The sequence below is a fragment of the Psychrobacter immobilis genome, from assembly GCF_904846065.1.
Taxonomy (GTDB): domain Bacteria; phylum Pseudomonadota; class Gammaproteobacteria; order Pseudomonadales; family Moraxellaceae; genus Psychrobacter; species Psychrobacter immobilis_H.
Genome location: NZ_CAJGZV010000001.1, coordinates 2768230 through 2825900, shown reverse-complemented (window position 1 = coordinate 2825900; position 57671 = coordinate 2768230). Strand labels below are relative to the sequence as shown.

Annotated in this window: 49 protein-coding genes (2 of these 49 only partly in view); 28 read left to right on the top strand and 21 right to left on the bottom strand. The window is 42.8% G+C overall.

Features of this window, described 5'->3' with window-relative positions:
• A protein-coding gene (locus JMW64_RS11765) for a Cof-type HAD-IIB family hydrolase (protein ID WP_227694205.1) crosses the window boundary here: on the bottom strand, positions 1-469 show its 5' portion. 362 nt of this gene lie to the left of the window's left edge; only the first 469 of its 831 coding nucleotides appear in the window; its start codon is at positions 467-469; its stop codon lies off the left edge, out of view.
• A gap of 300 nt (positions 470-769) precedes the next feature.
• Here JMW64_RS11765 and JMW64_RS11760 point away from each other — a divergent pair, with 300 nt between their 5' ends.
• From JMW64_RS11760 to JMW64_RS11750, 3 genes are all read left to right on the top strand, one after another.
• Positions 770-1240 (top strand): RNA-binding protein, encoded by a 471-nt coding sequence (locus tag JMW64_RS11760; RefSeq protein WP_201554824.1) that lies wholly within the window; start codon positions 770-772, stop codon positions 1238-1240.
• Positions 1241-1656: 416 nt separating this feature from the next.
• Positions 1657-2142, top strand: a complete 486-nt coding sequence (locus JMW64_RS11755) for a hypothetical protein (RefSeq protein WP_201554823.1) — start codon at positions 1657-1659, stop codon at positions 2140-2142.
• 211 nt (positions 2143-2353) lie between these two features.
• On the top strand, positions 2354-3145 hold the full coding sequence (locus tag JMW64_RS11750) for a hypothetical protein (RefSeq protein WP_201554822.1): 792 nt from the start codon (positions 2354-2356) through the stop codon (positions 3143-3145).
• Positions 3146-3297: 152 nt separating this feature from the next.
• Here JMW64_RS11750 and JMW64_RS11745 read toward each other — a convergent pair whose 3' ends face one another.
• The 3 genes from JMW64_RS11745 to parC form a co-directional block, all read right to left on the bottom strand.
• Complete coding sequence (locus tag JMW64_RS11745) at positions 3298-3618, bottom strand: hypothetical protein (protein ID WP_055124816.1); 321 nt, start codon at positions 3616-3618, stop codon at positions 3298-3300.
• A 236-nt stretch (positions 3619-3854) separates the two neighbouring features.
• Positions 3855-4391 carry a DUF805 domain-containing protein gene (locus JMW64_RS11740; RefSeq protein WP_083475709.1) on the bottom strand — a complete coding sequence of 179 codons (537 nt, stop codon included), beginning with the start codon at positions 4389-4391 and terminating at the stop codon, positions 3855-3857.
• Between the two features lie 72 nt (positions 4392-4463).
• Positions 4464-6773, bottom strand: coding sequence for a DNA topoisomerase IV subunit A (parC, locus tag JMW64_RS11735; RefSeq protein WP_201554820.1), 2310 nt, complete (start codon positions 6771-6773; stop codon positions 4464-4466).
• A gap of 571 nt (positions 6774-7344) precedes the next feature.
• On the opposite strand from parC, the gene JMW64_RS11730 reads away from it, so the two are divergent.
• The 4 genes from JMW64_RS11730 (at position 7345) to JMW64_RS11715 (ending at position 12986) form a co-directional block, all read left to right on the top strand.
• The gene (locus tag JMW64_RS11730) at positions 7345-9072 is read left to right on the top strand and encodes an AMP-binding protein (protein ID WP_201554818.1); all 1728 of its coding nucleotides are present in this window, start codon (positions 7345-7347) and stop codon (positions 9070-9072) included.
• 608 nt (positions 9073-9680) lie between these two features.
• Entirely contained in the window at positions 9681-11453 is a 1773-nt protein-coding gene (locus JMW64_RS11725) for an AMP-binding protein (protein WP_201554816.1), read from the top strand.
• A 241-nt stretch (positions 11454-11694) separates the two neighbouring features.
• Positions 11695-12411: a ribonuclease PH gene (gene rph / locus JMW64_RS11720; protein WP_045443953.1), complete on the top strand. Its 717-nt coding sequence runs from the start codon at positions 11695-11697 to the stop codon at positions 12409-12411.
• Between the two features lie 77 nt (positions 12412-12488).
• Positions 12489-12986 carry a hypothetical protein gene (locus JMW64_RS11715; RefSeq protein WP_201554814.1) on the top strand — a complete coding sequence of 166 codons (498 nt, stop codon included), beginning with the start codon at positions 12489-12491 and terminating at the stop codon, positions 12984-12986.
• A gap of 120 nt (positions 12987-13106) precedes the next feature.
• On the opposite strand, the gene JMW64_RS11710 is transcribed toward JMW64_RS11715, so the two are convergent.
• A complete protein-coding gene (locus tag JMW64_RS11710) occupies positions 13107-15242 on the bottom strand; it encodes a WG repeat-containing protein (protein WP_201554812.1) in 2136 nt (711 codons plus the stop codon).
• A 212-nt stretch (positions 15243-15454) separates the two neighbouring features.
• On the opposite strand from JMW64_RS11710, the gene JMW64_RS11705 reads away from it, so the two are divergent.
• A complete protein-coding gene (locus JMW64_RS11705; RefSeq protein WP_201554810.1) occupies positions 15455-16201 on the top strand; it encodes a hypothetical protein in 747 nt (248 codons plus the stop codon).
• A gap of 115 nt (positions 16202-16316) precedes the next feature.
• On the opposite strand, the gene hemJ is transcribed toward JMW64_RS11705, so the two are convergent.
• The 6 genes from hemJ to serB form a co-directional block, all read right to left on the bottom strand.
• The gene (gene hemJ, locus JMW64_RS11700; protein ID WP_045453451.1) at positions 16317-16751 is read right to left on the bottom strand and encodes a protoporphyrinogen oxidase HemJ; all 435 of its coding nucleotides are present in this window, start codon (positions 16749-16751) and stop codon (positions 16317-16319) included.
• Between the two features lie 89 nt (positions 16752-16840).
• Positions 16841-17902, bottom strand: a complete 1062-nt coding sequence (bioB, locus tag JMW64_RS11695) for a biotin synthase BioB (RefSeq protein ID WP_406947506.1) — start codon at positions 17900-17902, stop codon at positions 16841-16843.
• A 332-nt stretch (positions 17903-18234) separates the two neighbouring features.
• Positions 18235-18744, bottom strand: coding sequence for an SCP2 sterol-binding domain-containing protein (locus JMW64_RS11690; RefSeq protein ID WP_055124808.1), 510 nt, complete (start codon positions 18742-18744; stop codon positions 18235-18237).
• Between the two features lie 402 nt (positions 18745-19146).
• Entirely contained in the window at positions 19147-19548 is a 402-nt protein-coding gene (gene aciT / locus JMW64_RS11685; protein ID WP_227694203.1) for an AciT family ciprofloxacin tolerance protein, read from the bottom strand.
• 239 nt (positions 19549-19787) lie between these two features.
• Entirely contained in the window at positions 19788-20783 is a 996-nt protein-coding gene (locus JMW64_RS11680) for a DUF368 domain-containing protein (protein ID WP_201554808.1), read from the bottom strand.
• Between the two features lie 176 nt (positions 20784-20959).
• Positions 20960-22150 carry a phosphoserine phosphatase SerB gene (gene serB / locus JMW64_RS11675; RefSeq protein WP_060491848.1) on the bottom strand — a complete coding sequence of 397 codons (1191 nt, stop codon included), beginning with the start codon at positions 22148-22150 and terminating at the stop codon, positions 20960-20962.
• A gap of 494 nt (positions 22151-22644) precedes the next feature.
• On the opposite strand from serB, the gene JMW64_RS11670 reads away from it, so the two are divergent.
• The 7 genes from JMW64_RS11670 (at position 22645) to JMW64_RS11640 (ending at position 27966) form a co-directional block, all read left to right on the top strand.
• Positions 22645-24111 carry a hypothetical protein gene (locus JMW64_RS11670; protein ID WP_201554806.1) on the top strand — a complete coding sequence of 489 codons (1467 nt, stop codon included), beginning with the start codon at positions 22645-22647 and terminating at the stop codon, positions 24109-24111.
• A gap of 184 nt (positions 24112-24295) precedes the next feature.
• Positions 24296-24532 carry a PA3496 family putative envelope integrity protein gene (locus JMW64_RS11665; protein ID WP_087814751.1) on the top strand — a complete coding sequence of 79 codons (237 nt, stop codon included), beginning with the start codon at positions 24296-24298 and terminating at the stop codon, positions 24530-24532.
• A gap of 283 nt (positions 24533-24815) precedes the next feature.
• On the top strand, positions 24816-25373 hold the full coding sequence (locus tag JMW64_RS11660) for a YecA/YgfB family protein (RefSeq protein ID WP_055124803.1): 558 nt from the start codon (positions 24816-24818) through the stop codon (positions 25371-25373).
• 85 nt (positions 25374-25458) lie between these two features.
• The gene (locus tag JMW64_RS11655; protein WP_060491846.1) at positions 25459-25905 is read left to right on the top strand and encodes a YbjQ family protein; all 447 of its coding nucleotides are present in this window, start codon (positions 25459-25461) and stop codon (positions 25903-25905) included.
• Between the two features lie 71 nt (positions 25906-25976).
• Positions 25977-26441 (top strand): YbjQ family protein, encoded by a 465-nt coding sequence (locus JMW64_RS11650; RefSeq protein ID WP_201554804.1) that lies wholly within the window; start codon positions 25977-25979, stop codon positions 26439-26441.
• 132 nt (positions 26442-26573) lie between these two features.
• Complete coding sequence (locus tag JMW64_RS11645; protein ID WP_201554802.1) at positions 26574-26753, top strand: hypothetical protein; 180 nt, start codon at positions 26574-26576, stop codon at positions 26751-26753.
• A gap of 289 nt (positions 26754-27042) precedes the next feature.
• Complete coding sequence (locus tag JMW64_RS11640) at positions 27043-27966, top strand: bile acid:sodium symporter family protein (protein WP_201554800.1); 924 nt, start codon at positions 27043-27045, stop codon at positions 27964-27966.
• Positions 27967-28060: 94 nt separating this feature from the next.
• Here the strand turns inward: JMW64_RS11640 and JMW64_RS11635 are convergent, their stop codons facing one another.
• Positions 28061-29191, bottom strand: coding sequence for a formate/nitrite transporter family protein (locus tag JMW64_RS11635; RefSeq protein WP_227694201.1), 1131 nt, complete (start codon positions 29189-29191; stop codon positions 28061-28063).
• Between the two features lie 264 nt (positions 29192-29455).
• Here JMW64_RS11635 and JMW64_RS11630 point away from each other — a divergent pair, with 264 nt between their 5' ends.
• The 9 genes from JMW64_RS11630 to JMW64_RS11600 all read left to right on the top strand — a co-directional run bounded on the left by JMW64_RS11630 (position 29456) and on the right by JMW64_RS11600 (position 38208).
• A complete protein-coding gene (locus JMW64_RS11630) occupies positions 29456-32389 on the top strand; it encodes a valine--tRNA ligase (protein WP_201554798.1) in 2934 nt (977 codons plus the stop codon).
• Positions 32390-32710: 321 nt separating this feature from the next.
• A complete protein-coding gene (locus JMW64_RS11625; protein WP_201554792.1) occupies positions 32711-32887 on the top strand; it encodes a hypothetical protein in 177 nt (58 codons plus the stop codon).
• A 281-nt stretch (positions 32888-33168) separates the two neighbouring features.
• Complete coding sequence (locus JMW64_RS14115) at positions 33169-33507, top strand: IS630 transposase-related protein (protein WP_227692433.1); 339 nt, start codon at positions 33169-33171, stop codon at positions 33505-33507.
• Positions 33491-34006 carry an IS630 family transposase gene (locus JMW64_RS14110; protein WP_227692434.1) on the top strand — a complete coding sequence of 172 codons (516 nt, stop codon included), beginning with the start codon at positions 33491-33493 and terminating at the stop codon, positions 34004-34006. The genes JMW64_RS14115 and JMW64_RS14110 overlap by 17 nt, the downstream gene beginning before the upstream one ends.
• Before the next feature lie 101 nt (positions 34007-34107).
• Positions 34108-34530, top strand: coding sequence for an SIR2 family protein (locus JMW64_RS14180; RefSeq protein WP_265089812.1), 423 nt, complete (start codon positions 34108-34110; stop codon positions 34528-34530).
• A gap of 41 nt (positions 34531-34571) precedes the next feature.
• The gene (locus JMW64_RS11615) at positions 34572-35630 is read left to right on the top strand and encodes an SIR2 family protein (RefSeq protein ID WP_265089811.1); all 1059 of its coding nucleotides are present in this window, start codon (positions 34572-34574) and stop codon (positions 35628-35630) included.
• 110 nt (positions 35631-35740) lie between these two features.
• Positions 35741-37036, top strand: a complete 1296-nt coding sequence (locus JMW64_RS11610) for a VWA domain-containing protein (protein WP_201554791.1) — start codon at positions 35741-35743, stop codon at positions 37034-37036.
• 295 nt (positions 37037-37331) lie between these two features.
• Positions 37332-37754, top strand: a complete 423-nt coding sequence (locus tag JMW64_RS11605; protein ID WP_087813547.1) for a YbaN family protein — start codon at positions 37332-37334, stop codon at positions 37752-37754.
• A gap of 244 nt (positions 37755-37998) precedes the next feature.
• The gene (locus tag JMW64_RS11600; RefSeq protein WP_045453470.1) at positions 37999-38208 is read left to right on the top strand and encodes a cold-shock protein; all 210 of its coding nucleotides are present in this window, start codon (positions 37999-38001) and stop codon (positions 38206-38208) included.
• A 258-nt stretch (positions 38209-38466) separates the two neighbouring features.
• Here JMW64_RS11600 and JMW64_RS11595 read toward each other — a convergent pair whose 3' ends face one another.
• Positions 38467-39552 carry a YeiH family protein gene (locus tag JMW64_RS11595; RefSeq protein ID WP_201554790.1) on the bottom strand — a complete coding sequence of 362 codons (1086 nt, stop codon included), beginning with the start codon at positions 39550-39552 and terminating at the stop codon, positions 38467-38469.
• 233 nt (positions 39553-39785) lie between these two features.
• Here JMW64_RS11595 and JMW64_RS11590 point away from each other — a divergent pair, with 233 nt between their 5' ends.
• Positions 39786-40721: a LysR substrate-binding domain-containing protein gene (locus tag JMW64_RS11590; protein WP_201554789.1), complete on the top strand. Its 936-nt coding sequence runs from the start codon at positions 39786-39788 to the stop codon at positions 40719-40721.
• Positions 40722-40886: 165 nt separating this feature from the next.
• Here the strand turns inward: JMW64_RS11590 and JMW64_RS11585 are convergent, their stop codons facing one another.
• Positions 40887-41348, bottom strand: coding sequence for a universal stress protein (locus JMW64_RS11585; RefSeq protein WP_045453475.1), 462 nt, complete (start codon positions 41346-41348; stop codon positions 40887-40889).
• Between the two features lie 437 nt (positions 41349-41785).
• Here JMW64_RS11585 and JMW64_RS11580 point away from each other — a divergent pair, with 437 nt between their 5' ends.
• A complete protein-coding gene (locus JMW64_RS11580; protein WP_201554788.1) occupies positions 41786-44863 on the top strand; it encodes an insulinase family protein in 3078 nt (1025 codons plus the stop codon).
• A 130-nt stretch (positions 44864-44993) separates the two neighbouring features.
• Here JMW64_RS11580 and JMW64_RS11575 read toward each other — a convergent pair whose 3' ends face one another.
• Both JMW64_RS11575 and JMW64_RS11570 read right to left on the bottom strand, forming a co-directional pair.
• Positions 44994-46328, bottom strand: a complete 1335-nt coding sequence (locus tag JMW64_RS11575) for a serine hydrolase domain-containing protein (protein ID WP_201554786.1) — start codon at positions 46326-46328, stop codon at positions 44994-44996.
• Positions 46329-46489: 161 nt separating this feature from the next.
• Positions 46490-47053: an NUDIX hydrolase gene (locus JMW64_RS11570; protein WP_045453478.1), complete on the bottom strand. Its 564-nt coding sequence runs from the start codon at positions 47051-47053 to the stop codon at positions 46490-46492.
• 605 nt (positions 47054-47658) lie between these two features.
• Here JMW64_RS11570 and JMW64_RS11565 point away from each other — a divergent pair.
• Positions 47659-48393: an NUDIX hydrolase gene (locus JMW64_RS11565; protein ID WP_201554785.1), complete on the top strand. Its 735-nt coding sequence runs from the start codon at positions 47659-47661 to the stop codon at positions 48391-48393.
• A 62-nt stretch (positions 48394-48455) separates the two neighbouring features.
• Here the strand turns inward: JMW64_RS11565 and JMW64_RS11560 are convergent, their stop codons facing one another.
• The 3 genes from JMW64_RS11560 to nhaA all read right to left on the bottom strand — a co-directional run bounded on the left by JMW64_RS11560 (position 48456) and on the right by nhaA (position 51861).
• Positions 48456-49817, bottom strand: a complete 1362-nt coding sequence (locus JMW64_RS11560) for an oxygenase MpaB family protein (RefSeq protein ID WP_201554784.1) — start codon at positions 49815-49817, stop codon at positions 48456-48458.
• A gap of 107 nt (positions 49818-49924) precedes the next feature.
• A complete protein-coding gene (locus JMW64_RS11555) occupies positions 49925-50509 on the bottom strand; it encodes a DUF2799 domain-containing protein (RefSeq protein ID WP_201554783.1) in 585 nt (194 codons plus the stop codon).
• 149 nt (positions 50510-50658) lie between these two features.
• On the bottom strand, positions 50659-51861 hold the full coding sequence (gene nhaA, locus JMW64_RS11550) for a Na+/H+ antiporter NhaA (protein WP_109591860.1): 1203 nt from the start codon (positions 51859-51861) through the stop codon (positions 50659-50661).
• Positions 51862-52371: 510 nt separating this feature from the next.
• Between nhaA and JMW64_RS11545 the strand changes: the two genes are divergently transcribed.
• Positions 52372-53127, top strand: coding sequence for a TSUP family transporter (locus JMW64_RS11545; RefSeq protein ID WP_045453480.1), 756 nt, complete (start codon positions 52372-52374; stop codon positions 53125-53127).
• A 105-nt stretch (positions 53128-53232) separates the two neighbouring features.
• On the opposite strand, the gene JMW64_RS11540 is transcribed toward JMW64_RS11545, so the two are convergent.
• Both JMW64_RS11540 and JMW64_RS11535 read right to left on the bottom strand, forming a co-directional pair.
• On the bottom strand, positions 53233-54609 hold the full coding sequence (locus tag JMW64_RS11540) for a dicarboxylate/amino acid:cation symporter (protein WP_045444003.1): 1377 nt from the start codon (positions 54607-54609) through the stop codon (positions 53233-53235).
• 796 nt (positions 54610-55405) lie between these two features.
• A protein-coding gene (locus JMW64_RS11535) for an acyl-CoA dehydrogenase (protein WP_201554782.1) crosses the window boundary here: on the bottom strand, positions 55406-57671 show its 3' portion. It continues 680 nt past the right edge of the window; only the last 2266 of its 2946 coding nucleotides appear in the window; its start codon lies beyond the right edge, outside the window; the stop codon is at positions 55406-55408.

Here is a 57671-nt window from a genome sequence, read left to right as displayed (position 1 = left end):
TCCCTTTATGGTATTCAGGGTCAACGATAGAGTTTGGCGTGATGGCATTAAACTCGCGCAAGCGCTCATTTTCACCTGACCAAGCGAGATGGGTGGCAGAGTCAAACTTATGAATCAACTCGCTCTGTTGGCACAGACGCACGATTGTATCCGTTTGCTCAGCGGATAACGGATAGTGGCTAATCCGACCCTTTTTATCAAAACTATACTGTCCATTCATACAAATAATCGCATCTAAGACATCAGCTTCGAGTAAAGCTAAAATATCTACTGGCAATATGGCTTTGGAGCGTCCCGTTGAAATCACCAGCTTAATATCAGTACCTGCAAGCTGCTCAAGGGTCGCTTTGTTGTGTTCGGCAATGATGCCATTGCGGCTCAAGGTATCATCGATGTCAAAAAAGATGATCTTGGGTGTCGGAGTCTTGATAGTCATACTTTCTTTGGCGATTTTGTCTTCGATAAACATGATGATCCTATTGTTTTTTAGTCGTTTGAATACCAATGATTTAGATACTACTACAACACACCCAAAGAGATAAATACCTATAGAGTAACCTGCGATGATGCAAATTTGGCTACTGCTGCGGTATTCGCTTTGCTGGCATTGCGATTAATTTGCGCTTATTCGAAGGGTTAACAAAAACCCTAAACGATATAATTAACTTAATAGTGGCTATTTATTATAAGGTTAAGATTAACGATCAATATCAGTTAACAAAATGATGAACGGTTTTTATCAGTGTATCCGCTATCTAAAAGAGCTAGTATGAAAATTTTTACCTTAAAATCAGTCACCATTTTGACGGCTTTAGCAACATTGGCACTATCTGCCAATGCCTTTGCAATGGATGTTAAGTTTAACGATGCTGCTTGGAATGGCAAAAAAATACCTGAAGGGCAGCAGTGTCTAAATTATGATGGCAAAAACCCAGCCACGCCGAGCATGACGGTCTCAAACATACCGATGGGTGCGGAGAGCTTGGTTTTCGTTTACAACGATGTGAGCAATAAACGTATGCAACATGGTGAACATGGCATTGTAGAGTTTAACCTACCAGAAGGTGCTACGAATGCTGAGATTCTACGTGTGTTTGGGCATACTTATGAAGTGCCAGTTGGGATTGAGATGGTCGCGGAATATCGTAGCCGTACAGGGGAAGCGGGAGGGGCGTATAAACCACCTTGTACAGGTGGCAAAAACCATCTGTATACGGTAGATGTGCAGGCAAGGCGATAGTTTGCTTGCTGAGACAACGGTTGAGATGGGTCGGTATTGATGCTTTGATCGTTTTAATGAGCGTAAAAAAGCCGTCTATGCCGTGTGTATAGACGGCTTTTTGGTAAGAGTAAGTGAAGTTTGCAACGTCTGAGCCATGAGTAAGCGTGGGTCAGTCGTATGTTAGGGTTGAGACCGTGCTATAGGAAAATATAGATTAGACTTGTTAATTATTAGAATAATGATATCGCAGTCATTGTGCCAATTTTTATAGTACAATTGTACTCTGAGAAGTAACAGCGTTCTAACTCATTAAAATTCCAATGCTTATTTCTAGAAATACAATGATGTTAGATGACAAAAAACCACTAAGAAAAAATTTTTATTGATTATACTTTATCTTAAATTAGATCAGGTTTTTATAAATAAGGTTTCTCATGACTATAGCGACAAGCCATACGCCAGAAAGCAAAAAAATAAATGGCGAGCATATTCTTATCAACATGATATATATCGCCAAAAATGTCGACCTAGATTCGGGAATCGAGCTGACTCGTGCACTTGAGTATTGGCGAAGGTATTTTGAAGAAAACAATATAGCTTCAGCTTCAGCTTTAGTCATTAGTGAAGGTTATTTCGTTCAAAGTTTTCAAGGGACAAGACCCGCTATCAATACTGCCTTAGAAAAGATACTTGACGAGCATTCAACCATTTTTCCCAATATTGTTAATATAGAGGAAATAGAGTCGCGTCAATGGAATGGGTTTTTAGTGAAACATCTAACATCAAGCGCTGAAGATGAAGAGTATGCTCTCAAAAGCTTCTCAGCAGGTTCTGACTATAATCCCTATCTAATGACAAGTGCTCAGATTAAAAGTTTTTTGACAGCAGTTTTTAAAGATGCTGAATCCAATAAGCCTTAGATAAGTTCTCTATTATAACTAGCGTAAAAAAGCCGTCTATACCTTGTGTATAGGCGGCTTTTTAGTTGTTTTCAATATCTTATATTTATAGATCGTAAAGGTTGAGCGTTGTACTTCTACATATGTTGTGTACTATTACTTAAATCATTTTACTATTCAAAATGTGTCGACTAGAAATGAATGATGATACTCCATATAAATAAGGGACTATATGTATAAAAAATTACCTCTATTATTAGTAACGCTTTTAGGTTCATCAATCGTATTAAATAGTTGTGCGACTGCAAGTCTTGTAAGTTACACTAAAACTAATCATGTGGAAGAGCATGTAAAAAATGTCTTATCTGAGAACGTTATTGCCGTTGGATATCCTAATAAGCCAATAAAAGGATACGAGGATGCTATGATTCTAGCAGGTAAAAACTATAGTTTTTTAGTGCAACCTGCGGTCGACTCTCACACATCTTCTGATATATTTAGAAGAATTTTCGCTCAAGTAGATTTAGGCTCACTATATATCGATACTCTACCCTCATACTCAACTTACAATGTTCAGCAAAAAACTCAAGCCAATTCAAACCAGTTAGTTATTAATATAGATGGTAATAAAACAAGTAAGATTAAAGATATACCAACATTTATTGGCTTGTTGTATGCAAAGCCAATAAATGAAATAAAGCGCAATGAGCAGTTACAGTTGGAAAATTTCGGTTTTGAGTGTCAGACAGCAATTATTGCCGAGCAACAAAATATGATTTGTCAGCGTATAGTGCGCATTGAGCTGACAGTAGCTTCTGCAGTACAGAATATTGATCAGATAAACCATAAGCTAAAACAACCTTTAACGATTCAATTGAATCAAAAATGGGAAGTTAGTGATCATGCTAATAAGCTTGGCGTTGTTCTATTGCCAGTGACCATGGCAGTAGACATAGTCACTTTTCCTATCCAAGCTGTAGGCGCTGGACTTTTATATGCAGCTTTTGCGAATGCAAAATTTTAAAGTTTAAGAGATTTAGTAGCAAAATGAGATAGGCGTAATGCTATTAATGAATAGAATAGTTACCTTTGTAGATTAGTATTCGTAGGCTAAGTTTTTAGCCTATGCTACCAACCCTATGCACTAAAAGCACAGCCTACGTTTGTTGCTATCATTTAACCAGCTACGCTACCCAATTCATATATAGGCAAATAAAGAGCAATAATGGTCAAAGGAATAAGAAGAATAGCCAAAGCTAAGAGAAAATATTGAGTGGTAGCTTGCCATTTTTTTGACGGTTCCAATAAATAAACCAAGGGTATTGGGATCAAAGCTAACCCTAGCCAGTATTTATGAGTATTTAACACTAGCTTAGCAAATACTGGTATATCAACACCAAAACTTTTATATAGTTCTTCAAAAGTGGGAATCACCAAAATTCCTGCAAGTGCGCAGAATAAAAATAAAAAAGATACAATTATTGCTAAAGCTTTCATATAGTCACTAATAATTAAAGTCGTAAACTGCGTCCAGTTTTCTATTTTTTAACGTTATTAATCTCATCGGTGTGTGGAATGCACCCTACGCACTAAGACCACACTTGAAGTAGATTGCTATTAACGTTTGTATCGTTTTAGCTAGTGTGAAAAAGCCGTCGATACAAATTATATAGTCGGCTTTTTGGTGAGAATAAGGTATGTTTGGGCAGCGATAAAGTATGCTGACTTAGTCGTTAGAAAAAATCCAACTGATAGGCATGCATAGCAATTGATGCAGATAAAAAAATAAATATAATCATAAAGATGGCTATAATAGGCATTAACACCGCTATAATTTTAGTTAATAACGAAGGTGGTTCAGAAGGTGTACCATAATCGTTAACATTAATATCTCCTTTAACAAATGCAAGGCATAGTAACAGTATTAGATTAACTACCGGAATGAACCACAAAAGAGATACCCAACCTGATATATTTAAATCATTAAGCCTGCGCTTGCTAGGTATGAGTAAGATGTAGAGATACACTAAAAAAGCCAAAATAACAATCAAAAAACTTAAAGCATCAGTAATTTTGCTGTCATCACTAAATAAGTAAGAGCTAATCTCAAGCAGCCCGCCAGTAATTAAAACTAAAGGTATGAGCATGATATTAAGTAATAGGTTATACGCTAAGAAGCGAATGCGGCCTATTCTGCCATGCACTGAATAAAATCGCTCTTGATTATAATTATTAGGTATTTGCTCGTGCATCTCTACCTTCTTTTTCATACATTTTATTTATTTAAAGCTTTAGGTGAAGTAGTAGCTATAGCTAAGCTTTTGCTTCAGTATTCAAAAAACTTAACCCGCAACCTCAACACTCGTCACATTCTGAAAGCCTCTTGGCAACTGTCCACCACGATTGCCTCGGACTCCCGTATAGTTAGCCAAATCATTTGGCTTAAGTGTCACATGGCGTTTGCCAGCGGTAATAATTAGGCTGTCTTGCTGACTGAGAGGCGTAATGGCGAGCACCTCCTCATTCTCTTTCAATTTAATTAGCTTATTACCTTTACCGCGTGCCTGTTCAGGTAAATCATCGAGGGCAAATATCAGCAAATATCCAGCATTGGTCACGACAGCAATATGGTCAGGCGCTACCTTTGCATTGGTATTGTCACTGTCAGCATTATTAGCTGTTTCTACTGGCGCATCGATACGCGCAACAGGGAGCAAACGACTATCAGCCGCTAGGTTAATGATGTTTTTACCCGCTTTTTGATTACTATCAAGATTACCGATGGTGTTGATAAAACCATACCCTGCGGAGCTAGCGAGGATGATGCGCTGATCGTCAGCACCGGTTAATAGCTGCTCAAAGCTAGCACCTGCTGGTGGTTTTAACACACTGGTCAGAGGATCGCCTTGACCACGAGCCGAAGCAAGGCTATGTGCGTCAATACTATAGCTGCGTCCAGTGCTATCGAGCACGTAGATTTTCTCATTGGATTTGCCACGGACGTGCGCTTGATAGCTGTCACCTGAACGATAACTCATGCCAGCAGCGTCAACATCATGACCTTTGGCAGCACGAATCCAACCTGCCTTTGATAGGATGGCAGTGATTGGTTCGCTCGGTACAAGGTCAGATTCTTTTAATGCTTGCGCTTCTTCGCGCTCTGCCAGTGGTGATACGCGCTCATTGCCATGTTCTTTCATATCAGCTGTCAGCTCATCAATCATCAGATTGGTCAGGCTGTCTGGATTGTCCAAATACTCTTGAATGATGGCACGTTCGGCAGCCAGTTCATCTTGCTCGCGGCGTAGCTCAATTTCCTCTAACTTTGCTAGCTGACGCAAACGAATATCCAAAATAGCATTGGCTTGAATTTCAGTGAGGTCATAATCTTGCATTAACGATAATTTTGGATCGTCCTCTTCGCGAATAATGCGAATGACTTCATCAATATTAAGATAAGCAATCAGCAAACCTGCGAGGATATGTAAGCGCTTGTCGATTTTATCGAGGCGATATTGCAGACGGCGCGTGACCACAGAACGGCGACATATTAGCCATTCATCAAGGATTTCTTTTAGGTTTTTGACCTGCGGCTTACCGTTTAAGCCAATCATGTTCATATTGACGCGGTAATTGCTTTCTAAATCCGTACTGGCAAACAGGTGGCTCATGACGCGAGCGACATCGACTCGGGTTGATTTTAGCTCAAGTACGATACGACAAGCGTTTTCGTGATCTGATTCATCATGAATATCAGTAATCCAAGGCAGTTTTTTATCCGTCATGAGCTTGGCGATTTGCTCTTGGATTTTGTTGCCTGAGACTTGGTAAGGCAGCGCGTCAATGATGACGAGATTCTTTTCTTTAGGGTCAACATGGAACGTCGCGCGCATTTTATAGCTGCCGCGTCCAGTCTCGTACATCGCTTGCAAATCTTTTTTGCTAGTGATGATTTCCGCTGGCGTTGGTAGGTCAGGCGCGGGTATCGATTGGGTAAGCTGCTTAACCGACAACTCTGGGTTTTTGAGCAGACGAATGGCTGCGCGTACCACTTCATTAAGGTTATGCGGTGGAATATCGGTTGCCATGCCGACTGCAATACCTGTTGTGCCATTTAATAGGATATTTGGCAGGCGGGCAGGTAGGGTGGTTGGCTCTTGCATGGTGCCATCAAAGTTATCTTGCCAATCGACCGTGCCTTGTCCGAGTTCTGCAAGCAAGGTATTGGCATAAGCCGACATTTTGGCTTCGGTATAACGCATGGCGGCAAAAGATTTAGGATCATCTGGGCTACCCCAATTACCTTGACCTGTAATGAGCGGATAGCGATAGCTGAACGGCTGCGCCATGAGCACCATAGCTTCATAACAAGCGCTGTCACCATGCGGATGGTATTTACCCAAGACGTCACCGACGGTACGCGCAGATTTTTTCGCTTTTGCCGTTGATTTTAGCCCCAGCTCACTCATGGCGTAAACAATGCGGCGCTGGACAGGCTTTAGACCGTCAGCGATATTTGGCAGCGCCCGATCCATGATGACATACATCGCATAGTTGAGATAGGCCTGCTCAGTGAACTCTGCGACTGAGCGAGTATCCATCGGTTCATTGGGAATAATAGGGTCAATCGTATGATCAATAACATCGGACATAAAATAGGGTTCACTTATCAGTTTTAATAGGTATAAATAATTGGTGCAAGCGTACAAATAGGATAGCGCTATCGTAAAGGATATTGGCAAAATTAAAAAGGCATAAGTCACAATAGGCGACAGGTCGTGACGTGCTAGATAATGATAAAGAGAGTACACAGCGTAACTTTGTGACCTTAACAGAGCTTGCTACTGCCCTTGATAGTAAAGGTAAAAAATAGTTAACAATAAAACACTATGAAGAGTATTAATGAATAAATGTTCGCTAATAAATTGCTGAAAGATTATCGATTATTGCTATTAAGGTTTTGATAACTATGACATTATTGACCGTCAAGACAGTTTGCGAACTCAAGTAGCAATCTTTTATATTGAGTAGTCTGTATAAAGTGTGTATGTTAATGAACAGAGGGCTATTTACCGCTATATTGTTTGCTCATCACCATATGATTGCCTCACAGCCAAGCCTGCCATTACGATGACAAGCCTGCGCTCTGAGCTGTTATATTTTTATCACACTGTGATTCGCATGGGTTGACGGTAGCGTACTATTACTAGGAGAGAAAAGATTATGGAAAATCACAGTAACCTAATTCGTCGTAACGATAAAGTATGGGTCAAAACTTATGAAAAGCTTGGTATTCAATACGACATTGAGATGCCAGCCGCTAATACTTCTTTAATCGATATATTTGAGCAGAATTTTACGAAGCACGCTGGTAAGACAGCGTTTGTCTGTATGGATGCAAAACTCTCCTACGAAGATTTAGATCGTTATAGCAAACAAATTGCTGCCTACTTGCAATCACTTGGGTTAAAAAAAGGCGATAAAGTCGGCGTCATGATGCCAAATATTTTGCAGCTACCGGTTGCCGTATTGGGTGTGCTGCGTGCTGGCATGACCTTGGTTAACGTTAACCCGCTTTACACCTCAAAAGAGCTTGAGCATCAACTAACAGACTCTGATACCAAAGCATTATTTATTTTAGAAAACTTCGCCAAAACCTATGAAGACATTGGTAAGGATTTGGTTGACCATGTCATCGTGACGTCGATGGGTGATTTGATGAGTCCATTGAAAGGCTTTATCGTCAATATGGTCGTGCGTCACGTGAAGAAGCTTGTACCTGACTATAATCTTAAAACCAGCACCAGCTTCAAAACAGCACTGAATCGCTTCTCAGCCAAAAATTATAAACGTCCAGATAACATCTGCCTTGATGACATTGCCGTTTTGCAATATACCGGCGGCACCACAGGTGTTGCTAAAGGGGCGATGCTCACGCATGGTAATTTAGTCGCCAACCTGATTCAATGTGATACCTATCTTGGCGATGCTTTTGATAAGTTTGAAGGTATGGATGAGCAGCCAGTTATCATGACTGCCTTGCCGCTATATCATATCTTCTCATTCACCGTTTGCGGCATGTTTGGCTTATATCGCGGCTGTATCGGGTTACTGGTACCAAACCCACGTGACGGCGCAAGCTTAATCAAAGCTTATAAAGATTATCCACCAGCGTTTTTCCCAGCAGTTAATACGCTGTTTAATGCTTTAGCAAATAGCGATCCATTTAAAGCCTTAGATCATAGCAAACTTGAGATGTCTATGGGCGGCGGCATGGCAGTATTAAAAGACACCGCTGACAAATGGCAAAAAATTACTGGTAATGTGATCGTGCAAGGCTATGGTCTGTCAGAGACGTCTCCTGTGGCGTCAGCAAACCCAGAAGGTACGGGCGAATTCTCAGGCAATATTGGTCTGCCGATGCCAGCGACAGACATGGCTATCTTGGATGAAGAAGGCAATGAGGTCGCACTGGGTGAGCGTGGCGAGATTTGTGTTCGTGGTCCGCAGGTTATGAAAGGCTATTGGAAACGTGATGATGCCACCGCTGAAGTCATGACCTCTGACGGTTATTTCCGTACGGGTGATATCGGCGTGATGGATGAAGAAGGCTACTTTAAAATCGTTGATCGTAAAAAGAATATGATTTTGGTATCTGGCTTTAACGTCTATCCAAACGAAGTCGAAGATGTGATGTCAGGTCATCCAAAGATTTTGGAGTGCGGTGTCATCGGTATCGAAGATGAAAAGAGCGGTGAAGTACCAAAGATTTATGTCGTGCGTAGTGATGACAGTTTGACTAAAGAAGAAGTGCTTGCTTATAGCAAAGAGAATTTAACTGGTTATAAGCGTCCTCGTTATGTTGAGTTCATCGATGAATTACCAAAATCAAATGTCGGTAAGATTTTACATAAAGATTTGCGCGTGTTGGAAGAAAAGAACCACGGTTAATCAGCTAGCTTTCAGCGCCAGAGTATTTTTATGAGTGTCTGCTACTGTTTGTTAGGCACTCGTAACGTCATCATGATAAGTCACCACGATACTAATGATAAAAACTAAAGCTACCAACTAACGCTACGAATTAAATCTGCAAGAAACTATCAGGATGCTAAGTTGTCGTGATAGTGGTGGTTGTGATACTGGGTGTCGTGATCCAAAAATGGTAAGGTTGCTGGTATGCTGCCTTATCATTTTTTGTATTTATTGCTTTTTTTGTCCCTATGACCCAGTCAGGTAGAGATAGAGAATTTTTAGCAAAACTGCTATAGTGCTTACCGACATATTTGTCTATTTATCGACGAGATGACGTTAGTTTTGCGCTATATCTCTGATAAAACTATCAGGAATAATGTGGTTTTTAATTCGGCAATGCCGAGTTATTGTGCTATTTATCAAGGACTTAACGTTGCGCTTTGATTGACAAAGCTTGTGAATGACAAACCTTTTTTGTTACCACATTTTTTATTCACAAGCTTCTGCTGTCACTGAACAATCACAAAAAATAATGGTGTTTTCATTAGATTATTCTACGTTTTTAACGGTAACATTTAGGGAAAATTATGACCGACAGTATCAATAAAGAGACCACAAACGATAATGCTGCAATGAATAATAAAGACAGCGTATTTCCTACTATGCCGACGATAGATAGTGACAGCCCCTGGTTGAAAACTTATGAGCGTTATGGCATTGATGCGACTATCGATATGCCTGATGACAATACCTCTTTACTTGATGTGTTTGAGCGTAACTTTAGCCGTTATGGGAAAAAAACGGCCTATATTTGTATGGGTGCATCGATCAGCTTTAAGGAATTGGATTTATACAGTCGCCAAATTGCCAGTTACTTACAATCATTAGGCTTGGTAACAGGTGATAAAATTGGGGTGATGATGCCCAACCTCCTGCAATATCCAGTGGTTGCTTTGGGAATCATCCGTGCAGGTATGGTGTTGGTCAACGTTAACCCTTTATATACCAGCCGAGAGTTATCGCATCAGCTGCATGATAGTGGCACCAAAGCCCTGTTTATCGTAGAGAACTTTGCGAACACTTATCAAGAGGCGGAAGACAAAGGTCAGGTTGAGCACGTCATCGTTTGTAAGATTGGCGATATGCTAGGAACAGTGAAAGGAGCCGTCGTTAACCTCGTTGCGCGCCATGTCAAAAAAATGATTCCGGCTTATAGCCTGCCAAACAGCGTGAGTTTTAAGCACGCTTTAAATGCAGTATCAGCCAGCAAATATAAACGCCCTGATTTGAATTTAAGCGACGTGGCATTATTGCAATATACGGGCGGTACGACAGGGGTTGCCAAAGGTGCAATGCTGTCGCACGGTAACTTAGTTGCCAATATGCTACAGATTAGTGCATTGATGGACAGTGCATTTGATGATGATGTTGATGCCAATGATGTCATCCTGACGGCACTACCGCTATATCATGTATTCTCATTTATGGTCTGCGGCATGTATGGCATGTACCGAGGTTATGCAGGCTTGCTTATCCCAAACCCTCGTGATCTTGATGGTCTAATTAAAGACATGGCCAAATACAAGCCCGCCTTTATCCCTGCGGTGAATACTTTGTTTAACGGTCTAGTACACAAAGACGGCTTTGCAGACTTAGATTTCTCTAACCTAAAAGCGTCTATCGGTGGCGGTATGTCTGTCTTGCCAAGCGTGGCAAAAGAGTGGCATAAAATCACTGGTCTGCCTATCGTGGAAGGTTATGGTTTGTCAGAAACCTCACCAGTGGCTGCTTTTAACCCGATGACCATTGCTGAGTTCACGGGTAAAATTGGTATTCCTGCCTCTAGCACCGATATAATACTGATCGATGATGATGAAAATGAAGTCGCATTGGGTGATCGCGGCGAGATTTGTGTCAAAGGTCCGCAGGTAATGATAGGTTATCAAAATCGTCCAGAGGAAACAGCTGAAACGTTTACTGCCAATGGCTTTCTAAAAACTGGCGATATCGGCATCATGGACGAAAAAGGCTTTATCAAAATCGTCGATCGCAAAAAAGACATGATTTTGGTCTCTGGTTTTAACGTTTATCCTAACGAAATTGAAGAAGCCATGAGCGAGCATCCAGCTGTGGTAGAATGCGGCGCTATCGGTATTCCAAACGATGACCGCGGTGAAGAACCAAAGTTGTTTGTGGTCAAAAAAGGTGATGTGACTGAGCAAGAGTTGCTTGATTTTGGCAAAAAGCAACTGACTGGCTACAAGCGTCCGCGTCACATACAGTTCGTCGATGAATTACCAAAATCAAACGTGGGTAAAATCCTGCGTAAAGAATTGCGTAAGATGGAAGGGTTAGAATAAAGTTGGTGCTATTTCTTTGTTAAGCCAATTACTGGCTCAAGTAGCGGCGCAATAGCTAGAACGAATCTTGCTATTGCGCCGCTGCCACGTTAGGATATCTCAATATTTACGTCTGCTATGGCATCCAATCATTATTTATTTTAGCTTATTAACAGTTTGCTAGATAAATGACGGTTAGCCACATAATGACAGACACCTCATTTTATGACACAGCCTTTAAAACATTGTACTAGGGATTTTTATGCGTATTGACAATCGTGAGCTTGACCAACTTCGCTCGATCAGCTTTGAGCGCCATTATACTAAGCATGCCGAAGGGTCAGTGTTAGTCAGCTTTGGTGATACCAAAGTATTGTGTACCGCTAGTGTTGAATCTGGCGTTCCGCGTTGGCTCAAAGGTAAAGGCAAAGGCTGGATCACTGCTGAGTATGGCATGCTGCCACGCGCGACGAATACTCGTAACCAACGTGAAGCGGCACGTGGTAAACAATCAGGTCGTACCCAAGAAATCCAGCGTTTGATTGGTCGTAGCTTACGAGCGATGATTGACTTGAGTAAGCTGGGTGAAAATACCATTTATCTTGATTGTGATGTTTTGCAAGCCGATGGCGGTACTCGTACTGCTAGTGTGACAGGGGCTGCTATTGCGCTTATCGATGCATTAGAGAGTATCCAAAAAAGCAAAAAACTCAAGGCAGATCCACTGATTGGTTTGGTCGCTGCGGTCTCTGTTGGTATGAAAGACGGCAAAGCGTATCTAGATCTAAACTACGAAGAAGATGCCAGCTGTGATACCGATTTGAATGTGGTTATGACCCAAAAAGGCGAATTTATTGAGCTACAAGGAACAGCGGAAGAAAAGCCATTTACCCGCGCTCAAGCCGACGATATGCTGATTCTTGCCGAAAAAGGCATCGCTGAGTTGATTGCCATGCAAAAAACAGCCTTGGGTTGGTAGTCCTATTGATGACTACTTGCTCATCGTATTTTCATTAAATTCTTACTTTCTTATTACTCTGTAACAGGTAGTCATGCATGCTCAAGCTGACAGACGATGGTGCCAAAATCACGCTACAAGATCAGCCCAAAACGACTGAAGATGGCATGTTTTGGTTTGGCTCAGCATTATTAATAGGAGCAGTGGCGGTTGCTTTGGCAATGAGTCTGCTGCCTGAGCGCCTGGCTATAGGGGCATTGGCGCTACTGATTATTGGTAGCTTTATCTTTAATCGAAAACGCCAACAACAGAAAAAAGCCATGGCTGGTGTCATCAGCAGCGGCATCTTGTGGCTGCATGCGGGTGAGCTGGTGCATGACAATCAAGGTAAGCGTCAGCATATTCAGTTGACCGACGGTGATAAAGTCATGCTTATTGGTGAGCAATTACAGATTGTTGATTGTGATGATATACGCAAATACCATATTAGCGGCTTTGATAGTATCCAAGAGGCAACCGCTGCCAAAGCTATTTTGCAAGGTCAAGCATTGGGCAAGCGCCATGTGAATATCAAGATGGGTGATAATACGCCCTAGCATTAAAAATCTAGCATGGTATTTAGACATCATAATATGTAATGACGTAACGCAATCACTTGAACCTCACCGAATATCTGAAATACTCAGCGAGTTACTTTATTTTGTGGCTTTAATTTATTAAGGTAGCTTCTCTATAAGAATAGATTCTTTCGTTTTTTTGTTGAAAATGAATGTTTGCTTATCGCTTACAAAGTGTAATTCATCCTTATAGCCGTAATCGAGCGGCTCGTCTTCAAAGTCTATAGGAATGATGATTTCTCCTTTAGCGTCAATTAATCCCCATTTTTCTTCTGACTGAACGACAATGCTGTCATTATTTAATGCTGTGATTTTAGAGAACCGCTTATCAGGATGAAGGCGCTTGCCTTGAGCATCATATAGGCGCCAGTCTCCTGGGTCAGAAAACCCTACCATTGTGGTCGTCATACTATCTGTCGTTGCACTATCAAATATACTAAACTCTTTTATATCATGGTATTTGATAGGCACTATGGTCTTATTGGTGGAACTTATCATACCCCATGCGTTTGGTTTTGCCGCAAAGTAGGTCTGCGCCCCAATTTGCATCAGTCTATTGTACATGGGCGGTATAAGCACGTTGCCTTTCACATCTATCATACCAGTCTTACTGTTTTTACTGACCCTGTAGCGGTTGGGATTATTATAAGTAATCCTGTCAAAGGGTAGCGGTAAAACCTTACGACCTTGTTTATCAATAAACCAGTTTTTATTGTCTATTTTGACAACCGCAATACCGTCATGAAATGCTTGTGCACGCTTATAAATGTTTTTAATGACCAGCGTTCCAGCAGTATTTATATATCCCCATTTGCCGTCTTTTTGAACTGCTGATAGGCCATCACTAAATGGAGATATATCTTCATATGCGATAGGAGTCATGCGCTGTTCTTCTTTATTAGCCAAACCTTGTAGACCATCACGTGCCACTAAAAATAGCCCATTGAGTGAGACGCCTTCATAATCATAGTCATCAGACAAATATATCTTCCCAGACGAATCAATGACTCCTTGATTATGGCCTTTTGCGATAGAGCCATAGCCATTTGCATAACAGCAAATTAGCATATCATATTCAGGGGGTATCAGGATGCTGCCGTGACGATCGATAAGCCCGTACTTGTCCTCTTTCCTGATCGTTCGAACACCTGATTCATCATCTGGATATCCCAATTTATCGTATTCTACTGCTAAAATGATTTCGCCAGCACCATTAATGAGACCGTATTTTTTGTTTTTTTCAACCACTCTCAAATCTTGTTCATCGACGGTACTAATATCAGCGTATTCAACTGGAGCGATAAGTTGACCCGCGGAGTTGGCAAGGCCGTAAAGATTGTCGTTTTTTAATTCGTATTTTTTATCGTCAAAAACGGAGATGTTATCGTAGTTGGCTGACGATACAATCTTACCTTCGTTATTAATAAAGCCAACCTTGCCATCTTTTTTGAATGTTTCTATTCCAACCTCATCGGGATAGAAGCTAGGTAGTTGGTCAAACTCAAAGGGATGTAGAATATTGCCTTTTAAATCTAGGAGCCCCCATTTGTCCTCCTTCTTTGCTTTTAGCATCATAGGACGATGCGAAAAAGTTTTAATCTCTTGATACTCAATTGGGCTCAGTAGATTTCCTAGTTCGTTGGTTAGACCATATCGGTTACCTATAGCAACTTTGCCGTAATAAGGCTCTCTACAACAAAATAAGCGGTCGTATTTTGCAGGTAAGACAATATGACCTTTTTCGTCAATTAACCCTTTTTTCTCCTGTTTTGAAATCAAGGCTCGATTGTGATTGTGGTCATTATCTAGACTGTCAACCCAATCATACTCCAAGGGCAATACGATGTTTCCAAGAGGATCAGCCACTCCATACTTTCCGTCTTGATTTAGACGAAAGTAGTGATTGTCATAGAGCGTAATGCCATCATAAACGGTCGGTAAAATCTGTTTTCCTTGTTTGTTGATGATACCTTTTTTACTGCCACTAGCCACCCCTAATAGCGTGTCATTAATATCAATAAAGTTGTCGAACGTATAATCTGTTAACAGCACCCCATTTTCATTGACTAAAGCCCATAAGGTGTTATCAAGCGTTGCCACCGTTAATTTATCTTCGCGTAAACAGCCTACGTAGGTAGCACCATTCACTGACGGTTTGACGCACTCTTCATTGGCATAAACCATAGAAGTGGGTATAAAAATACAAACAATAATCAGTTTTTTAATCGATAACACGCTATTTCCTAAGTTTTTTATCGTTTGGATGAATAATAACTCAACTAAATTTAAATGGTAAGGCGGTCTTAAGGTTTTCTTATAATGCATTTGGGTTTGAGAATGTATTCACAAAGCTTGCAGACGCCTAGCGAAATAGTTTATAAGTAAGCCTGCAATGTTCGATTGTCATTTATGCGATGATTTATATTTTATTGGCAAGGAGTTAGCCCATGTCGTGTTTGCCCATATCGTTGGTTTCAGCGTCGTGTAGCTTATTTTTATTAACTTTTGGCGTCGTCAGTCAAGCTCAGGCAGATAGTATGAGCGCACTCATTGCCCAAAAGTCCGTCCAGTCTGATTATGCTTCACCTTCATACTCTTCCGTGCCCTCTGCCAAAGTCAGTACTCGTTCTACCATTCAACGTGCAGGAACTTATCTCTCAAATTCTGCCAGTACTCCACCAGTGGTTCAGACATCCTATCGTTATCCTGAAGTAGCGCGTCAAGCACCAGCAGTGATGCCCGCTTTTTTATCGGGTAATTATGATAATGTCGATAGCGAGTATTTACCGTTACTGAGCAATGCGGAGAGGCAGAGTAGTTTGGCCGCACGTGAAGTGGTTAGCACCGCCCGCAAGATGGCGCTGAACGAGCGTGCGATCATTCAAGGTGGCTGCTGGGACTATCTCAATGCCGTGTTTAAACGCGCCGGGGTGACACGCGATACCATTCATAAAGGTACTTATGGTCAAGGTCCGTATGCCAATAGTGGCGAAATTGAAGTTGGGGATTGGCTCTATTATATCAATCATGGCTATAATGGCGTCGAGCATAGTGGACTGTTTGTCGGCTGGGTTGATGAGCGCGCAAAGCAAGCACTGATCCTCAGCTATGCGGGCGAAAACCGCCGCGAACCTGCGCGTTACCGTGTTTATGATTTGAGTAATGTCTATCAAATCATGCGCCCTAGTGTTTAAGGTGTCATATTTATGATGTCCTAAAAAAAGCGTCCGTTACTTTAATAAGTAACGGACGCTTTTAGTTTAGAGGTGTTCAGATCTAAAAATCAGTTACTAGCCTGTTTACTGAATTTTAGAAGGGCTTTACTACTACCAAGATGACGATAATGACTAATGCAAACACTGGTACTTCGTTAAACCAGCGCCAAAATTTATGCGTCTTATAATGCGGATTATCCATTAGCTTTTTACGATAAAATCCACAAGCACCGTGATAGCCAGAGAGTAGCACCACTAATAAGAGCTTGACGTGTAACCAGCCTTGGGTTTTATATACCTCCCAGCCTAGCCCCAACATCCATAGACCGAAGACCCATGTGGCTATCATCGATGGCGTCATAATACCGCGATATAGCTTGCGCTCCATAATAGCAAAGCGTTCGTGGCTGATGCTGTCGTCACTCATCGCATGATAGACAAATAAGCGTGGCAAATAAAATATCGCCGCAAACCAGCAGACCATCGATATAATATGTGCCGCTTTAATCCAATTGAAATAATCTGCCATCACATTCTCTCTTACGATTTAATATTTTATTATCAATAATGTCGGCAAGCTTAGCGCAGATTATCCAATAATGGTAGCGATAAAAAACGCTACTCTGCCATCACCACTTGCGATTGATGACCACTCATCGCATCCATCACAGGCAATACTTTGGGTGCTCTTGGCGCGGCAAATTGCTTTGTTAGACCAAGCTCACGCATGAGTCTGTCATCGCCTGATTGGCTTGCATTGCCAGTAGTCAGCAGTTTATCGCCATAAAAGAATGAGTTGGCACCTGCCATAAAGGCCAAGGCTTGTTCAGAGTCGGACAAGCTTTCGCGGCCAGCAGACAAACGCACATAGCTGGTCGGGCAGCAAATACGTGCTACGGCAATAGTACGAATCCACTCAATCACTGACAGTTGACCTTCTTCCAATACTTTGTCGCCAATTGGTGTGCCTTTAATGGGCACAAGCAAGTTGACCGGAATTGACTCTGGCGCTTTGGGCATTTTTAGCAGCTCATGTACCCAATCGATACGGTCGTCACGGCTTTCACCCATACCGACGATATTGCCACTACAAACATTGATGCCGGAGTTACGCACGTTGTCTATGGTATCTAAGCGCTCGTCATAGCTTCGCGTGCTGACGACTTGCTCATAATAACGACGCGAGGTATCTAGGTTATGATTGTAATAATCGAGTCCAGCATCCGCCAGTTGCGTCGCTTGATTGGTATCTAGCATACCAAGGGTCATACAGGTTTCAAGTCCCAAGGCCTTGACTCCTTTGATCAGCTCAACCACATAAGGCATGTCTTTGGCGCTTGGATGTTTCCATGCTGCACCCATACAAAAGCGTGACGAGCCACTGGCTTTGGCACGTTTGGCCGCAGCAATGACTTTATCGACTTCTATGCGCTTCTCTGCTTGTAGTTTGGTGGTATCGCGGTGGTGACCTGACTGTGAGCAATAGCCACAATCTTCGGGGCAGTTACCTGTTTTGATCGACAACAAAGTACTGATTTGTACTTCATTGGCAGTGAAGTGCGCCCGATGTATCGTTTGCGCTTGCAACAACAAATCCATCAAAGGCAAATCAAACAGTTCGGCGACTTCTTCGCGGCTATGCTTACGGGTCATTTGTTGGCTGGCTTTGCTGGCATCCATTGCTAAGTTGTTTAAAAAGTCATTGTTCAAGCCGCTGTGGCTGTTATTTTTATTATTGAACGTGTCAGTGGGGCTACTGGCATTAGGCTCTGAGATGTTAAGTAATCCTGCCATCATATAATTCCTTTTATAATAGTTTTTGAAACAATCATTTTTAAGAGAATAGGGGTTAAAAGAGTTGTGTGTAAAGCCATAAAATTTTAGATAATAAAAAAGGCTGCGATATAGTATACCGCAACCTTTTTAGAAAGTCAGAACACTGCGAAAGAGTAAAGTAACTGAGCGCTAAATAATCGTGATCTGTTCTCTTTATTTACGTCGATCTATTTACGTTATGATTTACCAAGTTTGTGCTTAGCAACCCCAATCCAATGATTGGCAAGTTTTTGTGCTTTATAAGCATAAGGCTTGGCTTTTTGGATATAAGGTTTACATTCTTCTGGAACAGCTGGCACGATATGCTTAGCAAGCTTATTGAACCACATCATTAGGCTGTAATCGCCTTCGATGCTGAGGTTGCCTTCTTGTACAGCAGTCATAAAGGCAGGAAGATTGCCTTTGGTCAAAAGCTTAACACCTGTCATCGAATCTTTGAAATTGATGGTGAGGTCTGCTTTTTTAGCATGACCACTGTATTGGCTGAAGCTACCATTATCAAAGACAAAATAACGGGCGATATCCGCTTCAGTGCTGGCAAGCTCAATTGTAACATTGCGATCAGCGAATAGTGCTTTCACATCTTCGTTATCACTATCAGCAAGCATGGACAAACGATAGCCAATTACAGCCAATAGCACATCTAATGGATCAGATTTAATATCTAATACAGGAACAGTAAACATAATCGAACTCCTAAAGAATGAGACGCAAAATAATGCGTACTTTATAACAATTTTTGCGACAAATATATAACTAGATTATAAACGATAGAGAGGTTGCTATTCTTTAGGAGTTACGTAGAGAGCGTTAAGTATCTTGTAACATCCAATGACGTCATCTTGATTAAAACCAGTTGTTAATATTTATAAAAATGACGGTAGAAAAGAGAATAGCAACGAAAATGAATGCTCGCACTACCTATACTAGATTGAGCGAATTTGACGACAGGTTAATCGTAATTTTTGGACGAGATACAGTCGGATAAAGATAATGTAATACAGGTTATATACAAGGCAAGTGAAAGTACCGTAAGTAGAGAATAAACCAACCTGACAGCGTCGCTCATTGATATAGACGCGACTCTATCAGTGGAAGCGCGGTTGGTAGTCGTCATCATAAACAGGCGTGTGCTCGATATAACGTGCCGCTTGCAATTGACGTTGCAGCTGAACGGATTGACTGACATCCTCGTAACGTAGTGCCCGATACAGCACCCAGCCCGCTAAAGGCAACCAACTGATACCCATGGCGATGATATAGCTGTGCCATTCTGACAGCTCTGATAGCATGGGACGACCCGCCACAATGCTTTGAATCGCCTCAACTGTTAGCCAATATGCCATACCACCAAATAGATACCAGAGCAGCCAGCGCTGTGAGGATAAGGCAAGCGCTAAAATTAAGCCTGCCAGCAAGCTATAACCAAGCAGTGCCGCCGTGCTCCACGTTTCTATACCAATAACCGAAAATATAGTCAGTAACATCATTCATCTCGCTATTCATAAGGTGAATTCCAATAGGGTCATTATGAAAGTTTGGGGAACAAAGCTAAAGAGGGGACAAGCGACTTTGCGACAACCGTTGACGTTTGGTTTTTTAGCACATTTTGATGGTTTTGTATGGCAAGGTTTAAGCATAAGCGCCGCAAGGATGGGCGCTTATTATTAAGAGTGTATAGGAGGGTTTTTGGATTTTAAAAAGAGACTGATGCAGGTTTAAGGTAGGGTTAAGCGCGATTGCTACGAGTGCCCCACCAAGACAATAGTGAGACTAAAATCGCGCCTAGCAGCATCAGTCCTACAGTGGTTAGCCAATGTGGACCAGTAGGATATTGCCATGGCATTACGTTGTTGATCGCGTCACTATTAAGCGTGCCTAACGCATCTACTTTCCATGGCCATACTTTCACAAGCGAGCCTGCGATAAAACCTGTGAGCAAGGCCAAAGTTGCCTGATAGTAGCGAGACAATAGCCATTTAAGTGCGCGAGTAAATAATAACAATCCCGTTGCCATACCCGCAATGACCGTGAAGATTATCGTAAAGTTAAGGCTATGTACGGCTTCTAATACTGCGTCATAAGCACCTAATAGTAATAAGATAAAAGACCCAGATATGCCAGGCAGTATCATGGCACAAATAGCGACTGCTCCTGCAAAAAACAAATAAGGCAAGCTTGGTGTGGTCGTGAGCAATGGTAAGCTGCTAATGACCACAGCGGCAACAAGACCAGTCACGAATAGTGCTGCCCGCCCTATATTCCAACGCTGAATCTCACTCAATAATATAAATACTGTTGCGACAACCAGTCCAAAAAAGAACGACCAAATAAATAACGGTTGATTATCTAATAGGTGTTTGATGATACCTGCTAAAGTAGCAAAACTGGTGGCGATTCCCAATAACAAAAATAACAAAAAAGTGGCATCAACTTGTCGCCACACCGAAACCAAACCTTTGAGTCCGCCTTCCTGTCGAAATATCTGCCAGAGATTGGGGCCGATGCTACTCAGGGCGTTAATCAAGCGCTCATAAATACCGGCAATCAGCGCAATGGTACCGCCAGAGACACCCGGTACGATATCCGCCGCCCCCATGGCCATTCCTCTGATATAAACCCCAAATAGCTGCTTTGGGCTATCGGAGGATGCAGCAGTGCTGCTCTTATCCAGTGGTTGTGGCGCTGACGGCTCATTTTGCCGCGGTGATGGTGATGCCGTCATGGACAATCCTTTTTAATTTAAAAACACAGTGAAAGTTAATGCGATGCTGCTAAGTATGCTAGGACAGTGATGCGAAAATTGACTGTGGCAATGTAGCAATGTAATAAGACATAAAAGCCAGATTAATGTTAAAAACACTAACCTAGCTCCATGGTATGGTATTGCAAGTGTAGTCGTTACTCAGCAGGCGCAAGTGCTGGATAACCAAGGGCATAAAGTATGCCTTCAAGCCCTGTGACATTGATGGCGGCATCAGCACGTGCTTGGACAATGGGCTTAGCATGATAGGCGACGCCTAGGTCTGCAATGGCCATCATCGGTAAATCATTGGCACCGTCACCGATACAGACCACTTGTGACATTTCGATGCCTAAACGTTCAGCAGTATGCTCAACGATAGCCGCTTTTTTGGCACCATTGACGATGGGCAGCTGTACGTGACCAGTGACTTCCCCTTCGTCGATATCTAGGGCGTTGGCGTGAACTTCGTCAATGCCTAATTGCTCAGCGATGTAGCGCGCAAAGTAGGTAAAGCCGCCTGATACCAGTACGGTATGGTAGCCCAAGGCTTTTAGTGCACTAATGGTAGTGCGAGCGCCCATTGATAGTGTTAGGCGGCTGCAGATATCATCCAGCACATCGGTCGAGATGCCTTTTAGTAACGCTACCCGCTGGGCAAAAGATTCATCAAAATCCATTTCCCCGCGCATTGCCGCTTCCGTAATGGCTTCGACTTCTTCGCCGATGCCCGCTGTTTTTGCCAACTCAACGATGACTTCTTGCTCGATTAAGGTGGAATCCATATCAAAGCAGGCAAGCTTGTGGGTACGTAGCATATGACCGACTGATAAAATATGGCAATCGACAATATCCAAGCGTTCAGCACTGCTCGCTTGATGACTATCGTTATAAGCTTCGGTCAAGTCATGACGCAAGCGCGTGGTCAGCTGATCATCAATGATGTGAGCTGCCGCGGTCTTTTTGCCAGGATGCATGAGCGTATCAGTGACTGGTACCAACAAATAGCGGAACACTTGTGCTTGAGTAAAAGGCAAGCGCTGTGCGTTTGCTGCCGTTGGCTCTGTATCAGAAACGGTAATATTGACAAAACTGGCGTCAGTATCTTCAGCGACGGTGACCAAATGCCAGCTTGGCTGTTCATCGACCCATGATTGCACATACTGGTGGATATCAAGCGTCGATACTTTGGTCGGTAGCACAACAATAAGAGCAAAAACTGGCAGGGACTGTAGCGCATCAAAATCTTGTAAGTTCGTGTTATCTGGTAACAGTGACGCAATAGAGTCAACGGCTTGTTGCCATGCTTTGCTGTCTTTTGGTAACGAGTAAGATGTATTGTGTGGCATGGCTCAATGGTCCCTTGTATGCTCATATAAGATTGGGAATAATAGCAGCTTTACTCGGCAGCGCCTATAGATGACGCGCAAAGTATCACCGTCGATTAAAGATGGCAGCAATCATTGAAAAATCATTTGAAATTGAATGTGATTATTATGATAAATTTATAAATCTACTAACGCTATAAGACTTATTATGGTGATATAGTAGATAAGATAAGCGGACTGTATTCATGATGATATCCACAATAATGCTCGCAGTCGCCGCTTACCAAATGTGCCGTAGATTATCCTGAGTATTAGTATTTGAGATAGCAGTTTTTAAGTAACCAAACCTTGTTGTAAATGTTATTTTAGGCAACAACAGAGGTGTCGGGTTATGGTACTTAAGTTCAATACATACTTATTAGGATGCGTACTATTATAGTTTTTTTAAATTCGCCAAAAAATGAGGGATAGCCTTGTTTTTTTAATTTATCTTATCCAAAAAAGTTTACCATATCATGACGTATTTAGCGCCGCGGCAAGGGTTGTTTGCCATTATTCTTCTGGTTAGTTTTTGTTTGCAGACGTTGTTATTGGTCATCAGCACCGATCAACAGCTGAGCAAAAGTCGTGCGTTAAAAGGCGAGCAGATGGTCGCCCAGCTGATTGATGAAGCAAGGTTGTCTTTAGAAAATAAAGACCGTGTCAGCTTAAGTGTCATTGCCAATCGCTATACCAGCGAGCAAGACGTGACGCGCATATTGATTAAAGACAATAACGACGATATCTTGGTGCCTGTTGGCAATGCGCCCATGCAGCAAGGTGATACCATTCGTCAGATTGCCACTAATGGCGATTCGGTGATTGGCAGTGTGTCGTTGACATTAAAAGATATTAGCAAAGGCGAGATTATCGCTATGCAATGGCCGTTCGTCATCGGTACGATGCTGCTGCATTTGTTGCTTTGGCTGGTTTATGGTTACCTTGCCCGTCCAACCAAAGAGCAAATTAACGCGCTTAGCCGCGATATTCAAGATTTGCATCGTGAGCAGTATATGCAAATCGATCAGCGCAGTTATGATCGGGAGTTTGAACGCCGTGCCACGGATACGGATAGAGAAACATCGGAGCATTCTGTAGAGAGTGCGACGGACGGTCAGCCAGCCAATGCACACAAATTGGATGTACATAGTGAAGTAAACCAGTATTTAAGAACGCAACAGAATCAAGCGGCGACTGATACCACTGGCTCTGATAGTCAGCCTATCGATAGTACGACTGAAGAGCGAGCGGAGCATGATGCAGCAAATGGTGCTGCCCAAGATGAGATAAGCCGCGCTCCTAAATCTGGTAGCGCCTCTCGGTTGTCTGCCACCCGCTCATTTGACAGTGTGAGAGTGCAGATTGTATTCCATGACGAGTTCAATATGCTTGAGCGTCTGGCACCGGCTCAGCGTTTACCTTACTTGGCATTATGTACGCAGCTATTGAACCAAGCGGTGACCGAGTTACTCAAGCAGCCATTGTTGTTGGGTGTCAGCGCGATGAACGAGCCGCGTTTCGATGACACGGGTGCTAGCGTGTTGTTAAAGGCGGACAATAGCCATGCCAAAGTGGCGTTAGCAGGTGTGATGCTTGGCAAGCTGTATCTGATGCTTAACAAAATCATCCATGACAAGCACATTGAGCTAAGCCGCTTTGCACTACCTGCTAAAGCAGGGGTCAGCGATGATGCACAGGCGCAAGCAATGACGCAATTATTACACAGTGTCGGCAAAAAAGAGCAAATGCTGATTTTGTTACCCAATGCAGGTCTCAAGCAAATCAGCCACCATGTACAGGTGCAGAGTATCATGCGCCCAACCACGGTTTATGAGCGTGAATGTGCGGTGTTCGATGGTGGTAATGATTCGATGATCCAACGCTTAGCAGATGTGCGCAATGCGGTATTGATGATTGAAAGCGCAGATGAGTTGGCTATTTAATGCTGCTTATATTCGCTTATTACTATACAATTGTCTGAGATATTGTCTCTGTCGTTATCTTTAAACAGCCTAAAAATAAGGCAGTAATAATAAAAAGCATTGACAACGTGAAGTAGAGACTTTATAAGGCATATATATATTAATGTATTCTTAATACCCTTGCTAAAAATGATAGGAGTTTGTCATGAGTGACGCTGATATTGACGACGATTTTGATGATGATTTTGTCGACGATGATGATGCAAAGATGGTGGAAGAGGCCGAGACGAGCGTGCGTACGCGCTTAAGTAGTCTTGAGAAGCGTCGACTGATCGATAATTTGCTAGAAGAAAAGCGTTTGGCCAAAGAGCTAAAGGATGATCTAGACGATATAGACAATTTCGATGAAGATGGCGATGACTGGGAAGATGACGATCTTTAGTTTTTAAACTTAAGTCATAGCCTAATGTGAAAGTGCTCAGTCATTTAAGCCGACTAAAGCCTTTTAATAACGGCATATTAGCTGACAGTGTAATGCTAATGATATCGCGATCGTTATTTTTTGACGGTTGCTCGCCACCCGCTCTATGCAATGATTCTTATTTTATAAAGATGGTTTGGGTGCTTTGCCGAAACCATTTTTACCTTCAAATTATCCACTATTCTGCACTTAACCGATCGTTTATGGCGACAGCCGCACTCTATCTTTCAAGGACAATTACATCATGAGTAACCAACTAAGCTTCGATGAATTATTAGACTATTTGGACAATCAAGAGAGCCCATTTGTGCTTGATAGTGTCGCCGCGCATGGTTTTTTGACAGCGACAGTCATTGGGCGTCCATTACCGAATTGGCTGGATGCACTGTTTGAAGGTCATGTTAGTGAAATTCCAGAAAACGTCATCGACGGTATCCAGCGCTGGCGCGATTCTATTATCGCTGAGCTAAAAAACGAGACGCCTATTGAGCTACCGTTTGGCGAAGATGCGGGTGATGAAGAAGTGGCCGTTGATTTTTCAGATGAATCAGATATCGTTGCTTGGTCCATTGGCTTTGTCGATGCGATGTATGGCGATGAAGCCAGCGATTGGTTTGAAGATGAAGAGACGGCTGAAGATGTGGCTGTCTTGACCTTACCAATGATTTTGCTAAGCGGTATCGATGATGAAGATCCAGAGCTTGCAGAGATGCGTAAAGATGAAGACAAGCTGGCACAAATGGCCAATAGCATCGAAGGCAATTTGACCGAGTTATTTTTGTTGTTCCATACCAACGATTAGCCTTTTTTATCAATATACGGACAGCGTGGTTTGGTCTATATCCAAGTTGACGCTGTCTATATAACGTTACCGATAAGGTCGTATTATGACTGTGCAACTCTCCAATCTTGAGCATTTGCCCAACTACCAAATCACCGAGCGTTTAGATGTGGTGTACGGCAGTACAGTACGCTCAAAACATGTCGGCAAAGACTTGTTTGCTGGACTTAAGAATATCGTCGGTGGTGAGTTAACGGCTTATACCGAGCTGTTAGAAGAGTCACGGCAAGAGGCGATCGATCGGATGATTGTCAAAGCAGAAGCTTTGGGTGCAGATGCAGTTGTGGGGTTGCGTTTTTCGACCTCTAGCATCGCGCAGGGAGCTTCTGAATTGTTTGTCTATGGCACTGCTGTCAAAGCCATACCGATGCCGCAGCAAGTCTATCAAACCCCACCAAGCGACTCTTATCATCAGTCTGGTCAACAGCCAAATCTACAAAATTCTGCACCGACAGCGACCGATGACTTGCCACGTTTCAACCCTTTTGGTTAGCTAACCAAATCTTAAAGCATCGATGCTTTTTTCTGATAAGTTTATGATCAGTTTATGACAAGAGACGTGCCATGAATAATTCCCTTACCCAGATGCTTATCAATTACGCACCGTTTATTTTACTATTCGCTGCTGGTTGGTTCTTTGGGTCGCGTCATGAGCGCCAACATCTCGCGCAGTTAAGCATTGCAGAGCAAGAATTAAGTCATATTATGGTCTCAAGCGAGCGCTTTTATGTGCCGAAACTTGTTGCCAATACTGAGGGCGAGCTGGTACTTGGTAGCGTGGTTATTGCCCAAGATTATTTCAAAATGATTATCGCTCGGGTATTGAGCATCTTTGGCAAAAACTTGACCACTTACGAGACCTTACTCGACCGTGCCCGCCGCGAAGCTCTGGTACGTATGCGTACCGAAGCACAAGCCAAAGGCTATAACCATATCTACGGCTTACGTCTAGAAGTTAGCAATATCAATCAATTGGGCAGCATGGTTGAAGCCATCGCTTATGGCACTGCAGTGAACAGCCATGAGTAACTCTAAAGCGCAATGAATCACTCAGAATTAATGTAATCAATATCTACGATTGAATGCTAGTCATGCGTTTTGATTGTCCCTCATCTATACCGTCTCTCACTTACCTCACCTGTTATTTATAAAGAATAAACCATGCTTCTTCTACAGATTATCGCTGGACTTATGATCCTTTATATCGTCATAAAAGTCGCCAGTTGGTTTGGAAGCCGCGACAATTCGCCAGTTTCTTTGGATTCTTCTTGGGATCAGGATAATCTTGACGATAGCGATGGTAGTGACTCAAGTAGCGGTGATTCAGGTGGTGGTGATTGAAGGTTGCTGTTCAATGGTATGTCATCGTTCTGTAAACCCAAAAACCATATTTGACTGATAAGTCGTTGAATAAAGCAAATAAGGGCGACTTTACCCCTATATACTTGCTTTTATCATGTCTTATTTTTTGCTGTTTTTTAATTGATTGTCGGTGTTTAACGGCTATTGATTATGAGGATACGCCTTAGCAAGGATTGCTAATCAGGCGTCATTTAATCAGCATACTCGGTCTATAAAATTCATCTATAAAATGAACCTATAAACAGCTCTTATCTACAAGGATGTAGTTATGGAAGGTCTTGCCATAGTCACGTTAGTCAATTCAGTTATCATTCCTATTTGTCTGTTTTTAATCATGATGGGCATGGGTCTGACCCTCGTCACCAACGATTTTAAACGGGTTTTAAAATACCCAAAAGCAGTCGGCATTGGCTTGACCAATCAGTTGATACTGTTACCTATCATTGGCTTTGCCTTGGCCAATATCATGCCATTACGCCCAGAGTATGCCGTCGGGGTTATGCTTCTCGTACTGTGTCCAGGTGGCACTACCTCAAATTTATTTACCTATTTGGCTAAAGGCGATGTGGCGCTGTCGGTGACGATGACCGCGATTGCGAGCGTGATTACCGTCTTTACCATTCCCATTGTGCTGAGCTTTTCATTGATTTATTTTATGGGCAGCGGTAGTGAGTTTGAGTTACCAGTAGTAAAAACGATGCTGACTTTGGTGGTGCTGACGATAGTACCTATTAGTGTCGGTATGCTGATTAAACGCTATGCACCAACCGTTGCCGATCGTTCACAAATCTATGTGTCTCGATTTGGGGTGATATTTTTAACGTTTTTAGTGCTGTTTTTGGGCTATGTGCAACGCGATATCATTGTCGACGCCTTTATCGCTACTGGTCCCGTATCGGTATTATTAAATCTCTCAACCATGGCGCTCGGTTATTATAGTAGTAAATGGTTCGGTCTCAACTGGGCGCAAAGAACCTCGGTGACGCTAGAAGTCGGTTTGCAGAATAGCACCTTGTCGATATTTATGGCATTGACACTATTATCTAACTACGACATGTCGATGATGCCAGCCATTTATACCTTGGTGATGTTCTTAAGCGCGGGAATTTTGGTGCGCATATTTAGCGCTCAACATGATAAGCTGAGAAAATCTGAAATAGAAAATAGCGTGTTGGCAGCGCGTATGCTGTAGATGCTGAAAACCCATAACAGGTTTAAATATTGAACCTTGTTATGGGTAATAGGTGAATTATCTATTTATAGCATTTAGCATTAACCAATACCAATCAAGGTCGGCGGGTATTTATACTGCTTCTAGCTTCCGCTTGTTCGCTGGCTGTTTGTTCTTTCACTTTTTCGATTTGAAATAAGAAGGTACGGTTTTTGAGTACTGCCACAAACACCACGCCGCCGACGGTATTGCCCAGCAATATCACTACTAAAAACAGTAAATAACGCCCCAAGCTGACGGTATTGCCGTATAGCAAGGCAGAAAAAATCTCAATGTTGCCCACGATACTGTGATGCAATCCTAAAAAACCAATACTGCCAGTAATAAGCGTTACCAAAACGATGCGGCTAAGGGTGTCGCGTGCTGAGGTCACAAGCCAAGCGGTGACGCCCATCATCCAGCCTGCCAAGATGGCACTACCAAATATGACCCACCACCTAAACCCTAAAATGTGTTCGGCATAAGTGTCGATGTCGCTCACGCTAAACAGCTGCATATTTAAACCCAAACCTATCATCAATGCGGCAAACAAACAGCCGCCAACGATGTTGCCAGCAATGACAATGCCCCAAAGGCGTATCAATTTATGCAACGGTTCAATCTTGTTAAGCACAGGTAGGCTTAATAGTGAGGTTTGTTCGGTGAATAATAGCGACTGACCAATGACGACGATGATAAAGCCAATTGGGTAAAGTAGGGAGGCTAGCACGATTGCGTATTGGCTTGGTAGTACGCTACTCAACAGCGCAAAAGCTGATAAAATCATAAAGAAGCTAATGCCAATCTCAAGCCCAGCGGTAAAAGCACTGGTAAATAGCGAGCCAAGTGAGCGCTCAAAGGTTTCTTTGGCATCCATCACTTGCTCAACCAAGATACTGGCATAGCTTTTTGCTTGACTCACATTATTGTCATTAGCGACTTTTTTGATGGTTTCTTTATCTTCGTCACTGATTTCTTCTGGAAGATCATTCTCTTTTAAGTCTTCAGTGGCTTTTGTTTCATTGGCGTTGTCATTGTCATTAGCTTTGTCATTGGGACTGTTTTCTTGAGAGTCTTTTTGCTGGTTTTTTTGCTGACCTTTTTGCTTTCCATCTTTATGACTGTCATCAGCCAAACCCTCATAATCTGCATATGAGGTCTGCGGATCTTTCTGATGTTCGGTATGACTGTCAATATCTTGGGGCACGGTCAGCTCACTGGTTAAGAGATAATAATTTTAGTATCTGATCTATTCTATAGCAGGACTATAATCTATTATGTTTAGTATTCAGCTGATTGCTGTTGTTGATTGTTTAATAATTTACTCAAAAACTGCCTTCAGGCTTTATAAATTACCTTACCATCTAACAAAATCCTGCCATCTGCGTTAAAATCACTCTATTCACTATTTTGCTTATTTTTCGACGTATTTGTCTGATCACATTCATTTTTAACAAAAGAACATTCTATTATGAGTAACCATAACCTCACCACATCTATTCAAGCAGCCTTAAGCCAGTTAGAGAATGCGTACAATCCTGCAGAAGTCGAAGCAGGCATGTATCAAGGCTGGGAAGAAAGCGGCTATTTTAAGCCGACGTTTGATAAAGAAGAGTCGTTTTCTATCGCCTTGCCACCACCGAATGTCACTGGCTCACTGCACATGGGGCATGGTTTCAACAACGCAATCATGGATGCGCTCACGCGTTATCACCGCATGGATGGTGATAATACGCTCTGGCAACCGGGTACGGATCATGCGGGTATTGCTACGCAAATGGTCGTTGAGCGTCGCCTAGAAGCTCAAGGACTCAAGCGCCGTGATATGACGCGTGAAGACTTCGTCGATAAAGTGTGGGAATGGAAAGAAGAGTCGGGCGGCAATATCACTAGCCAAATTCGCCGTTTAGGCAGCTCGGTTGACTGGTCGCGTGAGCGCTTTACCATGGATGATGGTCTGTCTAACGCGGTAAAAGAAGTGTTCGTTCGTCTATTCGATGATGGTTTGATTTATCGTGGTAAGCGTTTGGTCAACTGGGATCCAAAGTTCCAAACCGCACTGTCTGATTTAGAAGTTGAAAACCATGACGAAAAAGGTAGCTTATGGCATTTCCGCTATCATTTCACCGATAAAGACCTAACGACTCAAGAGGGTAAAAACTATCTGGTCGTTGCTACTACACGTCCTGAGACATTGCTTGGTGATACCGCTGTCGCAGTCAACCCTAGCGATGAGCGTTATGCACACTTAGTCGGCAAAACCATTACTTTACCAATCACGGGTCGCGTCGTGCCTATCGTCGCTGATGATTATGTCGAAAAAGACTTTGGCACAGGCTGCGTAAAAATCACCCCAGCGCATGATTTTAACGATTATGAATTGGGTCGTCGTCATAGCTTGCCATTGATTAACATCCTCGATGAGCGCGCCAATATTTTGCCAGCGATGGAAGTTTATCCTGACTTGCAAACGCGTGAGCCAGAATTAGAAACCACACCTAGCGAGTATGCTGGACTTGAGCGTTTTGCCGCTCGTAAGTTCCTCGTGGCGCAAGCAGGCGAGCAGGGCTGGCTAGAAGACATCGAAGACTATGCACTCAAAGCGCCGCGTGCTGAGCGTGGCGGTACGATCGTTGAGCCGTGGTTGACCGATCAGTGGTATGTCGCTGTTAAAGAGCTTGCTAAGCCTGCGATTGACGCGGTAGAAGACGGCAGCATTGAGTTCGTCCCTGCGCAGTACAAAAATATGTATATGTCGTGGATGACCGATCTGCAAGACTGGTGCATCAGTCGTCAGTTGTGGTGGGGACATCGTATCCCTGCATGGTATGACGATGCGACTGGTGAAGTCTATGTCGCCCGTGACGAAGCAGAAGTGCGTAGTAAATACAGTCTCAGCAATGATGTGATCTTGCGCCAAGATGATGACGTACTTGATACTTGGTTCAGCTCGGGTCTATGGACGTTTAGTACGCTTGACTGGGCAGACGTCAACGCTGATCCACGCGTGATGGATACTTTCCATCCAACCAGCGTGTTGGTGACAGGTTTTGATATTATCTTCTTTTGGGTAGCCCGCATGATCATGATGACCATGCACTTTGTGAAAAACGAAGACGGCACGCCGCAAGTACCGTTTAAGACCGTCTATGTGCATGGTCTGGTCCGTGATGGCAATGGTCAAAAAATGTCTAAATCAAAAGGTAACGTCTTAGATCCGATTGACCTAATCGATGGTATCGATCTAGAAGCGCTGGTAGAAAAACGCACCAGCAATATGATGAATCCAAAAGACGCGGCCAAAATTGAAAAACAAACGCGTAAAGAGTTCCCAGAAGGCATCCCAGCCTTTGGTACGGATGCGCTGCGCTTTACCTTTACATCCCTTGCCAGTACCGGTCGCGATATTAACTTTGATCTAAAGCGTGTCGAAGGCTATCGTAACTTCTGTAATAAAATCTGGAACGCCAGCCGTTTTGTACTTATGAACTGCGTCGATAGCGAAGGCAATGCCAAGCCTATCGATCAAGCGGCCAACCCTGACGTTTGGGAATTACCAGAAAAATGGATCATGAGCCGCCTGAACTCTACCGTTGCCGATATTCATCAGCATTTTGCTCAGTATCGTCTCGATATGGTCAGCCAAGATATCTATGAGTTTATCTGGAATGAATACTGTGATTGGTATGTTGAGCTTGCCAAAGCCAGTCTAAATGATGACTCGGTGTCTGATGAGCGTAAAGCGCAAATCCGTTATGTACTGCTGCACGTGCTAGAGACGGCGCTACGCTTTAGCCATCCAATCATGCCGTATCTGACCGAGCAAATCTGGCAGACAGTGGCACCGCTACTGGGTCGCAAAAACACCGACAGCATCGTCGTCGCTGACTATCCAAAAACGGACGACGCACAAATCAGTGAGCAAGTTGAGGCGGATATGGCGTGGCTACAAGAGCTAATCGCTAGCGTCCGTAATATCCGTGGTGAGATGAAGCTGGGTAATGCCGTACGTCTGCCAGTGCTACTACAAAACGTCTCTAGCGATGAAGAAGCGCGTCTATCACGTATCAAAAACCAATTCAAAGCGCTTGCCAAAGTCGAGAGCTTAGAGATCGTCAAAGAAGGCGATGAAGTACCACTGTCATCATCAAGTATGGTCGGTCAGCTACGGGTACTTGTACCGATGAAAGGTCTGATCGATCCAACGGCTGAGCTGGCACGTTTGGGTAAATCCTATGATAAGTTGAAAGGTCAATCCGAAGGTATCGCCCGTAAGCTAGGCAATGAAGGCTTTGTCAGTAAAGCGCCAGTGGAAGTGGTCGATGCAGAGAAAGCAAAACTGGCTGAGCTAGAAGGGCAGTTGACCGCGATGACGGCGCAGATGGAAGAGTTGAAAGCGTTGTAGTCTAAGCAATCATTATAATGGCCATAACTTTAATACTTGCATTCTTGATCATGGCGATTCTATTTTTCTATTGGAATCGTCATGAGTCATTAGATAAGCATGCCATTTTCGCCACTATATTTATGGTGGTATATGTGCTTGTTTATCTATGTTTAAATCCTCCATACTTTTCACCGAATCGTCATATTGATACCTTGTTGATGATATTACCGCTAGTATCGTATGGCGCTATTCTATTTCCTGAAATAAATGTGACGATACCAGTACAAGGAACAAAGGGATTTGGTTGGTTGGGACTGGTTGTAACTGTGATAGTTTTAGTTGGGTTTAAGTGGTTTTTTTAAGCAAGCTGAAAGTATCTTGCGTAAGCTAGGTAATGAAGGCTTTGTCAGCAAAGCAACTGCGGAAGTGGTCGATGCTGAGAAGGCGAAACTGGCTGAGCTAGAAGGTCAGTTGACGGCGATGACAGCGCAGATGGAGCAGCTGAAAGCGTTGTAATACTTCTAAATTAGCTACGAAAAAAGCCACCTAATTAGGTGGCTTTTTTTATATCTCTAATGAGTTATATATCTACGAAAGCTGTTGAAATGATAAGTTGAACATGTATTGAAATAGATATATATTTAAAAGCTTTAATGTAGAGTGAGTACTTAATAGAATCAATATTCTGATGGCTATCAAGTAGTAAGGGATAGATGGCTTCGCGGATTTTCTGATATAGTAGAGTTCAGATAAAACCGATACAATAAATAAAAACTAATCAACTATTCAGATAAACCATGACTTATTCAATCGACTATCGTAAACAAGTGCTGTCTAGCATCGATAATGGTCTGACTGTTAGAGAAGCTGCTGCTTTTTACGCGCTTAGCACCAGTACTATACATAGCTGGAGACAGAACTTAGAGCCTAAGAAAGGGCGAGATAAAGCCCCGACTAAAATACCTGATGACGCTTTGCTTCAGGATGTCAAAGCGTATCCTGATGACTATCAATATGAGCGCGCAAATCGTCTGGGCTGTAGTAAAACCGGCATTCATCATGCTTTAAAACGATTAAACATCAGCCAAAAAAAAGACACTAGAGCATCCAAAAGCCTGTCTGGAAAAAAGAGCTAAGTATCTCAATCACTTGAGTGATTATATAATTCAAGGCTATCCCATTGTTTATATGGATGAAAGTGGCTTTGAGCATGAGACCATCAGGCCTTATGGCTATGCTCCGATAGGTAAGCCTTGTATCGATCGCTACAACTGGCAAGGTAAAAAACGTACCAACGTCATTGGTGCCCTGTACGAAAGAGTACTATTTGCACTTGATTACTTCGAAAAAAACATCAATGGAGATGTATTCTATAACTGGTGCAAGTACACGCTAATACCGAGCCTAAAAACCAAGTGCGTAATCGTAATGGATAACGCAAGCTTTCATAAACGAGTACAAAAGCTGCTTAATAGACACGGCCATCGCCTTTTATTTTTACCACCCTACAGCCCTGATCTGAACCCTATCGAGAAAAAGTGGGCACAGGCTAAATTTCTACGCCAAGGATGGATGGAGAATAATCTACCTAAACTGTTTCATGATATGGGCTGTATCGATTTTATATTAAACTGACTATATATTTATATAAATATTATAGGTAAAGTAAAAGCTAGCAGCGATATATCGATTTTAAATTACCCATAAAATAAGCTTCTATTTAATTTGGAAATACTATGATTATTAGCGAATTTATAAATGACTATAATAACCACCCTGTGCTTTTTGTTGGTACAGGAATTAGCTTAAGATATTTGGATAATTCATTCACATGGGATCAGTTACTAGAGAAAATTTCATTTGACCTTTTTGGTAACGATGAAAATTATTTAGATATAAAGCATAACTCTAAGGTAAATGGAAATTTTGACTATCCAAAAATAGCATCGATACTAGAAAAAGAATTTAATGACTTTGTTTCAAAGCCTGAAAATAGATCTGGTGATTTTAAAGATTTGAACGATAGTTTTTATGAAAGTATGCGAAATGGTAATTCTATTAGTAGGTTTAAGCTGTATTTAACAAGCTTGGTTAAAGACTTATCGTATAATAAGAGCTATGAAGATGAGGTTAAAGAGTTTAAGAAAATAAGAAAATAAGAAAAAATATTGCTTCAGTCATTACGACAAACTATGATATCTTGATTGAAGATATATTTGAGTTTTCACCTTTAATTGGTAATGATATTTTATTAAGTAATCCATATGGTTCTGTATATAAAATACATGGAAGTATCGAAGATAGTGAAAATATTATAATTAGTAGTGAAGATTATAAAGAGTTTAATGAAAGGTATGAATTAATACGAGCACAATTGCTTTCTATATTCATCCATAATCCTATTATATTTTTAGGATATAGTGTAAGCGACGAAAATATTAAAAATATATTGAAAACTATTTTTACTTATGTAAGACCAAACACTGAACAAGCTGAAAAGATAAGATCTAGATTTCTGTTAGTTGAGTATGAAAAAGACTCTGAGAACGATATTATATCGTCTCATGATATACAGCTAGACAATGTTAATCTAATAAGAATTAATAAGCTGAAAACAGATAATTATGAAGCTATTTATAAGGCTATTTCCAAGCTAAATTTACCAGTATCTGCTATGGATATAAGGAAAGTTCAAAATATCGTCAAAGAGATTAATGCAGGTGGTAGTATCCAAGTGCAAATTACAGAAGATTTAGAAGGCTTAAAGAATAGTGATAAAATTTTAGCTATAGGATCTAAGAAAACTATTAGATATGAGTTTCATAACAAAGCAGAGCTTATGTCTAACTATTTTGACATTATAGATGAATCTAATGAGCAGATTCTTGAATTAGTAGATAAGCATAGTATAAGTAAGTCGGAATGGTTTCCTATATTTGGGTTTAAATATATAAACTCAACAATAGATAGTGATGGTGTTTTGCAAGCGAGACAAAAGGAAAAGGTATTAGAGTTAAGTGAATCATTGACAACCGAAAGCAGCTGTCACAGTAGGCATAAGGATATAGATAGTATAATTAATGACGATAGTATAGTAAAAAGTAGAAAGCAAAGAGCTTTATATTGGTCTGTATTGAATAATAATATTATTCTTGAAGATGTTAAGGAGTATCTTTTAGCTAATAAAAATAATATGTCCACGGAGTATAGGAAGCTACTCTGCATCTATGATTATATGCAGTATCGCATTGATGTTTAAATTATTTTGAAGAAAATAGATTGTTATTTCATTATATTTTCTACAGTTTTTTAACATCAGTAATTAGTCTATTATCTTTAAATGAATAATACGCTAACGTAAGGAACACCATGAACCATCTCACCATCGGACAACGCGCGCCTTTAAGCAATCTTGCCATTGACGATACCGCACCAATCACGCTTAAGTTCACTCGTCAAAGCCCAATAGAGATGGACATCAGCTGCTTTGCTTTAGATGCAGCAGGCAAACTGATCAACGATGATTACATGGTGTTTTATAATCAGCCAACCTCACCTTGCGGGCAAATCAAGCTCACCCATTACGAGTCGCAGCCAACGGCAAATAAAGGCATCCAAGCCGAGTTTGAAGTTAACTTATCAAAACTGGCTACTAATATAGACAGCTTGTTTTTTGTGTTATCAGCCGATACTCCGCTCAATCAAATTCAATCATTAGAGATTGGCATTTGGCAGCAATCTCAAAAGGTACAGGCAGAATATCAAGCAGCAGACTTTGCCCAGCAGCAAGCCAGTATGCTGATACAGCTGTATCGTAAGAGTGGCATTTGGCGGGTATCCAACGTTGCGCAAGGTTTTAATGGTGGACTTGCCGCCATCGTGCAGCATTTCGGTGGTGACGTAGAAGAGGGTAGCTCGCAAGCAGCCGAGGTAACCGCAGCGCCAGTTCAAACAAAACCATCGTTAGAGAAGGTCATGCTAGACAAGGCACCAAAACTGGTCAATCTGGCCAAAAAAGCCACGATATCGCTTGAGAAACGCCAATTGCAGCAATTAACCGCAAAAGTAGCGTTGGTGCTAGATGCCTCAGGCTCAATGAACAGACAATATAAACAAGGTCGTGTGCAAGAAGTGGTCAATCGTCTATTGCCATTGGCAGTGAGCTTTGATGACGACCAAGCGCTAGACTGCTGGGCGTTTGCCCGAGATCCGCAGTATTTGGGTGAGATTGGGTTGAGAAACTATGACGGTTTCATTGACAATGCTCATGGCGGCTGGCGCAAATGGGCACTTGGCCCACGTGTGAATAACGAAGCAGAAGTCATGAAAGCCGTGACGGAGTTTTACCAAAAAGATGGCTTGGATGTACCTGTATACGTGCTATTTATCAGTGATGGCGGGGTGAATGACAATCGCGGTATCACCAGAGTCATGACGGAAGCCGCGAAACTACCGATATTTTGGCAGTTTGTAGGCTTGGGTGGTCGTGGTTATGGCATCCTAAAAAAACTGGACGACATGACAGGGCGCGTGATTGATAATTGTGACTTTTTTGAACTCGATGATTTGGATGATATCAGCGAAGAAGCCTTATATGAGAATATGCTGGAGGAGTTCCCAAGCTGGCTAAAAGAGGCACGCGAGATAGGATTGATAGCGAAATGAATAAATTAGGATAGTATCTTCAACGATAGAACCGTTTATAGTCTAGCTATGAGCGGTTTTTTATTGCTAAAAAATCAGTCAAAGGTTGTGAGCTCACTTACCCAACCACTAACCAAACATACCTATTGATAGCAAAAACCTCGTAAAAATAGCCTTGTACCGTTTTAAGTGATATTGCATGCTTAGCTACCTATATAGGTAGGCAGTTCTATAAATGATTATCTGGTTTAACAATCTAGCTGTCTAATCTTTATTAAATATTAGCCTCTACATATCATTCAATGACAGTATTTTTATGAGCCAACACAAAAAAGCTTTTTATTATCGACCCAAAACCAATCAGCATAACAGCCCAACGGTGCGTTGGACGTTTGTCATACTGGGCTGGCTATTTTTTGTACTAGGGATTATCGGCGTGTTACTGCCAGTCATGCCGACTGCGCCTTTTATATTACTGGCGGCAGGTTGCTGGGCACGTAGTTCGCGGCGCTTTCATTTTTGGCTGATCAATCATAAATACTTTGGGAAATTTGTCCGCGATTGGGAAAATAATCATGCGGTGCCACTCTATGCTAAGTGGTTAGCGACAATAATGATGACTATTTCAACAACGATGTTATTTTTTAATATCCCCGCCGATATGATATGGATGGCATGGCTGGTAGCCGTGGTCTGTACTGGGGTAGCGGTCTATTTATTCCGTTTGCCAAATGCCTAAAATGCGTTGATTTTCAGGTCAAAAATCGTAAGAAATGGGCTTTAGTTACATGAAAGCTAAGATAAGACTTGCGAAATCAGGATGTTCCCCCTATAATACGTCCAAGCTTAAGAGCAGTTCTGCACCAAATCATTACCTCGTAGTATTAGTTATAATCCTTCGTTTTAATATTTATCGTTCAGTAGCTATTTGCAAGCGTTATCGGTCACTAGGCCATTAATAAATTTAAAAGTAGGATTATATTATGTCAGACGTTCAAAAAGGTACAGTTAAGTGGTTCAACGAAGCTAAAGGCTTTGGTTTTATCGCTCCAGAAACTGGCGCAGACGTTTTTGCTCATTACAGCGAAATCACTGGTTCAGGCTTCAAAACTTTAGCTGAAGGCCAAGAAGTTGAGTTCACTGTAACTCAAGGTCAAAAAGGCCCACAAGCCCATAACATCGTTGCTATCTAATTTGTCTTTATAGACACTTAGAGCAAGATGAAAAAAAAGCGAACCTTCGGGTTCGTTTTTTTTCGTCTACGATTTAAGATAAGCTATTTGCAATTAAAAGTTTAATATCTATAACGTAACGTGCGCTTTATGTTGAGTAGCTTTTAAATCAGACGATAAACCAAGAAAGCCGATAACTAGCATAGTCATCGGCTTTTTTAATCTATATAACTCATGGCAAGAATGATAACGAACGGCAAGGATGTTTGGTAGTTTATTCTAGCCAAGTAAGCTTATGCCAATATTAATCAATCCACCGCCAATGATCAGCCAAGCGAACATAATCGCCCCCAAGATAAGGGGTTTAACGCCAGCTTGTTTAATAGCGCCCAAATGCGTGGTTAGACCAAGCGCAAACATCGCCATGGTGAGCAGCACATCGTCTAGCATCACCATACTACGCTCAAAGCTTGCGGTCATCGGCACCCAAGTGTGTAGTAAAACGATGGCAATGAATATAAAGGCAAACCAAGGCACTTTGACTTGTTGGACGCGATTCATAAACGATGGTTTTTTACCATTGTCGCTGCTACCTTTGGTTAAGGCAAACGATAAAATAAGTAAAAAAGGGGCAAGCATCATGACGCGTATCATCTTGGTGACAACCGCTGTGTCACCCACTTCGGGACTGACTGCGTTACCAGCGACGACGACTTGCGCCACTTCATGAATGGTGGAACCTGTATAAATCCCGTACTGCTGAGCATTTAGCCAAGGTTGCAACCAACCAAGATGGTATAAAAACGGATAGAGCAGCATCGCAACCGTACCAAAGACCACCACTGTCGCCACGGCAATAGTGACTTTGTGTGCTTCCGCTTTGACCACAGGCTCTGCTGCAATCACCGCGGCGGCACCGCAAATACTTGCGCCTGACCCAATTAATAGTGTCGTTTGTTTATCGACTTTTAACCATCGGGTACCTATCCAATAGGTGAGTAAAAAGGTCGATGTCAATACCAACGCATCGCTCATCACCGCAGACAGTCCGACACTTGATACTTGTGTTAGGGTCAGCTTAAAGCCATAAAACATGATGGCGAGGCGCAATATTTGACCTTTGGCAAATGCCACGCCGACACTTAAGCGCTCAGCAAGGTTAGGATAGACCGTATTGCCCAATACCATACCAATGAGAATGGCTAAAGTGAGAGAAGACAAGCCAACGATACGTCCATTGGTCCATGTGTTGACACTAGTATTGAGCCATAAACAAAATAAGCTGCCAATCAGCACGACGATAAGCCCTGCTAAATGGCGGCTGCGCGGGAAATAGTTATTTACTGATTGGGTCAAGGCGTACATGACTGACTGTCCTATTATGTATTATCTATAATCGAAATAAGCATAAGCTTATGAATAGACATTATAAGGCAGACCAATCTATAATAAAAACAGATTAATTAGATAAAAACTATCGATTTTTTAGGTTAATAAAAGTCTTTGGGCTAAAAAGATGGTTTTTTAGATAATAAAGGGCTTTTAAAGTAACAGGTGCTTTTTAGATTGTATCAATAAGATGGGGTATCAGAGAAATTATGAAAAAAGCCATGCAGGTATTACCAAAGATTACCCTCAAGCAATTATCGGTGTTTGTCAGTATTTATCAAACGGGTAGTACTAGCCGTGCCAGTGAAGCGCTGCATTTATCGCAGTCGGCGGTCAGTAGTGCGCTGACAGAATTAGAAGCAAGGCTGCAAATGCCACTGTTTGAGCGCGTCGGACGTAGGCTCAATCAGCACCCCAACGCCCATCCTATTTATATACAGGCGCAAGCCATCTTGGGGCAGGCCTTAACTCTAGAGCATTATCATAAGCATCAAGCAGGGCAGATTCATATCGGTGCCAGTACCACAATCGGCAATTATGTACTGCCGCCGCTGCTTGCTAAGCTATATGCGACGCTACCCGATGCCCATATCGATATGTATATCGCCAATACTCAAGAAGTGGTCAGCGAAGTTGAACAATTAAATATTGATATTGCGCTCGTAGAGGGTATGCCACGCCCCACAGATATGAAAGTCATTGAGCAGCGTGCGTGGCGGACAGATACCTTGATGATCTTTACCAAGCGTGATAGCAAATGGTTGACAGACATGGCAGCGTATAACGATGCGGATAATTGCTACGAGCTTAGCATTGCACAACTGGCAAAGCTGCCGCTATTGGTACGAGAGGCAGGGTCAGGTACACGGCAAATTATCGACGAGCAGCTGCTCAAGCATTTGCCTGATGCGGAAATTGTGATGGCGATTCAGCAGTCGGAAGCTATTAAGCATATGGTGAGTGCAGATATTGGTCTTGGCTGTTTATCACAGCATGTCATTCAGGCAGAGCTGACAGCAGGAGCGCTGGTACAGGTGAAAGTCGCGGGCATCGATTTGTCACGAACTTGGTGGCTGGTGTGGCATAAAGCCCGCCATCAAAGCCCGATTTGGCAAAGTTTTATTGATATTTTGACAAAAAATTAATTTTAGTGATAAATATAGAGGTCTTAGAAATACAGAGGTATTAGCGAGAATATCTACTATTTTAGTTAGTAATAAAAAAGCGCACTGTCAGACAATGCGCTTTTTTTAATGAGCTTTTTTAATAGTTTTAACTAACTTGGAAACAACGTTAAGTCTTTTTTTAAACTACTTATTAACGGGTTTATCCAGTCTTACGACTAAGCTGTCGCATGGGACGTTAGGCAAGATATTATCTGCCGTCGCGCCACTGAGCCAAGCGGCGATACCATGGCGTTCATGACGACCGATGACTAGTAAATCAACATCATGCTTGTGACAATAGTTGACGATGCCTTCACTGTTAGAGATGGCAGTGGTCACTTCCGAATTCACCGCATGTAGATCATTACGCTCCAAAAACTGTGCCAATTTGGCACGCGCTTCTTGACAGCGTTCATCGTCAATCTCATCGTATAAGCTGGAGGCTGGCACCAGCTCATAGCCGAAGCCAACCATGGTATCTTTGACGATATGTAATACTGATAACTTGGCGTTAGGACGATTCTCGACGATACGTTTGGCCTTTTGGGCGACCACATCAGCATCGGACATTAAGTCGGTGACCAATAAAATATGTTCGTAACTCATGAGCGGCTCCTTGTGACAGATGATTTTAACTATAGCACTACTGATGGCTGCTGTTAAGTAAGCTTTGAGTTCGCTTTGTGAAAATCCGACATTCTGCCATATTGGTCATCTTTATTACTACAGTATCTTGACTTATGAAGGTGCGAACCCCATCTAATTCCGTTAGGCAAATTCTTTTTAATTTATACCGGTGCATTGCTGTCATTTAAAATGATGCACGGGTACATGCCATTAAATTTGAATATTACTCATAAGTTAATCACAATAATACTCACAATATTTTTATATAAATATCATATAAAAAACACCCTACGATAAGTACTAAATACACTATTTATCTATTGTTTACTCTGATTCTATTTTATCGCCACTGGCTATATTTAGTCATTAATCGCATATTATTCTAAATAAAATTAGAGCAATCCATAAGGAAAATTATGACCGACACGTTATCTACTACTGATCTAACTTTGCATCCTGCCTTTGAGCTGATTGAGCATCGCCACATTGAGGCGCTATCGATGGATGTGCTGATCAGTCAGCATGTTAAGACTGGGGCCATGCATTACCATTTGGCACATCCGAGTGATGAAAATGCCTTTTTGGTTGGCTTTCGCACTCAGCCAATGGACTCAAAAGGTGAGGCGCATATTCTAGAGCACGTGGCTTTATGTGGCTCTGAGAAATTCCCTGTACGTGACCCGTTTTTCTCAATGATTAAACGCTCATTAAATACTTTTATGAATGCGATGACTGCTGCCGATTGGACGGCGTATCCGTATGCCACGCAAAATAAGAACGATTATTTTAATTTGCTTGCCGTTTATCTTGATGCGTCATTTTTCCCCAATATTCACCCGCTTGATTTTGCCCAAGAAGGCATTCGTGTCGAGTTAGACGAAAATGATAAGCCGCAGTTTAAAGGTATCGTCTTTAATGAGATGAAAGGCGCGATGAGTGGTGAGATTGACCAGCTCTATCATACGGTCGCCCATCATTTGTTCCCAACGACGACCTATCATTATAATTCGGGCGGCGATCCTGCTGATATTCCTGACTTGACCCATCATGAGCTGGTTGAATTTCATCAAAGCCATTATCACCCATCAAACAGTGTGATTATGAGCTTTGGTAATATTCCAGTCGCTGAGACGCAAGCGAAAATCCATGAAGATGCCTTGATTCAATTTGAAGCCGGCAAAAAACACGTCTCGCGTCCAGAACAGCGTCTGTCTGCACCGATTAGCGCGGTCGATACTTATACCGCTGACGAAGCCGGTCCTGACCAAACCCATCATGTGGTGGCGTGGTTATTGCCATCAATTAACGATCCAAAACAGCGTTTAGCACTGCGTCTATTAGAAGGTGTTTTGGTTGAGCATGCTGGTTCGCCATTGCGTGCCTATTTGGATAGCCATCCACTTGGTAAAGCGCCAAGTCCGCTATTGGGACTCGACGACAGTCATTATGAAATGGTCTTTTATACCGGTCTGCGCGGTTCAAACCCTGAGCATGCCGAAGCGGTAGAGCAGGGGATTATTGATTTGCTTAAAGAGGTCGCGAGCAAGCCGATTGATGATGAAACCATTGAAACTATATTGCACCAAATCGAGATTGATCAGCGCCATATCGGCGGTGATAGCATGCCGTATGGTTTGAATCTCATGCTAGAAGGCTTTAGCACGGCGATTCATGATGGCAACCCTATCGACGTCTGGGAAGTTGACGAGCATTTGCAGTGGCTACGTGAGCAAGTAAAAGATGCGCAGTGGTTACCGAATTTAATCAAGACTCATTTACTCGATAATCAGCATCGTGTCCGTGTCACTATGACGCCTGACAGCGAAAAAACTGCCCGCCTTACAGCAGCTGAGCAAACCCGTCTTGATACCATTGCGATGGATTTGACCGCTGATGATAAAGCTATCTTAAAACAACAGGCTTTAGATTTGGCAGCGCGCCAAGCAGCACCTGATGATTTAAGCCTATTGCCAAAAGTTGGCTTAGAAGATGTCCCGACCGATATCAGCTTTAAACAAGGCACACAAAAACAAGTAAATTTAAGCGGGCAAGACAGCACCTTATTTGAATATGAAGCCGGTACCAATGGCTTATACTATTATCAAGTGATTGTGCCGTTGACCGATGCGATTGTTAATCAGGACACCAGCGAGCTACCCGTTAATGAGGTAATCAATCATCCATTGTTGCCTATTTACCTGAGTTTATTGTCAGAACTGGGCACGGATTCGCTAAGCGCTCATGAAATGCAAGCCAAGCAAGCGGCGCATTCATCAGGGGTGACGGCACGTATCAGTCAGCGCACCAATATCGATGACAGCCAAGCGATTAGCAGCTATTTTGTTGTGGCAACGCGCGCGTTGAATCGCAAGCCTGAGGCCATTGACTTGCTAAAAGAAGTCATGGAGCACAGCGTCTTTAGTGAGCATGACCGTATTAAAGAGATTTTGCAGCAGCGTCAAGCAGGTTGGCAATCAAACCTTGCCGGTTCAGGGCATTCTTATGCGATGCAAACCGCCAGTCGCGGCATGAGTCGCCAAGCACAGTTAGAATATGTGCGCAGCGGTCTGCCAGCACTAAACGCGCTAAAAGACTTCTTAGCCCATGCCAGTACGGATGATGCGCAGTGGGATAAATTGGCAACCAGTCTGATGGATTTACATCAGCGTTTAATCAGCTTGCCTAAGCATGCGGTTATTATCTGTGAAGCCGAGCAAACCGAACGTTTGAGCAACTTAATCGTTGATAGCTGGAAAGACAGCCAAGCGCCAAAAATTGCTGAAAAAATCACAAACTCTGATGCGAGTATTGAAGACAATATCCCAAGCGAGTTTGCCGAGCTGCAACTTGATGCGGCGTTAAATGGCGAGAAAGACGCGGTCAAAGCACTAGAAAGTGGTGTGGCGCTCGATGTTGAAGATTTGGCGTGGCTAGTTCCGACCAACGTCTATCATAATGCTAGCGCATATACCGTGCCAGCAGCCGACCATCCTGATACCGCTGCCTTGATGGTATTAGCGCCTTATCTGCGTAATGGTTACTTGCATAGTGCTATCCGTGAGCGCGGCGGTGCTTATGGTGGCGGTGCAGGCTACGATGCCAATGCTTGCGCCTTTAAGTTCTTTAGCTACCGTGATCCGCAGTGTGCTGAAACCTTTGCGCATTTTGATGCCAGTATCGAATGGTTATTAAATGAGCCGCAAACCGATGAGCAGTTGGAAGAAGCCATCTTAGGCATTATCTCAGGTATGGATAAACCAGGCTCTCCAGCAGGCGAAGCTATCAAAGCTTGTTTTGCTGATTTGCATAATCGCGGTGCAGACTGGCAACGTAAAATGCGCGCATCAATATTAGCCGTCACTATCGATGACATACAACGTGTGGCTAAGCAATATTTGCAAGGAAAGGATCATGTTCGTGCAGTATTAGCACCTTATGATAAAGAGGCAGTGGTTAAAGAGCTTGGCTTTAAGGTTTGTAAGATTAAAAGCTAGTTTTTGACTTATCGTGAAATCAGTCATAGCAAATTATTGACTGTATAAAAAAACCGCCGCCTTCAATATTTATATTGAAAGCGGCGGTTTTATTTTGGGTTAGTCTTTTAAAGCGCTATTTCTTAAAGGCTTACTTTTTAATTAAATAATTTGCCAGCGCTTTATAAGCGGGTAGTGAAGTTGGGTCAATCTTGCTATTACTGGCATCTGGGTATGACGCAAAACGCACGATAACCATATCGGCTGCGGGATCGACATAAATGGTTTGACCGTGGACGCCGCGTGCCGCATAGATAGGCGTGGGATTATTAAATAACCACCACATGCTTTTGTAGCTGCCGTTGGTTAGCTGTTTATAGCCCGCTTTTGCAAAAGCGTTTTTATCACCGCCGGCTTCGATATTATCAACGACCGCCGCTGGGAATAAACGTTCGCCATTAATCTCGCCTTTATTGAGCATTAAGCTACCAATACGTGCCATGTCATGCAAGCCTGCGCTGATACCGCCGCCAGCAAATGGCGTACCTTTAGCATCGACCGTCATATAGGCGCTTTGTTCAGCACCGATTTTTTGCCAGATGCGTTCCGAGAGTAAATCATTGACCGCTTTGCCAGTGGTACGCGAGATAATCCAGCCAAGCGCATCACTATTAATGGTGCGATAGTTAAATTCTGCCCCATGTTGACCCTTTTTCTTCACCGTTTGCAGATACTCAAAATAACCATTAGGTCCGCTATAGCCTTTTGGTTTCGGTAGTGGGCTTGCTGCTTCTGAATACTGCCAGATATCGGCATTAGGGTCAGCATAGTCTTCGCTATAATCGAGGGCGGTGGTCATATCCATCACTTGGCGGACGGTTGCATCCCCAAAGCCACTGTTTTTGAGCTCTGGAATGATAGATGCGACTAATGCCTTATCGTCAAGCTTACCTTCGGTGACAAGGATTTCTGCTAGCAGCCCAGTCATGGATTTGGTCATCGACATCGCCGCATGATTGCCAAGCTTATTGAGGCAGCCGTTTTGGCGCTCGTACACTACCTTGCCATGGTGCATGACCATAATGCCGTCAGTATAATTGGCATCCAGTGACTGCTTCCACGTCATCGGGCGCTTACTATTAGTGGGCGTAAAGGTGATGGCATCAATGTTTTTATCTAACTCGTAGTTGAGCGTGGAGGGTGCGCCGATACCGCGACTGACGTCAGTGGTGGGCATCAACTCACGGATATGACAGACCGTCCAACGCAGCTTGGGAAAACTAAAAAAATTAGAGGAAGGTTGAGTAATCAGTTTATCGGCAGGCGGCGGAAAACCTTGCATCCAGCCAAGCGTTTGTGGGTCGGATTGTTTGGCGGTTAACCGTGCATCTTCCGCATGGCTGGTGATACTTATACTTATACTGGTTAGGGTCATGGCGATGGTCAGCGGTAATAGAGGTAAAGAGCGTTGCAATAAAGTCAGCATAATATTCTCGCAAGTCGGCTTAAACGATTAACTTCAGACAATAAAAAACCATTGATAGGTGGCTATATTCAAAACTTAGCATAAGACTTATCAATGGTTTTTACCAACCACTTTTGTAAAGCAGTCAATTTTTTATAAGGTTATTTTTTATATGCTTAGGGCTAGTAGCGCTTGATCGCTTGGTCTTTACCGATGATATCCTGATGAATAGGGAAGTTTTCATGGTTATCGTATTGCTTGCGGTCAGCAAAGTAGCTTTTTAGGGTGCGACGTACCGCTTCAAAGGCAAGTTTGTCCCATGGAATGTCTTCTTCGGTAAATAACGCACAATCAAGACTTTCAGAGCCGATGCCATAAGCACCGTCTTTTAACTCAGTGATATAGATGCTATAGATTTGCCCGATATCAGGAATATCATATAAGCAATATAAATGCGGATTGATGACGACCGCTTCGGCTTCTTCAAAGCTTTCACGAGCGGCCCCTTCTGCCATGGTTTCGCCATTTTCCATAAAGCCAGCTGGTAGTGTCCATAAGCCATACTGTGGCTCGATCGCGCGGCGACATAGCAGTACCCGATGCTTATGCACAACGAGTGAGCCACAAATCACTTTTGGATTTTCATAGTGAATATAGTGGCAATTGGGGCATACCAAGCGTGGGATATTATCAGTGGCTGGTATTTTACGTTCTGCTTCATGACCGCATTGTAAACAATAGCGCATATCAACTGCCTTATTTAATGATAAATCTACATGATAAATAGAAATGAGAAAAAGGATTGTCGTTCTTTGAAGAATTATGATTCTTATTTTATAAAATAGTATGACTTTAGCTTATCAGATGTTAGGTGATCATAGTTGTTAATCCTAAGATAACACAAATTCTCATCACACTGGCAGTGATAATAACAAGCACACAGGTTTGCGCAACTGCTTACGGCTACGGTTGCTATTAATGAATGTATCAGCAGGCAAAGCAGGACAGTCACATAAAGTATATGCAGTCACGATAAGATTGCGCTAGGCTAGACTCACGCTAACTATTGAATGATAGCTTTACCAACAACAAGAGTAATGGCTGCCGCGACTGGTGTTGTTGTAAGTAAGGGCAACCAGGTAAGGGCAACCAGCAAAGCGAGCGCATCTATCAGAGTAAGGGGTATTAAAAAATGCCACTTTACGTCGCCAAGCATGACGATGAATGAATGGAGGCCAGCATGTAGATGCGATATGCGTAGCAATAACACTGGCGCAAGCGTTGTACACATTGCGAGAGATAAGCTCCACCATCCGATGCTTAATTCTAATAAAAATATAGGGCAATAATCATGTTACTTCCCCCGCAGTCGCTACGTTTTGATGAATTTTCAGTCGCTGTGCCGGACTTTATTCGTTATCCCACCATTAGAACGTTGGCGGAACGGGTGCAGCATGAGACCTTAAATGCCGTTACCAGTCCTGCGCTGTATGATGCTAACACTTCTCGTAGCACTCGCATTCTAGATAGCTTGTATCAAACACCCATTGCCGATGCCTCGGTATTGGTTGCCATTACTCATGAACGCCATCCAAAACTGCTACTGACACGCCGCGCTGCGCACATGAACAGCCATGCTGGCGAGGTCTCTTGCGTTGGTGGTAAACATGACGCAGGCGACGGTAATAATGTCATCACCGCTTTGCGTGAAGCCTGTGAAGAGACGGCACTACAACCTAATAAAGTCCAGCTAATTGGTCAATTGCCCATTCAAACCTCTAAAAGTGGTATGAGTGTGCGTCCTATTGTGGCGCTGATTGCGCCCGATTTATTATTAGTCCCTGAGCTTGGCGAAATTTCGCGCATTTTTTGGGCAGATTTTGAAACCTTGCTGACTCAGCCTACTGTCGAGTATGCGGTAGAATATGCAATGCAAGATAAGATCGCGACCATTCTCACACCTAGCTGGCAAGTGGATGGTGAAACGGTTTGGGGTCTGACAGGACGAGTCATTGCCAGTTTGTTAGAAACAGGCTTTGATCGCCAGCTTGAATGGTATTATCGCATCCAAAATACGCGAAATTAATCCGTAAGGCGACTGACGTCGAATCATTATTCGTTTATTTACTATGCTTTATTTATAATTACTTACTTATAATATTCGTCGTTTTTCTTTAGCCACCAGTTCATATTATCTTGGCGTTTGGCGCGGAAGGCTTCTAATTTTTCAGCCACACTTTGATTGTGTTGGCGTGCCGTATCGAGCGCAAAGAGAATCGGCACTGACGATAAGACACCAAAGCGGATTTTTGATTTTGGCAAATCCAGCCCATCGCCGATATCATCGCCGACCAAAGTACGGGTCACGCTAGCATTGACCATCTCAACGAAACGCCCCCGCCGATTGTCTTCGCCCATCAGCTGACGCGGCAAATCATGCAGCGCCTTGGCTAATGGTTGCCCCATTTTAAAATCAAGTTGCTGAATTGATAAATAGGTATAGAGCCATTCCCAACAGGCAGTTTCATCTTTTGGCAGGCGATCTAAGTCAACCCCCACCCAATAACTGGCAAGATTCCATAGATGCAGAATACCTGCCGCTTCTTCAGTGCTGATGCGTGCGCCAAGCAGCCGTAACCCGCGCATAATCAACAATGAAAACTGCAAATGAGTAGCAATCATATCGGTTTGATTGATAGGAAGACCCCAATAATCAGTATTCCAGCTGCCATCTGAGTTGTGATGTTGGTCGGCATCTGGTATGACGCCTTTAGCAGCATTGCCTTTACCTTTGAGCAAGTTTTGCCGTACTAAGGTATGAATTTGCCGCACTTTGATTGATTGCCGCCAACCTTCTGAGCCAATCGCCAATACTTGCTCGATAGACTGACGTTGATTATGGGCGTTTGTATTCGGCTTATGTAATGGGGGATGTTCAGAGACGGCTAGGATATAAGCGTAAGTACGCATCAGGCGCGGCAGGGCATCGTGCATCAATGCGCCTGTCTGAATGAGCGGCAGGGAGAGGGCAGGAATGCTGTAGCCTGCCATCAGGGCAACATTACGTAGTAGCCAAATCAGCATCAGAGGATAGCGTCGATAGGCAACCGCACCGATTTGGGCAAGCTTGGGATCGAACCAAGTAGGATGACTGCTAAATTGCTCGGTTAAGGCGTTAAATGCAGGGTTATTTGTGAGATTAGCATCGAATTTACTGCTATCGCTGATAATAAATTGCTGTAGGGGCTTTGCAAAACGAATGCCGTCAGCGGCCAATGTATCTGCCAGTGAATCGCCAATATCGTAGCCTGCGACTATTTCATTTAATAAATCTTGCGAGATAACGAAGTCTTTTGGCAATAAATAACGCTTGATGCGCTTTAAGACTTGCAAGTCGCTATGGTCATCAATCGCGGTCGTCCGTCCGTGACGCTGATAAGGTTTTATTGAGGATTGTTGGTGATTCAAAGTATCAGCCGTCTGTTTATCAGTTATGTTGATTGAATCCATATTTATTAAATGCCTCTTTACCAAATGCTTTCTTACCAAATGCTTTCTTACCAAATGCTTTCTTACCAAATATTTTCCTATTAGATTATTTCACAAGGCCAATAGTATTAATAGCTATTTGACTGGTTTAGAGCTTCTAATTGTCTTTGCGTGGTGTTCATACGGCGCTTGGCTTTACGCAGCTCGTCGGCTAATGACAGTAGGCGCGCGCGTGCTTCTTTTTCATTAGCAAAGTTTAACATCGCCCCACTTTCTAGCTTATCAAATTCTTCTTGGTAGGTTTCTATGAGGCGCTTGTCTTTGTCTAACTGACTTTCTAATGCGTAATAGTCTAAGCCTTTTTGATTAGCAGTTTGTAGTGTATTCGCCAAGGTTAAGGGGCAGACATTATTGAGCTGACGTCCGCGCCGACCGACATTGTAAGCATTACTGGTCGTGCAGTATTGCTTAAGCCCCAGCTGGCGACCGCGCTCCCATGCCAGATAGTTGGGGGCAACACTGGCCTTGGCACAGGCTTTGGCATGTGATGCAAGGCGATCTGATGGGTAACCTGCCACGCCATCGTTGTAGCCAATAGCCTGCCAGTTACCAACAAGGCACTCCTGCTTAGAGAGCGTGGCACAGCTTGATAGTAAAACAATGCTACCAAGGAGCGCCAAGCTTAATGAAGGCCGCAGTACAAACTGTCGCATGATTATCTCTTCTATGGCTACTGATGCAAGTGCTGATATAGTTAATGCAAAATACTTTTAATGAACCATGCTCGGCTGCCAAAGTACGTGAACTATAAAATAATAAGCCACCGATAAGCTAAATCGCCTCTAAGTGGCTTATCTTCTTATTAATGAGGGCGAGTCAGATCGACTGAGGTGCCGCTTACATTGTCTTTCAAGCTGACTTTGAGCATGAGATAACCTGCGATACCAGAGACGATTGAGCCCATAATAATACCTAAGCGCTCATCAAATAAGGCTGTTTCACCAGCAAATGCCAGACCGCCGATGAACAGACTCATGGTAAAACCAACACCACAGAGTAAGGCTGCACCGTAAATCTGCTTATAATTCATGCCCCTTGGCATGGTTGAGATACCAAGCTTAAAGATTAACCAGCACATAACCATTACACCAATTTGCTTACCGATGAATAGACCGGCCGCAATACCAAGCGGTACTGAATGGAACAGCTCAGCGAAGCCTGCACCTTTGAGGGATATGCCTGAGTTGGCAAATGCGAATAATGGCAAGATACCGAAGGCAACGGTGTTATGTAAATCGTGCTCTAGCTCTTCTAGTGGTGAGTGCTCAGGATCAGTACGGTCAAACATAGGAATAAATAGTGCTAAGACCACGCCAGCCAAGGTGGCATGGATGCCAGATTTGAGTACCGCAATCCACATGATCACACCGATCAGCAGATAAGGCGTGATGCTAGTGACGTTGCGACGATTAAGAAGATATAAGAAGGGTAGACATAGACCTGCCACTGCCAATGACTCTAATGACAAATCACTGGTATAGAATAAAGCGATGATTAAAATGGCGCCAATATCATCAAAAATAGCAATTGATACTAAAAATACTTTTAAAGAGTTGGGAACGCGGTTGCCTAATAAGCTCAAAATACCTAGGGCAAAAGCAATATCGGTCGCGGCTGGAATCGCCCATCCTTTCCAAAACTCAGGCTCGTTATAGTTAAAGAGTAGATAGACAATCGCTGGCATAATCATGCCACCGAGCGCCGCACCAGCTGGCAGGATGATTTGCTTAACGTTAGACAGCTCACCGATCAACACTTCACGCTTTAGCTCAAGTCCCACTAAAAAAAAGAAAATCGCCATCAAACCGTCATTGATCCAGTGATGAGCGTCTTTAGCAATAGCAAACTCACCGATTTGAATGGCAACGGGTGCGTGAATAAAGCCCTCATACCACACATTAAGAGGGGAGTTGGCAATAATCATTGCAGCAATGGCAGCCAATGCTAGGACGATACCGCCCGCTGCCTCAAATTCAAAAAATGCTTTAATCCTGCGTATTGCCATATCATCCTCATTTGCTAAACACGAATTACAAATTAATCCAATAACCTCAAATATCTATGACACGACTCATAAAGACATGATAGACAGCAACAGTTTCTCATACTCTTATTGATATAGACAACAAAATACGTCAACCAAAAGTTATAAGTGCCGCTTGTCACATTAATAATAGCGATATTATAAAGTCGATAGAGCAGACAAAAGCCTTATAAGTCGTTACATACTTTTAATCAATCGCTGCTTATTTTAGATATTTATTAAGCCGTTAGACAAATCTAGCAGACTTTTTTACGTTTTTGGCTTTTTTTAGCGTTTTATCTTTATAATGATTGGCATTTTGTGATGTTCTGTCACAGCTTTAATACATATCAGCAGTACTATCAGCTAATGAATAGCAAAGTTGGTAGCAACATTGCTACTAATATTTTATTTCCTGTTCTTAAAGCCCGTTCTTAAAGCCAGTTTTTAGAACTTCCTCATTTTCCATCATAAAATTTACAGGTCAGCGTCATGGACTTATCGCTTTCGTTAGAGGTTATATTAATGCTTACCGCTGTGGCAGCGTTGGCAGGCTTTATTGATGCTATCGCTGGTGGTGGCGGTTTATTGACCATCCCTGCCATGTTACTTGCCAATATCCCACCAGTGCTAACGCTTGGTACCAATAAGCTACAAGCCGCCTCAGGTGCGCTAGCAGCCTCTATTACGATGATTAGAAAAGGGGTGGTCAAACCGCAACGTATCAAAGTAGCTATCGTTGGCGCTTTTATCGGTTCTGTTCTCGGCACTATCGCTGTACAGATGTCGCCGCCGGATCTGCTTGAGACACTGATTCCGTTTTTGATTGCGGCTATCGGGATTTATACCTTGTTTGCGCCTCGACTTGGCGAAGTAGAAGCTGCGCCGCGTATCTCAGAAGGCAAATGGCAAAAAGTGGTTGCACCATTAATTGGTTTTTATGATGGCTATATTGGACCAGGCACAGGGATGTTTTTTGCGCTCGGCAACGTGGCGTTGCGTGGTCGGCAAATTATCGAAGCGACAGGGGCGGCAAAGGTATTGAATTTATCGACCAATATTGGTTCGTTAATATTCTTTATTTTGGGCGGTAATGTGTTGTGGAAAGTAGGGCTTGCCATGATGGTAGGACAAACGATAGGCGCGTATTTTGGCTCTCATATGGTGGTCAAGGGCGGTAGTAAGCTGATTCGTCCAATGATTGTAGTGGTATGCTTGGCGATGGTAACCAAATACGTTTTTGGTTGATTGCTTTTCATTAAGTAAATGTGTTTAGTAAAGCAAAAAAACCTCAGCCAATATGACTGAGGTTTTTTATGTATCGTGAATAAATTATCAAAATCTATTCAATGCCTAGCGGCGACGATCGATATCATCGTACTCACTGCCCATGATCCCATCACTAAAGACTTCAGAGAATTCACGCTCATTGTCTTCATCAATGTGACCATCAAACACGTCTTTTGCACCAGCGTTAGGATCGTTATAAATAGCCAAATCCATTTTGCCTTCTGATTTTGCCACAATAGCCGTCACAGCAGCATCGCCACCGACGTTCACTGCGGTACGTAACATATCGAGGATACGATCCACGCCTAAGATAAGACCGATGCCTTCGATAGGTAGACCGACTTGGGCAAATACCATTGATAGCATAATCAGACCAACACCCGGTACACCAGCAGTACCGACGGAAGCCAAAACGGACATTAGAATGACAGTTAGATACTCAGTCACGCCCAAGTCAATACCATAGATATTGGCAATGAAGATGGTCGCAGTACCTTGCATGATGGCGGTACCATCCATGTTGATGGTCGCACCAAAAGGCACCGTAAACGAAGCAACTGAGTTATTAACGCCCATGCGCTTGGTGACCGTACGCAAGGTAATGGGAATCGTCGCGTTCGAGCTTGACGTACTAAAAGCAAAAATCTGAACTTCACGCATTTTTGCCAAAAAGGTTTTGATGGATAAGCCTGAAGAGACTTTGAGTACAATCATCATAGTGACAAAGAAATGGAATGCCAATGAGCCGACCAATACCGCCACATAACCCAGCAGTGACCAAATCAAGTCTAAACCCAGCTCTGCCATTGCTTTGGTCAATAGCGCAAATACACCATAAGGTGCAAGATTCATAATGATGGTCACCATTTTTAAGATGACTTCATTGATTAATTCTAAGCTCTGCACTAAGCCTTTGGCAGGTTTACCCACCATCAAGATACTAACACCGATCAAAATAGCAAAGAAAATAATCGATAACATATCACCATTTGCCATCGCGCTGATGGGGTTTGATGGGATAATATTAGAGAACACATCAAGCAGTGGCGGTGCTGATGCTGCTTCAAATGCCGCTTCGGTTTCGATATTCATGCCTTTACCGATACCAAATAGCACGCCAAGCCCAATCGCTGTTGCGATAGCCAGAGCTGTTGTCATCATATAAATAAGAAATGTCTTGGTGCCGATGCGACCAAGCAAACGAATATCCCCAATACCGCAAACACCGCAAATCAGTGAGATCAACACCAAAGGCACGACTAGCATTTTTAACGAGTTGACAAATAGCTTGCCGACAATGGCGAGGAAGCCATTGGTAATGTACGTATGAATGAAACCGCCTTCAGCGTTCAGTCCTGAATAGTTTATAAACAATCCCAGTATGATACCGAGTACCATAGCGACAATAATCTTGCCGGTCAGTCCCATATTTTTCCACATAACTTATATCCTTTGTGTACGTGCCCCAGTAGCGAATAGATAGGCTGCTCACATCAATGTGATTGTTGCCATTATTATCACCGCTCTTGCTACGTCTATTAAATTCTTTCAACTTCCACTTAGTGTCACGTTTTCGGGGCACAATATAAAATAATTGTTAAGGATACTGCAACGTTTTTTTATGACTAAGGTAATATAAATCAATAGTTAAGTTGTCTGCGCCGAATTTTTCGCGAGTAAAGTAGGTAAATGACAAGGCATATTGACCAATATTAGCGCGTGTTGAACATTCAAAAATAATCACTACTGATCGCCAAAACTGTTTCAGACAAAGCATAAAATGACGATCATGTTCATGCCTTAATTAGTTTTATAACATATTTTTTATATGGAGCTGGGAGAATTTAGTATTATTTCCAATATTAATAGAGGGAGACAGGGCTGTTTTTTTTACCATTTCATTGTTAACAGTAGACGCTTAGAATGACTAAACTGACTATTTTTAATGTTGAGCTGCCTAAAAAGCAGTCTCTGTCATTGCCATGGTTGAATCATCAAACACGCCTTAATGGTTAAAAATGGCGATTTATAACTAAAAAAAGACTGCTCAAATGGGGCAGTCTTTTCTAAGTGAATGATCAGAATGTATCGTGCAAGGCTTCTAGCAGCCTTAACACCTATTGTTTTTTAAATATTTTAAGCCTGATTATTTTGTGCCTTGCTATTTCAAAGCTTGCTATTTCAAAGCCTATTGTTTCAAAGCTTGTCATTTCAAGAATTATCAAAGCTTTTGATTTTAGACTTTGTCACTTTCATCACGGCGTAGACCATCCTGCCATTTAGGATCAGTAGCGGCAGGTTTGTCTATATTATCCTTCACATTTTCTGCATCTTCAGATATTTCAGAACGCTCTAGGTCGTCAGCATTATGTTGATTCAGACGATGGTTGTTACTCATGCGTTCGCTTAAGTGTGACTCTGCATCACGGTGGCGATGATCTAGTGCTTCCACCTCAGGCTCAGACTCATCAAAGTCGGTCTGTGCACGTACCTCCTCAATGGTATCTTGCTCTTTGACCATTTCTACATCACCGTCACTCTCATAACCATGATTGGGGTTGGCATCGCCAGTTGGTTTGTCTGTACTGACGGGCGTACCCAAATCATTAGAGTCGATATCATTTTCAGCTGTCATGTTTGTCGCAATGCCCTTTCTGGCTTGCGCGTCATTTTTCAGTTGTGCATAGTCCGTCAGTTGCTGTACAGCATTATCAAGGCTGTGTGGATTGGTGCGCTCTTGGGCATGCAATAAGCGTTTATCAAACACGTCAGTCAATAATGAGTCAAAGCGTATGGCGTTGTACTGAATAAGCACTTCAGCTTCTTCTTCGGTAATATCGCCGTTTTGGCTGGCATATACCACATGATCCTCAAAAGTAAGCCCTTCAAAACTGTCCTTGTGTTCAGCCTTTTTAAACCTCTGCCATAATGGCTCGATGCTAAGTAACGTTTGATAAGCGTGTTCCATACGTCCAGTGACATCATCGGCTTCAGTATTATAATAGACCATGGTTTTGAGATAATCACGGAACGGGTTGGCTTCAAAGTCATCCATAAAAGCATCGCCCAACTTGCGTTTGAGCTCATCGCTTGGCGGCGTAAAGATAGAGCCGCTGGGGAAAGTCACAAAACTGACCAAACTGGCCGCCATACGATTAGGGAAGTTTGCAAAAAAGGCTTCAAAAGCTTCTTGAATGGTATATAAGCTATTTTGTAAGGCAACCTCAGCATGCAAGCGTTCGGACGCTGATTTAGTACCATGCTCATAAAACTGCAAAATAGCAGTACTAATGAATAAATGGCTATGAATATCAGCTAAGCGTCCAGACAGCATCTCTTTACGTTTTAAGTCACCAGCGAGCAACCCTAACGCCATATCAGCCGTTAAGGCAAAGCTTGCGCTCAGGCGGTTGATGTGTTTGTAGTATGGACGAGTAAAGCTGTCCGCAAAGCTTGGCGCATGATTACTGCCACCGACATAACCTGCGACAAATGCCTTTGCGCCGCGATTAAAGGTATAACCCAAATGTTTAAAAAATAGCGTGTCGAACTGTTTGAGTGCGCTTTCTTTATCTTCGCTTTGCAGCAATTGCAGCTCATCAAAGAGATAAGGATGGCAACGCATCGCACCTTGACCAAATATCATGAGTGAGCGCGTCAAGATATTTGCGCCTTCAACCGTGATAGATACTGGAATTGCCTGATAAGGTGTGGCCAAAAAGTTACGTGGACCCATCTGTACCGCGCGACCACCAACCACATCCATACCGTCATTGACCACACTGCGCATGGTTTCAGTCGCATAGTATTTTGCCATTGCCGTCATCACTGATGGTGTGCCGCCTTGGTTCAGACCGCAGGTGACGAGGTGACGAAATGCCTCTAGCATATAAGTGTTACTGGCCATGCGGCTGGTGGCGTCTTGGACGCCTTCAAACTTGCCAACAGAGATTTTAAACTGTTCGCGTACTTTGGCAAAAGCACCGACAGACAGATATGTCATTTCACTGGCTGAGGTTGATAAAGCTGGTAAAGAGATGCCGCGACCAACGCCCAAGCACTCCATCAGCATACGCCAACCGCGACCTGCATTTTCGACGCCGCCGATGATGTAATCTAGTGGAATAAAGACGTCTTTACCATCGACTGTACCATTCATAAATGGCGAGCCAATTGGATTATGGCGTGGTCCTATGATAACGCCTTTATGGCTGGCAGGCACGAGCGCACAAGTGATACCGTAATCGGTCTTATCAGGATTGCCAAGCAAACCTTCAGGATCGTGCATCTTGAATGCTAAACCCACGACCGTGGCGATAGGTGCGAGGGTAATCCAGCGCTTAGAAAAGTTCATACGCAAACCGAGCACTTGCTCGCCCTCGTGCGTACCATAACAAACCACCCCTGTATCTGGAATCGCACCAGCATCGGAGCCTGCTTCTGGGCCCGTCAAACCAAAGCAAGGTACCTCGTCACCTTTGGCAAGACCGGGTAGCCAACGC

What these genes read in the sequence shown, in the direction of transcription:
- nhaA (WP_109591860.1), bottom strand. Translation starts at nt 51,861, where the DNA reads ATGGCAATACGCAGGATTAAAGCATTTTTTGAATTTGAGGCAGCGGGC.
- JMW64_RS11725 (WP_201554816.1), top strand. Translation starts at nt 9,681, where the DNA reads ATGACCGACAGTATCAATAAAGAGACCACAAACGATAATGCTGCAATG.
- JMW64_RS11660 (WP_055124803.1), top strand. Translation starts at nt 24,816, where the DNA reads ATGAGTAACCAACTAAGCTTCGATGAATTATTAGACTATTTGGACAAT.
- JMW64_RS11565 (WP_201554785.1), top strand. Translation starts at nt 47,659, where the DNA reads ATGTTACTTCCCCCGCAGTCGCTACGTTTTGATGAATTTTCAGTCGCT.
- JMW64_RS11545 (WP_045453480.1), top strand. Translation starts at nt 52,372, where the DNA reads ATGGACTTATCGCTTTCGTTAGAGGTTATATTAATGCTTACCGCTGTG.
- JMW64_RS14180 (WP_265089812.1), top strand. Translation starts at nt 34,108, where the DNA reads ATGATTATTAGCGAATTTATAAATGACTATAATAACCACCCTGTGCTT.
- JMW64_RS11585 (WP_045453475.1), bottom strand. Translation starts at nt 41,348, where the DNA reads ATGAGTTACGAACATATTTTATTGGTCACCGACTTAATGTCCGATGCT.
- JMW64_RS11755 (WP_201554823.1), top strand. Translation starts at nt 1,657, where the DNA reads ATGACTATAGCGACAAGCCATACGCCAGAAAGCAAAAAAATAAATGGC.
- JMW64_RS11655 (WP_060491846.1), top strand. Translation starts at nt 25,459, where the DNA reads ATGACTGTGCAACTCTCCAATCTTGAGCATTTGCCCAACTACCAAATC.
- JMW64_RS11645 (WP_201554802.1), top strand. Translation starts at nt 26,574, where the DNA reads ATGCTTCTTCTACAGATTATCGCTGGACTTATGATCCTTTATATCGTC.
- JMW64_RS14115 (WP_227692433.1), top strand. Translation starts at nt 33,169, where the DNA reads ATGACTTATTCAATCGACTATCGTAAACAAGTGCTGTCTAGCATCGAT.
- rph (WP_045443953.1), top strand. Translation starts at nt 11,695, where the DNA reads ATGCGTATTGACAATCGTGAGCTTGACCAACTTCGCTCGATCAGCTTT.
- JMW64_RS11630 (WP_201554798.1), top strand. Translation starts at nt 29,456, where the DNA reads ATGAGTAACCATAACCTCACCACATCTATTCAAGCAGCCTTAAGCCAG.
- JMW64_RS11670 (WP_201554806.1), top strand. Translation starts at nt 22,645, where the DNA reads ATGACGTATTTAGCGCCGCGGCAAGGGTTGTTTGCCATTATTCTTCTG.
- JMW64_RS11740 (WP_083475709.1), bottom strand. Translation starts at nt 4,391, where the DNA reads ATGAAAAAGAAGGTAGAGATGCACGAGCAAATACCTAATAATTATAAT.
- JMW64_RS11610 (WP_201554791.1), top strand. Translation starts at nt 35,741, where the DNA reads ATGAACCATCTCACCATCGGACAACGCGCGCCTTTAAGCAATCTTGCC.
- JMW64_RS11605 (WP_087813547.1), top strand. Translation starts at nt 37,332, where the DNA reads ATGAGCCAACACAAAAAAGCTTTTTATTATCGACCCAAAACCAATCAG.
- JMW64_RS11745 (WP_055124816.1), bottom strand. Translation starts at nt 3,618, where the DNA reads ATGAAAGCTTTAGCAATAATTGTATCTTTTTTATTTTTATTCTGCGCA.
- JMW64_RS11595 (WP_201554790.1), bottom strand. Translation starts at nt 39,552, where the DNA reads ATGTACGCCTTGACCCAATCAGTAAATAACTATTTCCCGCGCAGCCGC.
- JMW64_RS11575 (WP_201554786.1), bottom strand. Translation starts at nt 46,328, where the DNA reads ATGCTGACTTTATTGCAACGCTCTTTACCTCTATTACCGCTGACCATC.
- JMW64_RS11590 (WP_201554789.1), top strand. Translation starts at nt 39,786, where the DNA reads ATGAAAAAAGCCATGCAGGTATTACCAAAGATTACCCTCAAGCAATTA.
- JMW64_RS11730 (WP_201554818.1), top strand. Translation starts at nt 7,345, where the DNA reads ATGGAAAATCACAGTAACCTAATTCGTCGTAACGATAAAGTATGGGTC.
- JMW64_RS11715 (WP_201554814.1), top strand. Translation starts at nt 12,489, where the DNA reads ATGCTCAAGCTGACAGACGATGGTGCCAAAATCACGCTACAAGATCAG.
- JMW64_RS11705 (WP_201554810.1), top strand. Translation starts at nt 15,455, where the DNA reads ATGTCGTGTTTGCCCATATCGTTGGTTTCAGCGTCGTGTAGCTTATTT.
- JMW64_RS11650 (WP_201554804.1), top strand. Translation starts at nt 25,977, where the DNA reads ATGAATAATTCCCTTACCCAGATGCTTATCAATTACGCACCGTTTATT.
- JMW64_RS11680 (WP_201554808.1), bottom strand. Translation starts at nt 20,783, where the DNA reads ATGACGGCATCACCATCACCGCGGCAAAATGAGCCGTCAGCGCCACAA.
- JMW64_RS11560 (WP_201554784.1), bottom strand. Translation starts at nt 49,817, where the DNA reads ATGGATTCAATCAACATAACTGATAAACAGACGGCTGATACTTTGAAT.
- JMW64_RS11750 (WP_201554822.1), top strand. Translation starts at nt 2,354, where the DNA reads ATGTATAAAAAATTACCTCTATTATTAGTAACGCTTTTAGGTTCATCA.
- JMW64_RS11600 (WP_045453470.1), top strand. Translation starts at nt 37,999, where the DNA reads ATGTCAGACGTTCAAAAAGGTACAGTTAAGTGGTTCAACGAAGCTAAA.
- aciT (WP_227694203.1), bottom strand. Translation starts at nt 19,548, where the DNA reads ATGATGTTACTGACTATATTTTCGGTTATTGGTATAGAAACGTGGAGC.
- bioB (WP_406947506.1), bottom strand. Translation starts at nt 17,902, where the DNA reads ATGGATGCCAGCAAAGCCAGCCAACAAATGACCCGTAAGCATAGCCGC.
- serB (WP_060491848.1), bottom strand. Translation starts at nt 22,150, where the DNA reads ATGCCACACAATACATCTTACTCGTTACCAAAAGACAGCAAAGCATGG.
- JMW64_RS11665 (WP_087814751.1), top strand. Translation starts at nt 24,296, where the DNA reads ATGAGTGACGCTGATATTGACGACGATTTTGATGATGATTTTGTCGAC.
- hemJ (WP_045453451.1), bottom strand. Translation starts at nt 16,751, where the DNA reads ATGGCAGATTATTTCAATTGGATTAAAGCGGCACATATTATATCGATG.
- JMW64_RS11580 (WP_201554788.1), top strand. Translation starts at nt 41,786, where the DNA reads ATGACCGACACGTTATCTACTACTGATCTAACTTTGCATCCTGCCTTT.
- JMW64_RS11640 (WP_201554800.1), top strand. Translation starts at nt 27,043, where the DNA reads ATGGAAGGTCTTGCCATAGTCACGTTAGTCAATTCAGTTATCATTCCT.
- JMW64_RS11690 (WP_055124808.1), bottom strand. Translation starts at nt 18,744, where the DNA reads ATGTTTACTGTTCCTGTATTAGATATTAAATCTGATCCATTAGATGTG.
- JMW64_RS11760 (WP_201554824.1), top strand. Translation starts at nt 770, where the DNA reads ATGAAAATTTTTACCTTAAAATCAGTCACCATTTTGACGGCTTTAGCA.
- parC (WP_201554820.1), bottom strand. Translation starts at nt 6,773, where the DNA reads ATGTCCGATGTTATTGATCATACGATTGACCCTATTATTCCCAATGAA.
- JMW64_RS11540 (WP_045444003.1), bottom strand. Translation starts at nt 54,609, where the DNA reads ATGTGGAAAAATATGGGACTGACCGGCAAGATTATTGTCGCTATGGTA.
- JMW64_RS11555 (WP_201554783.1), bottom strand. Translation starts at nt 50,509, where the DNA reads ATGCGACAGTTTGTACTGCGGCCTTCATTAAGCTTGGCGCTCCTTGGT.
- JMW64_RS11570 (WP_045453478.1), bottom strand. Translation starts at nt 47,053, where the DNA reads ATGCGCTATTGTTTACAATGCGGTCATGAAGCAGAACGTAAAATACCA.